Annotated in this window: 51 protein-coding genes and 1 tRNA gene (2 of these 52 only partly in view); 10 read left to right on the top strand and 42 right to left on the bottom strand. The window is 66.8% G+C overall.

The genetic code is table 11. From position 1 onward, the window contains the following. The 4 genes in view from ACVJ6E_RS02920 to ACVJ6E_RS02935 are tightly spaced (at most 53 nt apart) and all read right to left on the bottom strand, a layout consistent with a single transcriptional unit that may run on beyond the window. Positions 1–679: the 5' portion of an NAD/NADP-dependent octopine/nopaline dehydrogenase family protein gene (locus ACVJ6E_RS02920; protein ID WP_120268971.1), read on the bottom strand. It extends 356 nt beyond the left edge of the window; 679 of the gene's 1,035 nt are visible here — the first part of the coding sequence; the start codon lies at positions 677–679; the stop codon falls past the left edge of the window. Positions 680–710: 31 nt separating this feature from the next. After that, entirely contained in the window at positions 711–2,009 is a 1,299-nt protein-coding gene (locus ACVJ6E_RS02925) for a TRAP transporter large permease (RefSeq protein ID WP_097175515.1), read from the bottom strand. After that, entirely contained in the window at positions 2,006–2,500 is a 495-nt protein-coding gene (locus ACVJ6E_RS02930; protein ID WP_120268970.1) for a TRAP transporter small permease subunit, read from the bottom strand. Before ACVJ6E_RS02930 ends, ACVJ6E_RS02925 begins: the two co-directional genes overlap by 4 nt. A gap of 53 nt (positions 2,501–2,553) precedes the next feature. Then, positions 2,554–3,540, bottom strand: coding sequence for a TRAP transporter substrate-binding protein (locus ACVJ6E_RS02935; RefSeq protein WP_120268969.1), 987 nt, complete (start codon positions 3,538–3,540; stop codon positions 2,554–2,556). Positions 3,541–3,677: 137 nt separating this feature from the next. Here ACVJ6E_RS02935 and ACVJ6E_RS02940 point away from each other — a divergent pair, with 137 nt between their 5' ends. Both ACVJ6E_RS02940 and ACVJ6E_RS02945 read left to right on the top strand, forming a co-directional pair. Beyond that, on the top strand, positions 3,678–4,577 hold the full coding sequence (locus ACVJ6E_RS02940) for a LysR substrate-binding domain-containing protein (protein WP_120268968.1): 900 nt from the start codon (positions 3,678–3,680) through the stop codon (positions 4,575–4,577). A 258-nt stretch (positions 4,578–4,835) separates the two neighbouring features. Continuing rightward, a complete protein-coding gene (locus tag ACVJ6E_RS02945; RefSeq protein ID WP_120268967.1) occupies positions 4,836–5,453 on the top strand; it encodes a type VI secretion system-associated protein TagO in 618 nt (205 codons plus the stop codon). Positions 5,454–5,623: 170 nt separating this feature from the next. Here the strand turns inward: ACVJ6E_RS02945 and ACVJ6E_RS02950 are convergent. From ACVJ6E_RS02950 to ACVJ6E_RS03030, 17 genes are all read right to left on the bottom strand, one after another. Then, positions 5,624–5,699, bottom strand: a tRNA-Phe gene (locus ACVJ6E_RS02950). A gap of 182 nt (positions 5,700–5,881) precedes the next feature. After that, a complete protein-coding gene (locus ACVJ6E_RS02955) occupies positions 5,882–8,704 on the bottom strand; it encodes a FecR domain-containing protein (protein ID WP_120269275.1) in 2,823 nt (940 codons plus the stop codon). 54 nt (positions 8,705–8,758) lie between these two features. Next, entirely contained in the window at positions 8,759–10,018 is a 1,260-nt protein-coding gene (locus ACVJ6E_RS02960) for a tetratricopeptide repeat protein (protein WP_120268966.1), read from the bottom strand. Between the two features lie 383 nt (positions 10,019–10,401). Then, positions 10,402–12,039: a bifunctional metallophosphatase/5'-nucleotidase gene (locus ACVJ6E_RS02965; RefSeq protein WP_120268965.1), complete on the bottom strand. Its 1,638-nt coding sequence runs from the start codon at positions 12,037–12,039 to the stop codon at positions 10,402–10,404. A 197-nt stretch (positions 12,040–12,236) separates the two neighbouring features. Next, positions 12,237–13,070 carry a FecR family protein gene (locus ACVJ6E_RS02970; protein WP_120268964.1) on the bottom strand — a complete coding sequence of 278 codons (834 nt, stop codon included), beginning with the start codon at positions 13,068–13,070 and terminating at the stop codon, positions 12,237–12,239. Positions 13,071–13,185: 115 nt separating this feature from the next. Further along, positions 13,186–13,413, bottom strand: coding sequence for a DNA gyrase inhibitor YacG (gene yacG / locus ACVJ6E_RS02975; RefSeq protein ID WP_120268963.1), 228 nt, complete (start codon positions 13,411–13,413; stop codon positions 13,186–13,188). Positions 13,414–13,528: 115 nt separating this feature from the next. Then, entirely contained in the window at positions 13,529–15,040 is a 1,512-nt protein-coding gene (locus ACVJ6E_RS02980; RefSeq protein WP_120268962.1) for an AMP-binding protein, read from the bottom strand. A gap of 157 nt (positions 15,041–15,197) precedes the next feature. Further along, the gene (locus tag ACVJ6E_RS02985) at positions 15,198–15,881 is read right to left on the bottom strand and encodes a Maf-like protein (RefSeq protein WP_067221394.1); all 684 of its coding nucleotides are present in this window, start codon (positions 15,879–15,881) and stop codon (positions 15,198–15,200) included. A gap of 55 nt (positions 15,882–15,936) precedes the next feature. Next, complete coding sequence (infA, locus tag ACVJ6E_RS02990; RefSeq protein WP_013653834.1) at positions 15,937–16,155, bottom strand: translation initiation factor IF-1; 219 nt, start codon at positions 16,153–16,155, stop codon at positions 15,937–15,939. Between the two features lie 112 nt (positions 16,156–16,267). Further along, the gene (locus ACVJ6E_RS02995) at positions 16,268–16,729 is read right to left on the bottom strand and encodes an arsenate-mycothiol transferase ArsC (RefSeq protein WP_120268961.1); all 462 of its coding nucleotides are present in this window, start codon (positions 16,727–16,729) and stop codon (positions 16,268–16,270) included. Positions 16,730–17,041: 312 nt separating this feature from the next. After that, positions 17,042–17,521 carry a UPF0262 family protein gene (locus ACVJ6E_RS03000; RefSeq protein ID WP_067339191.1) on the bottom strand — a complete coding sequence of 160 codons (480 nt, stop codon included), beginning with the start codon at positions 17,519–17,521 and terminating at the stop codon, positions 17,042–17,044. 130 nt (positions 17,522–17,651) lie between these two features. After that, a complete protein-coding gene (hisD, locus tag ACVJ6E_RS03005; protein WP_120269274.1) occupies positions 17,652–18,947 on the bottom strand; it encodes a histidinol dehydrogenase in 1,296 nt (431 codons plus the stop codon). 53 nt (positions 18,948–19,000) lie between these two features. Continuing rightward, positions 19,001–19,438 carry a DUF2948 family protein gene (locus tag ACVJ6E_RS03010; RefSeq protein WP_120268960.1) on the bottom strand — a complete coding sequence of 146 codons (438 nt, stop codon included), beginning with the start codon at positions 19,436–19,438 and terminating at the stop codon, positions 19,001–19,003. Positions 19,439–19,603: 165 nt separating this feature from the next. Continuing rightward, a complete protein-coding gene (locus ACVJ6E_RS03015) occupies positions 19,604–22,993 on the bottom strand; it encodes a PAS-domain containing protein (RefSeq protein WP_120268959.1) in 3,390 nt (1,129 codons plus the stop codon). Positions 22,994–23,486: 493 nt separating this feature from the next. Next, entirely contained in the window at positions 23,487–24,827 is a 1,341-nt protein-coding gene (locus tag ACVJ6E_RS03020; protein WP_120268958.1) for a TRAP transporter large permease subunit, read from the bottom strand. Further along, the gene (locus tag ACVJ6E_RS03025) at positions 24,827–25,402 is read right to left on the bottom strand and encodes a TRAP transporter small permease subunit (protein WP_158592685.1); all 576 of its coding nucleotides are present in this window, start codon (positions 25,400–25,402) and stop codon (positions 24,827–24,829) included. The genes ACVJ6E_RS03020 and ACVJ6E_RS03025 overlap by 1 nt, the downstream gene beginning before the upstream one ends. A gap of 99 nt (positions 25,403–25,501) precedes the next feature. After that, positions 25,502–26,533 carry a TRAP transporter substrate-binding protein gene (locus tag ACVJ6E_RS03030; RefSeq protein WP_120268956.1) on the bottom strand — a complete coding sequence of 344 codons (1,032 nt, stop codon included), beginning with the start codon at positions 26,531–26,533 and terminating at the stop codon, positions 25,502–25,504. 169 nt (positions 26,534–26,702) lie between these two features. Between ACVJ6E_RS03030 and ACVJ6E_RS03035 the strand changes: the two genes are divergently transcribed. Genes ACVJ6E_RS03035 through ACVJ6E_RS03045 form a run of 3 tightly spaced genes read left to right on the top strand, consistent with a single transcriptional unit; the run spans position 26,703 to position 30,150 of the window. Next, complete coding sequence (locus tag ACVJ6E_RS03035; protein ID WP_120268955.1) at positions 26,703–27,455, top strand: SDR family NAD(P)-dependent oxidoreductase; 753 nt, start codon at positions 26,703–26,705, stop codon at positions 27,453–27,455. Between the two features lie 29 nt (positions 27,456–27,484). After that, positions 27,485–29,185 (top strand): FAD-dependent oxidoreductase, encoded by a 1,701-nt coding sequence (locus ACVJ6E_RS03040; protein ID WP_120268954.1) that lies wholly within the window; start codon positions 27,485–27,487, stop codon positions 29,183–29,185. Between the two features lie 2 nt (positions 29,186–29,187). Then, complete coding sequence (locus ACVJ6E_RS03045; RefSeq protein ID WP_120268953.1) at positions 29,188–30,150, top strand: DMT family transporter; 963 nt, start codon at positions 29,188–29,190, stop codon at positions 30,148–30,150. Here the strand turns inward: ACVJ6E_RS03045 and ACVJ6E_RS03050 are convergent. Next, positions 30,104–30,907: an IclR family transcriptional regulator gene (locus tag ACVJ6E_RS03050; protein WP_120268952.1), complete on the bottom strand. Its 804-nt coding sequence runs from the start codon at positions 30,905–30,907 to the stop codon at positions 30,104–30,106. The genes ACVJ6E_RS03045 and ACVJ6E_RS03050 overlap by 47 nt on opposite strands. A 298-nt stretch (positions 30,908–31,205) precedes the next feature. Between ACVJ6E_RS03050 and ACVJ6E_RS03055 the strand changes: the two genes are divergently transcribed. Then, complete coding sequence (locus tag ACVJ6E_RS03055; RefSeq protein ID WP_067221649.1) at positions 31,206–31,565, top strand: DMT family protein; 360 nt, start codon at positions 31,206–31,208, stop codon at positions 31,563–31,565. 4 nt (positions 31,566–31,569) lie between these two features. Here the strand turns inward: ACVJ6E_RS03055 and ACVJ6E_RS03060 are convergent, their stop codons facing one another. The 9 genes from ACVJ6E_RS03060 to ACVJ6E_RS03100 form a co-directional block, all read right to left on the bottom strand. Beyond that, on the bottom strand, positions 31,570–32,337 hold the full coding sequence (locus tag ACVJ6E_RS03060; RefSeq protein ID WP_120268951.1) for an SDR family oxidoreductase: 768 nt from the start codon (positions 32,335–32,337) through the stop codon (positions 31,570–31,572). After that, on the bottom strand, positions 32,334–34,064 hold the full coding sequence (locus ACVJ6E_RS03065) for an SMP-30/gluconolactonase/LRE family protein (protein WP_120268950.1): 1,731 nt from the start codon (positions 34,062–34,064) through the stop codon (positions 32,334–32,336). Before ACVJ6E_RS03065 ends, ACVJ6E_RS03060 begins: the two co-directional genes overlap by 4 nt. Then, on the bottom strand, positions 34,040–35,014 hold the full coding sequence (locus ACVJ6E_RS03070) for an NAD-dependent epimerase/dehydratase family protein (protein WP_120268949.1): 975 nt from the start codon (positions 35,012–35,014) through the stop codon (positions 34,040–34,042). The genes ACVJ6E_RS03065 and ACVJ6E_RS03070 overlap by 25 nt, the downstream gene beginning before the upstream one ends. Continuing rightward, complete coding sequence (locus ACVJ6E_RS03075) at positions 35,014–36,120, bottom strand: sn-glycerol-3-phosphate ABC transporter ATP-binding protein UgpC (RefSeq protein ID WP_120268948.1); 1,107 nt, start codon at positions 36,118–36,120, stop codon at positions 35,014–35,016. The genes ACVJ6E_RS03070 and ACVJ6E_RS03075 overlap by 1 nt, the downstream gene beginning before the upstream one ends. 3 nt (positions 36,121–36,123) lie before the next feature. Next, a complete protein-coding gene (locus ACVJ6E_RS03080; RefSeq protein WP_120268947.1) occupies positions 36,124–36,954 on the bottom strand; it encodes a carbohydrate ABC transporter permease in 831 nt (276 codons plus the stop codon). Between the two features lie 13 nt (positions 36,955–36,967). Beyond that, the gene (locus ACVJ6E_RS03085) at positions 36,968–37,876 is read right to left on the bottom strand and encodes a carbohydrate ABC transporter permease (RefSeq protein WP_120268946.1); all 909 of its coding nucleotides are present in this window, start codon (positions 37,874–37,876) and stop codon (positions 36,968–36,970) included. An 88-nt stretch (positions 37,877–37,964) separates the two neighbouring features. Further along, on the bottom strand, positions 37,965–39,242 hold the full coding sequence (locus ACVJ6E_RS03090) for an ABC transporter substrate-binding protein (RefSeq protein WP_120268945.1): 1,278 nt from the start codon (positions 39,240–39,242) through the stop codon (positions 37,965–37,967). Between the two features lie 21 nt (positions 39,243–39,263). After that, positions 39,264–40,433, bottom strand: coding sequence for a mandelate racemase/muconate lactonizing enzyme family protein (locus ACVJ6E_RS03095; RefSeq protein ID WP_120268944.1), 1,170 nt, complete (start codon positions 40,431–40,433; stop codon positions 39,264–39,266). Continuing rightward, on the bottom strand, positions 40,430–41,353 hold the full coding sequence (locus tag ACVJ6E_RS03100) for a dihydrodipicolinate synthase family protein (RefSeq protein ID WP_120269273.1): 924 nt from the start codon (positions 41,351–41,353) through the stop codon (positions 40,430–40,432). Before ACVJ6E_RS03100 ends, ACVJ6E_RS03095 begins: the two co-directional genes overlap by 4 nt. Before the next feature lie 114 nt (positions 41,354–41,467). Here ACVJ6E_RS03100 and ACVJ6E_RS03105 point away from each other — a divergent pair, with 114 nt between their 5' ends. From ACVJ6E_RS03105 to ACVJ6E_RS03115, 3 genes are read left to right on the top strand one after another with little or no spacing between them, the layout of a single operon-like run. Beyond that, positions 41,468–42,430 (top strand): 2-dehydro-3-deoxygalactonokinase, encoded by a 963-nt coding sequence (locus tag ACVJ6E_RS03105; protein WP_120268943.1) that lies wholly within the window; start codon positions 41,468–41,470, stop codon positions 42,428–42,430. Beyond that, positions 42,427–43,059 (top strand): 2-dehydro-3-deoxy-6-phosphogalactonate aldolase, encoded by a 633-nt coding sequence (locus tag ACVJ6E_RS03110; RefSeq protein WP_120268942.1) that lies wholly within the window; start codon positions 42,427–42,429, stop codon positions 43,057–43,059. Before ACVJ6E_RS03105 ends, ACVJ6E_RS03110 begins: the two co-directional genes overlap by 4 nt. A 31-nt stretch (positions 43,060–43,090) precedes the next feature. Further along, complete coding sequence (locus tag ACVJ6E_RS03115) at positions 43,091–44,026, top strand: DMT family transporter (protein ID WP_147421861.1); 936 nt, start codon at positions 43,091–43,093, stop codon at positions 44,024–44,026. Positions 44,027–44,065: 39 nt separating this feature from the next. Here the strand turns inward: ACVJ6E_RS03115 and ACVJ6E_RS03120 are convergent, their stop codons facing one another. The 11 genes from ACVJ6E_RS03120 to ACVJ6E_RS03170 form a co-directional block, all read right to left on the bottom strand. After that, complete coding sequence (locus tag ACVJ6E_RS03120; RefSeq protein WP_067221310.1) at positions 44,066–44,536, bottom strand: L-2-amino-thiazoline-4-carboxylic acid hydrolase; 471 nt, start codon at positions 44,534–44,536, stop codon at positions 44,066–44,068. Between the two features lie 40 nt (positions 44,537–44,576). Continuing rightward, positions 44,577–45,287 (bottom strand): ABC transporter ATP-binding protein, encoded by a 711-nt coding sequence (locus ACVJ6E_RS03125; RefSeq protein WP_067221308.1) that lies wholly within the window; start codon positions 45,285–45,287, stop codon positions 44,577–44,579. Further along, the gene (locus ACVJ6E_RS03130) at positions 45,284–46,039 is read right to left on the bottom strand and encodes an ABC transporter ATP-binding protein (RefSeq protein WP_067339240.1); all 756 of its coding nucleotides are present in this window, start codon (positions 46,037–46,039) and stop codon (positions 45,284–45,286) included. Before ACVJ6E_RS03130 ends, ACVJ6E_RS03125 begins: the two co-directional genes overlap by 4 nt. Beyond that, on the bottom strand, positions 46,036–47,046 hold the full coding sequence (locus ACVJ6E_RS03135; RefSeq protein ID WP_491676391.1) for a branched-chain amino acid ABC transporter permease: 1,011 nt from the start codon (positions 47,044–47,046) through the stop codon (positions 46,036–46,038). The genes ACVJ6E_RS03130 and ACVJ6E_RS03135 overlap by 4 nt, the downstream gene beginning before the upstream one ends. Next, positions 47,039–47,953 carry a branched-chain amino acid ABC transporter permease gene (locus ACVJ6E_RS03140; protein WP_120268940.1) on the bottom strand — a complete coding sequence of 305 codons (915 nt, stop codon included), beginning with the start codon at positions 47,951–47,953 and terminating at the stop codon, positions 47,039–47,041. The genes ACVJ6E_RS03135 and ACVJ6E_RS03140 overlap by 8 nt, the downstream gene beginning before the upstream one ends. A gap of 174 nt (positions 47,954–48,127) precedes the next feature. After that, positions 48,128–49,252 carry an ABC transporter substrate-binding protein gene (locus tag ACVJ6E_RS03145; RefSeq protein ID WP_120268939.1) on the bottom strand — a complete coding sequence of 375 codons (1,125 nt, stop codon included), beginning with the start codon at positions 49,250–49,252 and terminating at the stop codon, positions 48,128–48,130. An 80-nt stretch (positions 49,253–49,332) separates the two neighbouring features. After that, positions 49,333–49,842 carry an L-2-amino-thiazoline-4-carboxylic acid hydrolase gene (locus ACVJ6E_RS03150; RefSeq protein WP_120268938.1) on the bottom strand — a complete coding sequence of 170 codons (510 nt, stop codon included), beginning with the start codon at positions 49,840–49,842 and terminating at the stop codon, positions 49,333–49,335. A gap of 35 nt (positions 49,843–49,877) precedes the next feature. Continuing rightward, on the bottom strand, positions 49,878–51,176 hold the full coding sequence (locus ACVJ6E_RS03155) for an FAD-dependent oxidoreductase (RefSeq protein ID WP_120268937.1): 1,299 nt from the start codon (positions 51,174–51,176) through the stop codon (positions 49,878–49,880). A gap of 13 nt (positions 51,177–51,189) precedes the next feature. After that, the gene (locus tag ACVJ6E_RS03160) at positions 51,190–52,929 is read right to left on the bottom strand and encodes an aminotransferase class V-fold PLP-dependent enzyme (protein WP_120268936.1); all 1,740 of its coding nucleotides are present in this window, start codon (positions 52,927–52,929) and stop codon (positions 51,190–51,192) included. After that, positions 52,916–53,386: an Lrp/AsnC family transcriptional regulator gene (locus tag ACVJ6E_RS03165; protein ID WP_120269271.1), complete on the bottom strand. Its 471-nt coding sequence runs from the start codon at positions 53,384–53,386 to the stop codon at positions 52,916–52,918. Before ACVJ6E_RS03165 ends, ACVJ6E_RS03160 begins: the two co-directional genes overlap by 14 nt. A 208-nt stretch (positions 53,387–53,594) precedes the next feature. Beyond that, a complete protein-coding gene (locus tag ACVJ6E_RS03170; RefSeq protein ID WP_120268935.1) occupies positions 53,595–54,509 on the bottom strand; it encodes a LysR family transcriptional regulator in 915 nt (304 codons plus the stop codon). A gap of 115 nt (positions 54,510–54,624) precedes the next feature. On the opposite strand from ACVJ6E_RS03170, the gene ACVJ6E_RS03175 reads away from it, so the two are divergent. Beyond that, positions 54,625–55,989 carry the 5' portion of a proton-conducting transporter transmembrane domain-containing protein gene (locus ACVJ6E_RS03175; protein ID WP_120268934.1) on the top strand. Its footprint extends 189 nt past the window's final position, so 1,365 of the gene's 1,554 nt are visible here — the first part of the coding sequence; it begins with the start codon at positions 54,625–54,627; its stop codon lies off the right edge, out of view.

Consider the following 55,989-nt stretch of genomic DNA (forward strand, 5'->3'; position numbering starts at 1 on the left):
GGCGCTCGGTGTCCAGCGCCTCGATCATGCGGCCGACGACGGGCGTGATGCACTGGTAGTTTTCCCAGTCCTCGGCCCGCTCGATCCGGGTCAGGTTGGCGAGCGAGTTGGCAAGGTGGATCGGCGGGTTGAGATTGCTCATGCCGATGAGCGCGGGGCTCGCCTTGAGGCGGAAACGGTCGCCGAACAGCGCCTGACACAGGCGCAGGCCGTCCTCAGCGTCCATCCCCCCGGACACGGCCATGTCGATCACATCGCGCACCGTGCCGACACGGACGACGCCGTCCCGGCGTTGTGCGGTCGCCACTGTGGTGGACCATGACACGATCCCGGCGCGGGCCTGCGACCGCGACAGCGCGTGCGCCAGATAGATCGACCCGAAGGAGAGCTCGGCGCTGAAGATGACGGTCTGGCCATCGAGGATCGGGGCGAGACGGTCCAGCACGTCCTGCATGCCCTGCGCGCAGCGCGCCAGCAGCACGACGTCCGCATCCTTGACCGCGTCCTCGAGGCTGCCGGCGCCGGGGATCACGTGCCCCCCGGAAAAGGTGCCGTCGAACCGCTGGTTCAGCCCGTCGGGATGGGTTTGCGACCACAGCCTGACCGAGTGCCCCCCTTGCTGCAGAAGCGCGCAATAGGTCAATCCGACGGGACCGCCGCCGATCACGGTTATCTTCATTGTTTTTCCTTGAGTTGAGCAAGCGCGCCCGTCAGGAGGCGGGGAAAGCCTCGGGGAAGAAGGTCGCGGGCAGATAGAGGAAGACCCCCGGCAGCAGGATGACCATCAGGATGATCCCGACCGTGATCGCGATGATCGGCAGCACCGCCAGGAAGGCGCGCGGCATGTCGACCTCGCCGATCTGCGCGGCGATCAGCAGGCAGATCCCGTAGGGCGGCGTCGTCAGTCCGATCGCCAGGGACAGGCAGACGACCAGCGCCAGATGGATGTCCGGGATGTGTGCGAGGACGCCCAGTTCCTTGATGATCGGCAGGAAGATGATGACCGCCGTCATCGGGCTGAGCACGGTGCCGACGATCAGGCAGAAGGCCATCAGCAGCAGCATGACGCCCGTCTGCGTGTCCGAGATCGAGATGATGAAGGTCGCGACCTCGCGTGCGACACCGAGATAGGCGATCAGCCAGCCCATGATGCCTGCGGCGGCGACCGCAAACATCGGCAGGGCATAGGCCACGACGGTCGATGCCAGGATGTCGAACAGGGCCGCGGGCCGCACCGTGCGATAGACGACGACCGCCAGCACCAGGCCGACCAGCGCGGCGATGGCGGAGGCTTCGGTCGCGGTGAAGAAGCCCGAGATGATGCCGCCCAGGATGATCAGGGGAATGAGCAGCGCGGGCGCGGCGCGCCTGGCGCTTTCCTTGCGCGCGGTCCAGGGCATGTAGGGCGTGTTGGCGACGCCGTAACGCCGGGCGACGTAATAGGTGTAGGCCATCTGCCCGAAGCCGATCAGCAGGCCAGGCAGCACGCCGGCCAGAAACAGCCCGGCGATGGAGACATTGCCGAAGGCGCCGTAGATCACGAACAGGATCGAGGGCGGGATGATCACGCCCAGCGTCGAGGAGGTCGCCGTCAGGGCCACGGCGAAGGGCGCGGGATAGCCGGCCTTCTTCATCGCCGGGATCATGATCGCGCCGACGCTCGCGGTATCCGCCGCCGCGGATCCGGACATGCTGGCGAACATCATGCTGACCAGCACGTTGATATGGCCGAGCCCGCCCTTGATGTGGCCCACCATCGACTGCGCGAAGGTCATCAGCCGGTCGGTGATGCCGCTGTCGTTCATCAGCCGGCCGAGCAGCAGGAAGAACGGCACCGCAAGCAGCGCGAAGGAGTTGATGTTGGAGACCATCTGATTGACCACCGACGTCGCGGGAAGACCCAGCTGGACGACCGTGACCAGCGATGCCAGCGCGATGGCGAAAGCGATCGGAACGCGCAGGAGGATCAGAAACAGAAATCCTGCGATCAGCGTGACGATAGGCGTCATTCCCGGTCCTCGACTTGCCGGTTGGTGAAAAGGCGGCCTGCGGTGGTGACGATCAGTTCGAGCGAGAAGATCGCCATGGCCGCTCCCGACACGGCGACGGCCGCGTTCTGGTAGAACATCGGAAAGCCGAGCGAGAACGAGAAGCGGCGCCAGCTCATCTCCGCATAGGTCCAGCCGTTGACGGTGAGCACCCAGATCACGGGAAGACACAGGACCAGCGCCAGCAGGGTCAGCGCGGTGTTGGTGCGGGTGAAGCTGGCGGGCAGCACCTCGACCACGTAGTGGACGCCGCGCCGGTAGCCGACCGCCGAGCCCAGGAAGACGGTCCAGACGAAGCAGAACATCGCCACCTCGTCCGTCCACACGAAGGTTCCGAGCGACGAGTTGCGCGCGACGATCTGGAACAGAACGCACAGGATGAACGCCAGGAAGAAGGCGCCGCCGACCAGGTAGAAAAATCGCTCCAGCCCGGCATTGAATCTTGTCAGCATGAGGTGCCCCCTTGCGGGCCGGCCCCGGGATCACCGGGGCCGGCCACCGAAAGTCACTTGATGTCGCGGATCATCTGCAGGACCTCGGACGCGCCGATTTCGGCCGCGACCTTGTCGTGCAGGGGGCGGATGATCTCGATGAACGGCGTCTTGTCGACCTCGGTCACCGTCACCTTGCCCGAGGCGACCAGCGGCTCCAGCAGCGAGGCATCGTATTCCACGCCCCGGTCGATGCCGGTCACCGAGGCTTTCGCCGCGGCCTTGAGAAAGATCTCCTGGTCCTCGGCGGACAGGCGATCGAAGGCGAACCGGCTCATGGTGATGTGGCTGACCATGAACTGGTGCTGGGTCTTGGAGTGATAGGGTGCGACCTCGAAGAGCTTGGCGCCGACATAGGCGCTGATCGAACTCTCGAACGCGTTCGCCACGCCGGTCTGCAGGGCGGTGTAGAGCTCGGTGAAGGGCAGCGAGATGGGCTGCGCGCCCGAGGTTTCCCACATCTCCGCATCCATGCGCGAGCCCGGCACGCGCAGCTTCATGCCGCTGAGGTCTTCCAGGGTGGCGACCGGCTTGACGTTATTGCTGAGATTGCGGATGCCGCCGCCGGTCAGCGCCAAGAGGGTGAGGCCGTTGTCGGCATCGCGATAGACCTGGCGGTAGTAGTCCGTGACCGGACCTTGCGGATCCAGCGCGGTGCGGAAGGTCTCCTCGTCCGGGAACAGGTAGCTGATGCTGAACAGCTGGAACTGCGGGAAGAAGGGGGTCGCCTCCTGGGTGCCGCCGATCAACAGATCGATGGTGCCCATCCGCATCTCGTCCAGTGCGGTCGCGTCATTGCCGAGCACGCCGCCGGGATGGATGTCGATCTTGACGCGTCCTTCCGTCGCCTGCTCGACCTCGGCCTTGAGAACCTCGGCGGCATCGAGCCACGGATGCGGAGCATTTCCCTGGGTGGAAAGGCGAAGTGTCTGGGCGTCGGCCCCTCCCGAGAGGACGGCGAGCATGGCGCCCGCAAGCGCGGACATGGCGTAACGTTTCATCTCAATCTCCCTGCCAGAAACTGCGCCGGCTCATCCCGCCGGGCTCTGATCTGCCCAATTTGACGAGGTTCAATAATAATTTCTAATCTCAATATTCGATGCTATCATAACCTGGTATTATCCTAGCCAGGACAGTCATGGCGGCCCGCATCACCCTGAGACAGGTCCAGGCGTTCCGCCTGATCATGACCAACCGCACGATGACCATCGCTGCGGAGCAGATGTCGATTTCCCAGCCTGCCGTCAGCAGGCTGATCTCCGACCTGGAAGAAACGCTGGATCTCAAGCTGTTCAACCGGGTCGGGCCGCGGCTGTTGCCGACATCGGCCGCGCGACGGCTCATCGGAGAGGTCGACCGCGTCTTTCTCGGCCTCGACTTCGTCGAGGAAGCGGCGCGGCGGATCCGGCGGTTTTCGCTGGAGCCCTATCGGCTGGCGATGCCGCCGTTCCTGTCATACAGCTTTGCCGCGAAACTGGTGGCGCGTGTTTCCGTCGACATTCCGGACCTTGCCATCAGCCTGCATTCCGATACATCGCGCGCCATCGCCGAGCAGGTGTCCCGCGGCGAACACGACCTGGGCATCTGCATGCCCAGCAGGCGGGAGCGGGAGTTGAACGTGCTGTCCCGCTACGAGGTGGGAACGGTCTGCCTGCTGCCGGTCGATCACCCGCTGGCCGAGCTGCCTGAGATCACGCCCGAGGATCTCGACGGGGTAAGCCTTTACGTGCTCGGGCGCAGCGGCGCCATCCGCCCGCAGATCAACGAGGTTTTCGCGCAAAGGCAGATCGCCCCGCGGATCGTCGGCGAGATGCAGCATGCGCCGTCCTGCGCCGCCTTCGTGTCGCAGGGGCTGGGCGTCGCGCTGCTGGATTCCGTCTCGGCCCGCTCCGCGGACCAGCACAGGACGATCATCCGCCCCTTCGTCCCCCAGATCGATCTGGAGATCGCGCTGATCACCTCCTCGCGGCATGTGCAAAGCGATGTCGACGCCGCCTTTCTCCGGCATTTCCCGCAAGCTCTGGCGGAGTGCACCTGAGATTTTGCAGTCGCACCGCCTGTGCTATTGCGCGCTGGACAGTGCCCATTGCGGCCGAAACGGATTTCATGGATAAATTTGTCTGCTTATTCGGGACGACGCCCCGGGACTTATTACAGGTGTGTTTTCGACATTGACGAGTTGTTAGCTGCCGGCCGCCGCTTAGGTCGCGCCAAGATTTCAAACATAAAGGCGGGCGCAATACCAACTGCCCTCGCTCCCATTCAAGAAAACACCCATCAGTTGAGGGAGACAGCAATGCAGCAGTTTTGGGCAGGAGCCGTTTTGGCTGCGACCGCGAGCTTGACCATTTCGTCAGCCAGCGCAGATCCGACCACTTGCGCAGCTGTCGAAAACGATCTGGACCGACTTGCCTGCTATGACCGTGAGGTCGGACGGACGACAACACCCGTCGTCGCCAAGGGCGCAGGCAAATGGACGGTTCGAACCGATAAGAACAAGCTTACGGACCAGACGGATGTCTTCCTCTCATTGGAGTCGGAAGAGCTGATCAATTGCAGCTGGAGCCGCGGCGAAAGGGTCCGGCTCGCTGTGCGATGCCATGAAAACACGACCGCCCTGATCGTGAATACCGGCTGCCACATGACATCGAGCACGTACAATGACTATGGCGACGTGACTTACCGACTCGACCAGGAACCGGCAAAGACCGTGAGCATGACCGAATCCACGGACAATCGCGCGCTCGGTCTTTGGAGCGGCAGCCGGTCGATTCCGCTGCTCAAACAGATGCTCGGCAAGTCAGAGATGATCATGAAGATGACCCCTTACGGAAGCAGCCCGGTCATGACTACGTTCCAGATCGCCGGCCTCGACGAGGCCATCGAGCCTCTTCGCAAGGCTTGCAGCTGGTAGCAGCTCTTACCCGCGACAGGCGTGCAGATACACGCGTCTCCCGCCCCTTTTCGTTGCTGCAAGAGGTGCGCGGCATGTCGCGCGCAGCGTGTCAGCTGACATCCGCACGATAACTACCAGCCTGCGATGCGCAGCCGGGCAAGCGGTATATCGATGTCGTGGGGGGCAAGTGGTGCCCAGGGCCGGAATCGAACCAGCGACACGCGGATTTTCAATCCGCTGCTCTACCAACTGAGCTACCTGGGCCCGCGAAGCGTGTCGCGGCAAGCCCGCGTCGCATCGAAGTGCCGGTCTTATAGAGGCTGGAACAAAGCCTGTCCAGTTCCCTCGCCAAAGTTTTGCACAAGCGCGAAAGCGGCCTTGCAAACAGTGCCACGCGAGGGAGCGGGCGCCGGGCCAGCGCCCGGCAAACCCTTGACGAAACTTGCCTACTGCTGACCGACGACGACGCCGGTCGCGGTGTAGGCGCCGGAGGGATCGGACACGCCGAAGCTGCCGACGACGCCCTGCGCCGGCCCGGTCGGTCCGCGCACGAAGGAGCCGGTCAGAACGCCCGACAGGGTCTCGCCGGGATTGGACAGCCCGCCGACAAAGCTGTTCAGTCCTTCGGCACTGCCGGTGGGCGAGGTCAACGATCCGCCGAAATTGTATCCGTCGAAATTGGTGATGCTGGCGCTGCCGCTGCGCGAACCGAAATCGTAGGTCATGTTGAAGTTGCCGGCGGCCAGATACTGCACCGGTCCGTCGGTCGTGGTCCGCGCCACGTTGCCCACCGCATGGCCGGCATAGGAGGCGGTGCCGACGGTCGGCAGTTCGCCATAGGTCGAGACATCGCCGGCCGCCCAGGTGCCCAGATGCACGAAATCGCGCCGGCGCGGATCGGACGGGGCGGTTTCGGACACGTCCTCGCCGCGGAAGCGCGTGCCCCAGTACCCCCACTCCAGGAAGGAGCAGGTGCAGCGCGCCACATCGGTGAACAGCGCATTGTCCGCCCCGGCGACCAGGGTCGAGGGCACCATGTAGCTGCGCGGGTTGCTGTCGGGGGCGATCACCTCCTCATCGTCGGTGATCGCGAAGGTCTCGCCGAAATTGTAGGTGAGCGCATAGCGGTTGTCGTCGATCAGCGCCGACTGGCCGTTCGGTCCGGTGGTGAACAGGCTGTCGCCGAAACCCAGCACAAGCCCTGCAAGGTGCTCGTCGCCATCGAAAGCGTCGAGCACGGTCATGCTGGCGCCGACGGAATTGCTCACCGCGTCGAAGCCCATGGTCAACATGTTCGGCGACATCGACCAGAACGGCACCGCAGCGCCGCCATTCGTCCCGACCTCGACCATGCCGGAGGCATAGCCGTTGAGCAGCCGTGTGGTGCGGACGAACTCGCCCGACGGCGAGATCGAGGCGACCTGCCCCACATGCGTGTAGCCAGAAACCGTGTCGGTGACCGTCTCGTAGGGGAGCGGAAGACGCGCGGAGCTGTCGTTTCCGGCATCGAGATCGCCGGGGCCGAAGCCGAGGACGAAATTATCGCCGTTCGGGCCGAAGACATGGCCGCCATCGCTGCCGGGAAGAGAGGAGACGGGCCCGGCATAGAGCACGGACGGATCGTAGCCCGACACGCGGAAGCCGCCGCGCCGGGGGCCGCCGATGACGAAGCCGTCCACTTCGTCCTCGTAGATCTGGCCAGCCGAGACGGAGATCGCCGAGGACTGCGAGGCGCCCTGCCCCTGGATCAGCATGGAGGAGACGAGGAAGCGCGGATCGTCGTCGGTGAGGTCCGAGCCCGACACGACCAGAAAATCGCTGGTGCGCACGTTCTGCAGGAACGAGGGGCCTAGCAGCTCGCCCGCCAGCGGGTTGAGGAAATAGAGATCGTGGGCAACGCCGGTGCGCGCCACCTGCACCGGATCGGCCGACAGATGATAGCGGCGGATCTGGTTGGTGCCGGTCTCGCGGAGCGTCGCGGGATCGGTGCGCACGCCCCAAAAGCCGAAGACCGGAGCATTGACGACAAGCGGCCCGCCGACGGTGCCCGGCACCTCGGAAGGAACGAGGAGCGGCGCGGAGATCTCCTCGAAATAGGTGAAGGCGAGGAAATGATCGCCGTTGCGATGGACGGTGCCTGCGACCGTGCGCCCGCCCGAGGTGACGACGCGGAACGCCGCCTGCCCGCCCGTCGGCAGGGGAATGGTGAGGGTCTCGCCGCCGATGGTGCCGGTCAGCTGGGTGCCCTCGGCGGTCACCGTGAATGTCGCGGTGATGTCGCTGCCCGGCGTGCCGCCGATCAGCCCCTGGCGGCCGGGATCGGTCACCGTGAAGGTCTCCGAGGCCGGGCTGTAGGACGAGGCCGCCGTGAGCACGCGCATCACGACCTCGGCGCCTTCCACCGGCGGCGGCGTGCCGCCGACCACCACGTCGCGGATGATTTCGTTGGTGGCGCCATGGTTGATCTCGTTGACGACCTGGCCGCCTTCGTTGATCTGGGTCGATTCCACCACTTGCGGACGCGGCCGCGGCAGGACGGCAACGACCGGCCGACCGGAATTGGCCTGCCCGACACCGGAATTGCGGACCTGGTTGTCGGTCGGCGGGCTTGAGATGCCGCCGGTCTGCCCGCCGCGGCCGGCGAGGCCCTGCTGCACGCCGGCAATGTCGGCCTGGTTGGTGCGGCGGATCTCCGGGCGGTAATTGCCAGACGCCGCCGAGGCGATGGCCAGCGTATAGCCGCGCTCGTAGATGCGCCGGCTCTCGCCGTTGAGACCGGTGAAGCTCAGTTCGTCGCCGAACAGCAACGAGAAGCGCGCGCCCCCGCCCAGAAGATTGAGATTGGCGATGCCGCCGCGGATGCCGATGGTGCCGACCGGCGTCTTGACCGTGACCCCGCCGGCATTCTTGCTGAGGCGGCCGCCGACAAAGCGGGCCACGCCCTTGCCGAACGTGGCGACGAGCTTGCCGGTGCCGGCATTGGGGTCGTAGACGAACTCGTCAATGACGAGGTCGGAATTGGCGCCCACGGTGAAGGTGGAGCCGTCGACCAGCAGGATCTGCACCAGCCCCTCGCCGGCTGTCTCGATCCGCTCGCGGTAGATCAGATTGTCGCCGAGGACGATGGTGCGGGTACCGGCGCCCGGCGGCGTGCGCAGGGCGTCCTGGTTGACGGCGGCGGCAACGCCGACGTCGTTGCGGGCTGCAGCGGCCCCGGGCACCACGACAAGGGCGGCTCCCAAGGCCGCCATCATATATTGCCTGCGCATTTCAGCCCCCTTCAGAACGGCGCGTGTCATGCCACGTGTCAGGCGATGTCGATGTCAGAACGTCTTGATCAGGCTCAGCGTCAGCGACGTGTTGGAATAGTCGCGCGTCTGGTAATTCGATTGCATCCGGCGAAACTCGGCCGCCAGCGACATGGCGATATCCTGGCGGAACGGCACGTTCAGCGCGCCGCGCACCCACAATTCGTTGTCGGTCTGGCTCTTCGTCGCGCTGATGGCCGGATCCGGCGCGGCGAACTCGCGGCGGGTGTAGCCGGCATCGGCATCGACCGACCAGACGGTGCGCAGCATCTCCACCGGCGAGGCGAAGCGATAGGTGACGCCGGCCGACACGCCCGCCTCCCAGCTCTGCTCGTAGCGCGCGGACGCATGCTCGTAGTCGCCGAGCAGGGCGACGCGGCCCGACCATGCGGCGGAAAACTGGTAGCTGTTGGTCAGCTGCGCCAGGATCTGGTAGCCGTTGCGATCGCTGACGGTCGGATAGGTGCGGCTGTCGCGGTACCAGCGATAGCGGTATTCGACCTTGGCGTTGACGCTCGACAGCGGGCTCGGCTGCATGCCGAAGCGGGCGCCGAAACCGGTCGCGCCGGAATAGTTGGAATTGTCGAGCCGCACGCCGGTCAGGATGCCGTAAAGGCCGAGGCGCGCATTGTCGATGTCGAAGCGGGCCAGGTTGAACGAGGGGCCGAAGGTCAGCTCCGCAAGCTCGGTGTTCAGGCGCGTGCTGTCGAAATAGCGCCCGCCGTAGAACAGCAGGTCCGCCTCCAGCAGATCGCCCTGGGTGCCCAGGTCATAGGCCGCATGCACGTTGCCGGCGACGAAGGCGTTCCAGTCGGCCCGGCCGATGGCGGTGTCGTCGAGCAGAAAGGTGACGCCGTTCAGCGTGACCTGCCGGCCGCCGGGGCCGGCATTGGCGTTGGACTGCCAGCGCAGGCCCGTCATGACCGTTGCCGAGAACTTGGTCGGATCCTCGGCAGTGTCGATGGCGGTCATGAAGGTCTGGACGCGCTCGGTCACTTCCGGCGGCACGTTCGGCGCCTGCAGGGCCTGCTCGAAATAGGAGCGCGCGGCATCGAAGGAACCGAGGCGGAAGTAGAGGACGCCAAGCTCCAGCTGGATGCGCGGCAGGCCCGGCGCGTAGATCAGCATGCGCTCGAAGGTGCCGATGGCAGCCTCGTAGTCGCCCATGCGGGCCGACAGGGTGGCGTATTCGAAGGCAAGGTCGAGATTGGCGGGATCGCGCATCATCGCCGCCAGAAGCTCGGTCTGGCGGGCGCGCAGCTGCTCCTGTGTCATGGGAGCCCCGGCGACCAAGGCCGGGTCCTGGGTCTGACCCTGAGCGGCGACGTCCTGCGCCTTTGCCGCGCCGGCGACCGCAATCAGACCGGCTGCAGCAACACCAGCAATACGCAGTACTCCACGCCGGGCAACCACCGCCACGTCCACGAGCCCCCTCCAAAAGTCATGTCTTGAACGGGGGGAGATTACGTTACGTGCCCGGCGAGAGTCCCGCCCAAAGGATAGGCCCTGTCAAATAATGAGGGTCATGTTGCATTCCGGGCACATCCAGCCTTTCAGGCCCGCTCCCGCGCTTGTCGCGAGGCGGCCCGGGCTGGTTCGATCAGGCGGACGGCACCGGCGCAGCCGGCACCAATGCAGGCGCCGGCTGCGGGCATGGCTTACTGGACCTCGCGGACCCGGCCGTCGGTATAGGGCTTGTAGCCTTCGGGCAGTGCGCTGATGTAGTCCGCCACCACCGTCTCCAGCCCCGGCCCGTAGTCGTAGGCATTGGTGCCGGCCTCGGCGAAGATCTTGTAGCCGTCGCCGCCGCCGCGCATGTAGTTGTTGGTGGCCACCACATAGGTCTTGTCCATGTCGAGCGGCTGCCAGCCACCCTCTTCCGCGACCTCGACCTGGATGATGCGGCCGTCGCCCGGCTTGCGCGCGCGCGTCCAGGTAAAGCGGATGCCCGCGACCTGCGGGAAGCGGCCGGCGCCCTCCTCCACCTGCGAGACGCCGTTTTCCAGCGCGGCGACGATATCGCGGCCCTTGAGCTGGAAGGTGGCGAGCGTGTTCTGGAACGGCAGCACCGTCAGCACCTCGCCCATGGTGACCTCGCCGGCATCGATGGAGGCGCGGATGCCGCCGCCGTTCTGAATGGCGATCTGCACGCCCTGCCCGCGCGAGCGCTCCAGCATGGCATCGGCGATGAGGGTGCCCATGGTGCACTCGCCGGCGCGGCAGGTGTCGCGCGAGCCGTCGATGGTCTCGGCGGTGCTGCCGATCACCTTGGCGCGCAGCTCCTCGAGCGGGGCGGCGAGTTCGGCAAGACGCGCGCCGACCGCCTTGTCGGCCGGCACCGAGGCGTCGAGCAGGATCGGATTGCCGGTCGCCGAGGTGACGTTGCCGGCATCGTCGAAGACGATCTCGATCTCGCCGAGGAACTTGCCATAGGCGTAAGCCTGGACGATGGGCACCTGGCGGCCCGCCGGGTTCTGCACCAGCACCGGATAGGGACCGGCGGCGCCCTCATGGGTGTTGGACAGCAGCGTGTGCGAGTGGCCGCCGACGATGACGTCGATGCCCGGCACGCGGGCGGCGATCTCCATGTCGCGCGGCAGGCCCATATGGGTCAGCGCGACGATCTTGTCGACGCCGGCAGCCTGCAGGCCCTCGACCGCGCCCTTCAGATAGGTCTCAGCGCGCTGGAAGAAGACGTTGGGGCCGGGCGAGGAGGTTTCGACCGTATCCTCGGCCAGCACCGAGACGATGCCGACCTTCTGGCCGCCGATCTCGAGCACCAGCGTTCCGGGCACCCTGCCCTTCAGCGTCGGTTCGTTCTCCACCTCGATATTGCCGGACAGGACCTTGGTATCGACCTTGTCCAGGAAGGCGGCGAGACCGGCCGGGCCGTCGTCGAACTCGTGATTGCCGACGGCCATCGCGTCGAAGCCGATCATGTTCATGAACTCGGCCGCCGCGGCGCCCTTGTAGGTCGTGTAGAACAGCGAGCCCTGGAACTGGTCTCCGGCATCGAGCGTCAGCACGTTGCGGCCGGCAGCGGAAAGGGCCGAGCGGCGCTCGTCGATCTTGCTCTTGACGCGGGCGATGCCGCCGAAGCACTTGCCCGCCGCGTCATCCTCGGCGCCGCAGGTGGAATCGTACTTGTTGATCGGCTCGAGGCGCGAGTGCAGGTCGTTGATGTGAAGGATCGTCAGGGCGTAATCGGCCTGTGCCGGCGCGACAGCAAGGGACGCCGACAGCACCACGCCGCCCGCAGCAGCCAGCACGGCCGCGCCGAAAGAAGCAACCCGCATACCGTCCACTCCCGCAAGATGAGGCCGCGCACCGTCGATGCGGCGACTGCCCAGGCTACCGACAAGGGGAAGGCACCGCGCCCCGGATCCCCGCATTCGCAATCGCGAGACTGCCAGCTTGCCGGGGGCAGATCAACCATTCCAGCCGCGTCAGGGCACAAGTATCCCGCTCATCCCCGCAAGATGCGCGCAATCCGCTAGCAGGAGTAGCCGACGCAATAGGTGGGGGTATTCGACTTGATGTAGACGGAGTTGGCATGATTGACATCGCGCGGATCCGTCCCGGTCGGCACGCTTCTCAGCACCGGCGCGGGATACTGCGCCTCGGACGCAGGCGGCAGCGCCGAGTTGACCGCGGAGAAGCGGGCAAGCTGGCTGGCGGTCGGGCGGCTGCCAGAGGGACGGTTGCCCTGCAGGATGCGGTTGACATCGGCGACCACCGAGCCGGGCGTGCGCTGGGTGGCGCCCTGCCCGCCATTGGCGAAGATCGAGAAGCCCGGCCGGTAGACACGGGTCGTCTTGCCGTTGCGGCCGGTGAAGGTCAGGTCCTTGCCATAAAGGAAGGAGAACACCGTCTGGCCGCCGCGGTCGACGAGATTGGCCATGCCGCCGCGCACGCCGATGGTGCCCTGGCGGGTGTTGATGGTGACGCCGCCGCGCTGCTTGGAGATGCGCCCGCCGACATAGCGGGCGACGCCCCGGCCGAAGGTGGCGACGATGCGCCCCGTGCCGGCGGACGGCGAATAGACGAACTCGTCGATGACGAGACTGGAATTGGGACCCACCACGAAGTTGGACCCGTCGGCCAGCAGGACCTGCACGAGGCCCGAGGCGCCGGTCTCGATCTTCTCCCGGTTCACGAAGTCGGTGCCGATACGGATGGTGCGCATGCGCGCGCCGCCGCGCTGGCTCTGGGCGCTCTGGTTGACGGCGCTGGCAACGCCGACGGGCTCGCTGGCGAAAGCCGGCTGGCCCGCCACGGCGATGAGGGTCGCAACGGCAACGGCAAGGGGGCGGAAGGTCATGGCCATATCCAGTCTCCTGTCGGCGGATCGCAAGCGGATCTGCCGCTCGTCTCGTTGCTACCCTATCGTCTTGACGCGATGGCGGGGTGATGCGGGTCACAAACCAGCGCAATCCCCTGCGTCACTCCCGGTTTTCGAGCTTCTCCTGCGCTGCCTCCAGCGCGGCAAGGTCTTCCGGCTCAAGCTCCACCACCGGCACGCTGTAGCTGCCGGACAGCCAGCGATTGAGATCGACATCGGCGCAGCGCGCCGAACAGAAGGGATGGTAGCGCTCCACCGACAGCTTGCCGCAGCCAGGACAGGGCCGCGCCCGCCTCTGCTGTTTGCCTTCGTCCTGTGCGCTCGTCATGTTCTCTCCCTCGGCCCGAAGCAGGGCCGGTTCATCCTGCCCCAGCTATACTGGAGCGCTCCGCCGACGTCGACCGCAACGTCAGCGGGCAGGTGCGTGGTGCTACGGGCGATGCTCAGCCGCCGCGCCTCACCCGGCGCTGGTCCATTGCCCTCAGCTCGGTCTTGAGGATCTTGCCGTAGTTGTTCTTCGGCAACTCGGGCAGGTGCAGATAGTCCTTGGGCCGCTTGAAGCGGGCAATGTGCTCCAGGCACAGCGCATCGAGCTCGCCCGGCTCCGCATCGCCCGCATAGCAGGCAACGACGCTTTCTCCCCATTCGGCATCCGGGCGGCCGATAACGGAGACCTCGCGCACGCCTGGATGGGTCAGCAGCACCTCCTCCACCTCGCGCGGGTAGATGTTGGTGCCGCCGGAGATGATCACGTCCTTCGAGCGGTCGAGCAGCGTCAGATAGCCGTCCGCATCGAAACTGCCGACATCGCCGGTATGGAGCCAGCCACCGCGCAGCGCCTCGGCACTCGCTTCCGGATTGTCCCAGTAGCCGAGCATCACCGTGTCGCCGCGCACCAGGATCTCGCCGGTCTCGCCGTGATCGGCACTCGCCCCGTCGATCCGCATCTCGACAACGGAGCTGACGAGGCCGGCGCTGGCAAGGCGCGCCTCCCAGCGCGGATGGTCGCGGTTGGCGATATCCGCCTTCGACAGGACGGTGCCGGTCATCGGCGTCTCGCCCTGGCCGTAGATCTGGGCAAAGCGCGGACCGAAGCGGTCGATCGCCCGGCGGGTGTCCGCAACATGCATCGGCGCGCCGCCCCAGACGATGGTGCGGATGTTCTCCGTCATCGCCTCCATCGGGCACTCGGTCAGCCGGCGGATCATGGTGGGGGCTGCAAACATCGACACGCCGCGGCTGCGCGAGACGATCTCCAGCACCTCGTCCGCCTCGAAGCCGCCCGACTCGGCGACCGCATTGATGCCGAAGCGCATGACATGGGCCATGGCATAAAGGCCCGAGCCGTGGCTCATCGGCGCGGCATGGAGCAACGTGTCGCCCTCCGCCACCGGATCGACATCGGTGAGATAGGCAAGGCTCATGGCCGCCAGGTTGCGGTGGCTGAGCATCGCCCCCTTGGGCCGGCCGGTGGTGCCGGAGGTGTAGAACAGCCAGGCGAGATCGTCGGGTGCGGCCTCGGCGAGCGGAGCCGGTTCGCCGGCGACCAGCGACCAGAACTGCGGCCCGCCGAGCGTCACCACATCGCGCAGATCCTCCGGCGCATAGGCGGCGACATCCGCCTCCATGCCCGAGCTGACGAGGGCAAGACGCGCGCCGCAATTCTCCAGGATCCAGCCGATCTCGGCGCTGTGCAGCTTGACGTTGACCGGTACCGCGACGAGGCCCGCCCACCACACGGCGTAGAGCGCCTCGAGATAATGCGGACCGTTCTTCGCCACGATGGCGACCCGGTCCCCGCGCAACAGGCCGTAATGGGAGAGGAGGCTGCCGGCGAGCCGGGCCGAGCGGCCGGCAAAGTCGCGGTAGCTGGCGACCGGCGAGCCGCCGCGCGCCAGGGCGACCGCATCCGCGCGCGACCTTCCGGCCCGCGCCAGCCAGGCTGCGAGATTCATCGATATTCCCCGCTTCGCATGATCATCCTGCGGCAAAGGGCGCAGGGCGCACCCCATCCGCCGTGACCCGTCCCGTTATGGCAAGGAACCGCCGGCAAGGCCAAGCGGGAATTGCCCCTGCCGCAGCACGGGGCGCGCCGGGAGACGGGAAGCGGGATCAGGGCCGGATCGCGGCCGGGTCGGCCCAGCCGGCGAGAACCGGATACTTGAGGCCGGCCAGCATGTTGGCCGTCTCGTGCAGCGGCAGGCCGACCACGTTGGAATAGGAGCCGACCAGCTTGGCGACGAAGGCGCCCGCAAGCCCCTGGATCGCGTAGCCGCCGGCCTTGCCGCGCCACTCGCCGCTATCGAGATAGGCATTGATCTCTGCGCGCGAGAGGCGCTTGAAGCGCACGCGCGTTTCGACAAGGCGCTGACGCACCACGTCCTTCGGCGCGCTGATGCACAGCGCGGTATAGACCCGGTGACCGCGCCCCGACAGCAGCTCCAGGCAGGCGCGAGCCTGCTCGTGGGTTTCCGCCTTGGGCAGGATGCGGCGACCGACCGCGACAACGGTATCCGCGGCAAGCACCAGCCCGTCGACATTGGCGGCATTGCGGTCGGCGGCGCGCCGCGCCACCTCGGCCTTGGTGCGCGCCAGGCGCTGCGCCAGCGCACGCGGGGTTTCGCCCCGGCGCGGCGTCTCGTCGATATCGGCAGGCAGGAGCGTGTCGGGATCGATGCCGATCTGCTGGAGCAGTGCCAGACGACGCGGCGAGCCGGAGGCAAGCACAAGCGTCGGGCGCGCGCCCTTGGCACGGGTCCCGTCGGTATTGCTCTCGTCGGAAGCTGCGGCGATCATCGGACCGCTGTCTCTCTGTCGCGGGTGACGGACCGGGCCGTTTGGCCCTGCTGCATCACTTGAAACGGTAGGTGATGCGCCCCTTGGTCAGGTCGTAGGGCGTCATTTCGACAAGCACGCGGTCGCCGGCCAGAACGCGAATACGGTTCTTGCGCATGCGCCCTGCCGTGTGGGCAATGATTTCGTGGTCGTTTTCGAGCTTCACGCGGAACGTCGCGTTCGGAAGCAGTTCGGTGACCACCCCCGGAAATTCAAGTACTTCTTCCTTGGCCATATGGATTCCTGATTATCGAGCCAGATGTGGCGGGAACCTAACGGATCGGGCCGAGAAAGGGAACAGAAGGATTCGCGAAAATCCGCGGCTGTGCAGAGGCCGGGCGCGGGCCCTATCCGCCCGGGGTCGCGGTCCAGCCGAAACGCTTCTTGATGCGGGTCATGAGCAGGTCGCGGACGGCGCGGTAGCTGTCGAGGATCTGGTCTCGAGATCCGGTGGCGAGCGTGGGATCGGGCGTCGGCCAGTACTCGACCTCGACCGCATCCGTGCGCGTCATTTCCAGCGCCTTGTGATGAGCCTCGGGGGCCAGCGTCACAACCAGGTCGAAGCCCGACTCGTCGAGGTCCTCGAAGGTTTTCGGCCGGTGCGCGGCAAGATCGCAGCCGATCTCGCTCATCACCGCCTCGACGAAGGGATCGGGCTCGCCGGCGCGCACGCCGCAGGACTTCACGTAGACGCGGCCGGGAAACAGCTTGGCGAGGATCGCCGCCGCCATCGGCGAGCGCACCGCATTCATGCCGCAGGCGAAAAGCACCGCTCCCGGCGCCGCCGAGGAGACGGTGCCGGGTACCATGTCGGGGATCTTACCGGGTACGTCCCCCGGCCCTGACACGCCTAGAGCCCTTTCGACCAATGCGAAGTCAATTCTGCTTCTCGATTGGGGCGGCGATCCGGCGTCGAAACGGTCGCCGCGCGATGCGGTCGCATCGGGCAAGATCGGGTCGGCGTCGGGCGCCCGCCAATCGGAAGCCCTGCGGGACGGGCGATTTTGCGCCAATTCCAGCGCAAAGCCCCTTGTCCGTATCCAGATACGACCTGCGTGCCTTTGCTTGACCTTGTCACAAAATCGCTCCGTCAGAATGGCTTCGAATTGGTCGAAAGGGCTCTAACCCTTCCAGTGCAGGGCGCAGACGAGAGTGAAGAGACGGCGGGCTGTCTGCATGTCCACCCGGATCTTGCCCTCCAGACGCTCCATCAGGATGCGCGAACCCTCGTTGTGGACACCGCGGCGCCCCATGTCGATGGCCTCGATCTGGCTGGGTGTCGCCGTCTTGATCGCCTCGAAATAGCTCTCGCAGATCAGGAAGTAGTCCTTCACCACCTTGCGCAGCGGGGTCAGGGAGAGGATGTGGGTGACGACCGGCTCGCCCTCCTCGCGCTCGACCAGGAAGACCAGACGCTTTTCGACGAGCGACAGTTTCAGCCGGTAGGGACCGCCGTCATCGCCGAGCGGCTCGAACTCGTTTTCCTCTATGAGGTCGTAGATCGCGACCGCGCGCTCATGCTCCACGTCGGGCGTGGAGCGAAGGATGGAGGCTTCATCGAGCTCCACCGCAACCAGCCGGGCGCTGTTGTTCTGTCCCATGACCTGCGCTTGCGCCCTCCATTGCCTGCACCGTGGTTCCGGCGCGCCCGTCAGCGACTGCTCCAACACCTAGCGCGTCCATGGCCGGTCCGACAAGCGGTCCGCGCCGCGGCGCGGCGCCTGGCCCGGCTCAAAGATTGAGGCGGATGGCGACCGAGCGGCCGTGGGCGGCAAGGCCCTCCGCCTCGGCAAGCGCAATCGCGGCCGGACCGAGCGCGCGCAGGTTCTCCGCGTTGCAGCGCAGGATCGAGGTGCGCTTGACGAAGTCGAGCACCGACAGGCCGGAGGAAAAGCGGGCCGAACGTGCCGTCGGCAGTACGTGGTTGGAACCGCCGACATAATCGCCGATGGCCTCGGGCGTGTGGCGGCCGAGGAAGACGGCACCGACATTGCGGATGCGTGCGAACAGGGCCTCGGGATCCTCCACCGCCAGCTCCAGATGCTCCGGGGCGATGGCATCGACGAGCGCGGGCGCCTCGTCCATCGACGAGACGGTGATGACCGCGCCGAAATCGGCCCAGCTGGGACCGGCGACATCGGCGCGCGGCAGGGTCTTAAGCTGGCGCTCGACGGCAGCCTCCACGGCCTCGGCGAAGCCCGCGTCGTCGGTGATCAGGATCGACTGTGCGCTGGTGTCGTGCTCGGCCTGGGACAGGAGATCGGCAGCGATCCAGTCCGGATCGTTGGCCCCGTCCGCAACCACCAGGATCTCGGAGGGACCGGCGATCATGTCGATGCCGACCGTGCCGAACACCCGGCGCTTGGCGGCGGCGACATAGGCATTGCCCGGACCGACGATCTTGGAGACCGGACGGATGGTCTCAGTCCCGAAGGCCAGGGCCGCGACGGCCTGCGCCCCGCCGATGCGGTAGATCTCGGTGACCCCGGCAAGGTGGGCGGCGGCGAGCACGAGCGGGTTGAGCGCGCCGTCCGGGCTCGGCACGCACATGACCATGCGCGACACGCCGGCAACACCGGCGGGGACCGCGTTCATCAGCACCGAGGACGGATAGCTGGCCGTGCCGCCGGGCACGTAAAGGCCGACCGCCTCGATGGCCGTCCAGCGCGAGCCGAGCTCGACGCCGAGCGGATCGGTGTAGCGGTCGTCCGCCGGCATCTGGCGGGCGTGATGGGAGGCGATCCGGTCGCGGGCCAGCTTCAGAGCGTCGAGCGTGCGCGGGTCGACCTTCTTCACCGCCTCCTCGATCTCCTCGGCAGTGACGGTCAGGTCCGCCAGGCTTTCCGCCTCCAGCCGGTCGAAGCGGCGCGTGTAGTCTAGAAGCGCCGCATCGCCGTGCTGCTTCACGGCCTCGATGATGTCACGCACCGCCGCGTCGACATCGGCGGATGCCTCGCGCTTGCTGGACAGGAGGGCGTCGAAGTCGGCCTTGAAGCCGGTTGCGCTGGTGGACAGGCGGATCGCCACGGGCGGAAGCTCCACAGTTTGCCGGGCGGCGCCCGGAAGGTCCGGAAAAAGGGTCAGTCGATCTGATGGCTGGGACGGTGCTCGGTCGCCCAGGCGGCGCCGAGATCGGCAAGCTGCGCCTCGATGCACTCCACGTCGAAGGAGAGCGTGGCCCCGCCTGCGAACACCAGGTCGATGCGCCCCGCCGGCTCCTCGGCGGCCACGAAATTGACCGCGAGCAGCGACAGGACCGTATCCTTGGCGTCCTGGCGGATGTTCTGCGCGCGCGGGCGCTCGGCCCGGGCGAAGGACAGGGCGGCGCGGCGGCGCTCGTTGGAGGCGCGGGCGCCTGCGCCCTCACCGTCCCAGGCGAAGCGGTTCATGACCAGCACCAGATGACGATCCGATGGATAGTAGCGGATGTCGCCGACCTTCAGGACCGCGTCCTGGACCTGCGCGGAGATCACCGCCAGGTCTTCCGCGTCCAGTGCCGCCAGCTTCAATTGCTGCATGGATCAGCCACCTCTTGGGTTGTGCCCGCGGCCGGCGCGACAACAGGCGACCGGCCTTCGGCCCTTACCTAATGAATTCACGCGCCAAAGCAACCGCCGAGTTGGCGCGCGGCGCGCAGGCAGTCCCCGACAAGGGGAGAACGGCAGTTGGTTCGGCCCAAGAGGTCAGGCGACGGAGAGGAAGGCCTCGATGGGACCGGGCGACCCAAAAAGCCCGCCCTGCCCCTGGATGCAGCCGGAGGCCAGCAGCAGTTGCGCCACCTCCTCGCTGTCGACGCCGTCGACATCGACAGCGACATCGAACGTCTCGGCAACGGCGACAAGCGCGCGGATCACCGTCTCGCCGCGCTCTCCCGCCAGGATGTCGTGCAGGGCGCTGCGGTCGATGCGCAGGGAATCGAAGCGGAAGCGGCCGAGGAGCTGGAGCGAGGCCGAGTCGGAGCCGAAACGGTCGAGAACCATCCGCACGCCGACGGCGCGCAGCGCCTCGAACTGACGCATGGCCGCGAAGGAATTGACCAGGAAATAGCTGTCGGCCACCTGCAGGTGGATGCGCTCCGGCGCGATACCGGCAATGTCGATCTCGTTCTCGACGATGGAGGCGAGCGTCTCGAGACCGAACTGGCGCACGCTCAAGGACAGCGCGATCTTCTGATCGTCGGGGCTGCGTGCGGCAGCCTTGAAGACCTCGCGCAGCAAGGCGGCGGTCGCGCTTTCCAGTGCAGCCGTTTCCTGCGGGCCATCGCCGGGCGTCCCGCCCTGGCCGGACCCGGGCTGCAGAACCTGATAGCCGCACAGCCTGCGGCTGCGCAGGCAGAAGATGGGCTGATACTGGACGCGGGCGCCCCCGTGCATCGCATTGGCGCGCGCTTCCACGCCCGCCGAGGCAAAGGCCGGCCAGACCACGGTGGCATTGTCCTGATCTGCGACCGCCTTCGGCGCGCTGCCCGCAGGCAGATAGGCGCGGAAGCCGTTCCGCCCCTGGTTCTTCACCTCGTAGAGCGCGGCGTCCGCCTGGCGCATCAGCTCCGACAGGTCGGCACCCGGCAGGACCGGCGCAATGCCGATGCTGGCGCCGATCTGGACGCTGCTGCCATCGATGGAAAACCGGCCGGAAATCGCGGTCAGGATCCGCTCGGCCACCGCCTCGGCAAGGTCGGACGGACTGGTGCGGTCCGGCTCGCAGGACAGAAGGATCGCGAACTCGTCGCCGCCGACACGGGCGACGAAGTCGTTTTCTCGCGCGCAGCGCCGCAGCCGGCTGGCCACCTCGCACAGCAGCTGATCACCGGCATTGTGGCCGAGCGCATCGTTGACCGGCTTGAACCGGTCGAGATCGATCAGCATCAGAATGCCGAGACAGGGCTGGTCCGACGTCCCGCTGGCGACCAGCTTCTGCAGCTGCTCGTTGAGATAGGTGCGGTTGGCAAGGCCGGTCAGCGTGTCGTGGCGGGCCGCGTGCAGCACCTTGTTCGCCGCCCGCTCCCGCTCCGTGACATCCTCATGGGTGCCGACCCAGCCGCCATCGGGCAGCGGGGCGTGGACGGTCGAGATGATCCGACCGGAGCGCACGCGGAACATCGAGCGTACCGTCTCGCCGGCAGACAGCTGCCGCATGATCTGCGCCACGCGGGCATCCACGGCATCCTGCGAGGGGATGTCGACATTGGTCGCCGATATCAGCTCAGGCAGCTTCCGACCGGCATGGCTATGGCCGCCGTCTTCCAGCCCGAACAGGACGGCATATTGCTCGTTCCACAGGGTGAGGCGTCCCTTCCGGTCGAAGACGCTGACGCCCTGGTTCATGTTGGCAAGCACGGCGCCCAGTTCGTCCGAGCGCTCGCGGGCCAGCCGCTCCTTCTCGATCAGCTGCCGCTCGATCCGCTTGCGGTCGGAAATGTCGGTAAAGGTCGACAGCAATCCGCCGCCGGGCAGGAAGGTGCCGCGGATCTCCAGCATGTCGCCATTGGGGCGGCTGCGCTCGTAGCCGTGCTCGCGGCCGCCGAGGATGGCATTCAGCCGGTCACGGGCAAGCTCCTGCGGATCGCCTTCGCCATATTCGCCGCGCTCCGCATTCATCAGCACATAATCGGCGAGAGACGGGCGGCCCGCGAGATAGTCGGCCGACACATCCAGCAGTTTCTCGAATGTCTTGTTCCAGCCGGCAACGACGAGATCCTGGTCGAAGTAGACGACCGCGCCGGGATAGTTCTGGAACACGCCCTCGATGGTCATGGCCTGGCGCACTGTCTTGGTGACGTCGGTGAGGGAGATCACCACGCCGCCGCCCGCGCCCTCGACAGGACTCGTGAAGGCTACCGCATTGAGGTTCAGCCAGCGCAGGCCGCCATCGGCCAAGGTGAGGCCCGCGATGGTGCTGGACAGGCTCGCCGGATCTTCCGCGCCCCTGGCAAGCAGGTTGCCGAGCCGGGCTCCGTCATGCCCCTTGTCGATGAAATCGAGATCGAGCGCGGCAAGAGAGACGCCGGTGATCTTGCGCCCTTTCAGGCCGAGCATGGCAAGGGCGGCCGGATTGTGCGACAGGACCCGCCCTTCCGGATCGACGACGACCACGCCTTCGGACAGGGACAGGAGTGTCGTGCGGTAGAGCGCCTCGGAATGCTGCAGCCGGATCTCGGCCATCTTGCGGTCGGTAACGTCGCGGATGGCCCCGACGATACGCACGACCCTGTCGTCGCGCGCAAGCGGCCTGCCGGCAAGGCGCACCCAGCGCTCCCGCCCCGTCGCGGTGCGCGCCGGCAACTCCAGGCTGAACGGGAACCCCTTGAGCCGTGCATCGTCGACCGCGCGGCGCAGATCGCCCCGTGCCTCGGGCAGGAAGAAGCAGAGCGCCTTCTTCATGTCCGGAACGTAGTCGTCATCAACCTCGAGCAGACGGCGGACCTGATCGGTCCACAATAGGCGGTCCTGGTCCAGATCGAGTTCCCAGCCCCCGACGCCGGAAATGCTGGTGGTCTGGGCGATCAGTTGCGACTGGGTCTGCACCAGCGCCTGCTGGCGCTCCGCGGTCTCGCGCAGGCTCGCAGCTTCCGCCTGTGCCGCATAGGCGCGGATCAGCCCGTCTGCGGCAGCGCCGAGGTGACGCAGCACTTGCAGCTGCTCGGGCGTGGGATCGCGCGGCCGGGTATCGAACACGCACAGCGAACCGAGGCGATGGACACCGTCGATCGACAGCGGGTAACCGGCGTAGAAGCGAAAGTGCGGCGCCTCGGTCACCAGCAGATCGCGATGGAACCGCGGATCGTCTGCAAGATCGGGAACGACCAGCAGATCGGACTGCAGAATGGTGTGACGGCACATGGCCGCGCTTCTCGGCGTCCGCTCCAGCTCCAGGCCGTGCCGGGCCTTGAACCACTGCTCGCGCTCGTCGACGAAACTCACAAGCGCGACAGGGCAGCCGAACACCGACGCGGCGGTCTCGACCAACGCGTCAAACTCCACCGAGCGCCCGGAATGCAGAATGCCAAGGCGGTGCAGCGCCTCTAGCCGGCTCTCTTCATTGTCGGGCAGCACGTCGAGGATCATCGAGCTCATGCGCCGAGTATGCCTGCAATAAGTAAACGTTTCAAAATATAGACCGACAACTTATCAACAATCCATGAATGAGGTGCAAGCAGGCTCATCATGGCTGGATTTTTAAATAATACCATATAAAATTTTATGAAAATTACCCCGAATTGGCCCAGAAAACCAGGAGGCAACACATATATCTGCAACAATTTACAAGGATATCCAACTGCGGAACCTGCGCTAAATCAGAATAAATAAGCCCTATCCGCGCAATATATACGCATCTATTCGGAACAAGATCTCGCTGCCGGGCGCACGCGCCGGACTTATTGTGCCGAAGGAAGCCCCGGCACACGGCCAGGCATGCCGGATACGCAGGATCACCCCACCACTGACGCAGTTGCTCCCCCGGAACGGACCACGCCGGACGAGCGGCTTCCGTGCAAGGACGGAAGCGCCGGTCCGGCGGCTTGGGAGGAATGGTCCGGCCACCGCCCTGCGGGCGGCGGCTTGACGGTTATTTCGCCAGGGCGAGCGGAATGTAGAGCGCGACCTGCGGCCAATAGATCACCGCGGCCAGCGCGACGATCTGCAGGATCACGAAAGGAATCACCCCTCGGTAGATCGTGCCGATGGAAACCCCCTTCGGCGCGATGCCGCGCAGGTAGAACAGCGCGTAGCCGAAGGGCGGGGTCAGGAACGAGGTCTGCAGGTTCACCGCCAGCGCGATGGCAAACCAGATCAGCGTCTGCTCCGGCGTCAGGCCGAAGTCGAGCCCGGCCACCACGGGGGCGACGATGGGCACCACCACCAGCGTGATCTCGACCCATTCCAGGAAGAAGCCGAGAACGAAGACCAGCGCCATGATCATGATGATCACGACGTAAGGGTTGCCCTCGTGCACCGCGAAAAGGTCGGCGATCAGCGCATCGCCTCCGAGCTTGCGGAAGACGACGGAGAAGACCGTCGCGCCGAGCATCACGAAGATGATCATCGCGGTGGTCTTGGTCGTATCGCGCAGCGCCGCGTAGAGCGTCGCCCAGTCGAGCTGGCGCGAGACTAGCGCCAGCACCATGGCGCCCAGCGCGCCGATGGCGGCGGACTCGGTTGGCGTGGCGATGCCCGCGACGATGGTGCCGAGCACCGAGACGATCAGCAGCACGGGCGCGAGCAGGTCGAGCGCCAGCGTTCCGGCCGCCCGCCAGAAGGGCTGCGGGTCCGCGACCTCGGCCGGCGGCATGCGGTGCGGCTGGAAGATCGCGACGCAGACCAGATAGAGGATGTAGAGCGCACCGAGCAGCAGGCCCGGCCCGACCGCCGCCATGAACAGGTCGCCGACGGAGACGCGCAGCTGGTCGCCGAGGACGATCAGCATGATGCTCGGCGGGATGAGGATGCCGAGCGTGCCGCTGGCCGCGATGAGGCCGGTGGAGATCTTCGGGTCGTAGCGGTTCTGCAGCATGGTCGGCAGCGCCATCATGCCCATCAGCACGACCGACGCGCCGATGATGCCGGTCGAGGCGGCCATCACCACGCCGATGATGGCGACGGCGAAGGCGTAGCCACCGGGCATGCCGCGAAACACCGAGGCCAGCGACTTCAGCAACCGTTCGGCAACCCCCGAGCGCTCCAGCATCAGCCCCATGAAGACGAAGAGCGGGATGGCGATCAGCAGCCAGTTGGTCAGCGTGCCGGAATAGATGCGCGCCACCGTCGTCGACAGGAAGACGAGCGGCACGCCGGCCATGACGGCGAAGAGGATGCCGATGCCCCCGAGGACGAAGGCGACGGGATAGCCCGCGAAGATGCCGCCCATCAGCCCGAGCAGCATCACCAGCGGCCAGAATGCGTCTTCCATCACGAGCCGGTCCTGTTCTTGGCAGAAGAAAAGTCGCCGCGCACCAGTCCGATCAGGGTGCCGATGATGCGGTTCACCGCCGCAAGCCCCAGCAGCGAGAAGGCGATCGGGATGCAGGCCTTGATCATCCAGCGGTCGATCATGCCGCCATAGGTCGAGCCCTCGCCCGTCACATAGGCGCGGTGGGCAAAGCGCGTGCCGAACCAGACCACGATGGCGCAGAAGGGCAGCAGGAAGATGAGGTCGCAGACCAGATCGACGATGGCCCGGGTGCGGGGCGAGAAGTTCGCGGCGAGGAAGTCGACGCTCACATGGCTGCGATCGCGATAGGCGTAGACCCCGCCGAACAGCACCACCAGCGCGAAGACATGCCATTGCAGGTCGAGCAGCGTGTTGACGGTGATGCCGGCGTCGAACAGCGGGATGCTGGCGCCCCAGTCGGCGAGGCGATTGACGCCGAGCTTGGCGGCGAGCACCCCTGCGCAGACGGACAGGATCAGCGGCAGCACCAGCCATCCGACGATCTTGCCGGGGAAAGCGAGAACCTCCCCCGCCTTGCGGCTCAGTTCGGACACGGCGACCTCCGTAGGCTTGCGCGGCGTATCATTGCGAAAGGACGGCACCCTTCATGAGGATGCCGTCCGCTCCGTTCTTTTTCCGAGAAATCAGGGAGATCAGCGCGGCAGGGCCTGCAGCTCGCCCCACTCACCGACGCGCTCGATATAGGCGTTGAGCGAGTCGAGAGCCTCCTTGAAGATCGGATCCTTGGCGGCTTCCTCGGCCATCACTTCCTGGGAGGCGGCACGCAGCGCCACCAGAACCTCGTCGGGGAAGCGCTTGATCTCGACGCCGGCGTCGCGGATCTTGCCGATCGCCACGGCCTGCTGGTGGATCTGGTCACCGAGATTGGCGGCGATGTTGGCCTTGCAGGCCTCGATCATGATCTGCTGCTGGCCTTCGGTGAAGCCGTTCCACACATCCATGTTGACGATGATGGAGTCCCAGCTCGACGGCTGGTGCCAGCCCGGGAAGTAGTAGGTCTTGGCGACCTTCTCGAAGCCGAAGCCGATGTCGAGCTGCGGCGCGGAGAACTCGGTCGCGTCGATGCGGCCGGTCTCGAGCGACACGAAGATCTCGCCGGCCGGCACGAGCTGGGTGTTGGCGCCGAGGCGTGCGAGCGCCTGACCGCCGAGGCCGGCGATGCGCATGTTGAGGCCCTTGAAGTCCTCGGGCGTGTTGATCTGCTTGTTGAACCAGCCGCCGGCCTCCGGGACGACCAGATGGCACGGGATGATCTTCACGCCATGCGGGTCATACGCCTTCTGGATGATCTCCAGACCGCCGCCCTCGAACATCCAGCCGAGCGCCACGTCCGGGGTCGGGCCGAAGGGCATGGAGCCCACGAGGTTGGCGACGGGAATGGAGCTTGCCCAGTAGCCGATCCAGTCGAAGCCCATCGGGATCGCGCCGGTGCTGACCGCCTCGAACACTTCGAACGGCGGCACGAAATCGCCCGCGCCATGCACCTTGATGTCGATGGCACCGTCGGTCATCAGCTTGACACGCTCGGCCCACTTGACCGGGCTCTGACCGATCGAGGGCACCTGCAGGCCGAAAACGCTCTGCAGGTCGTAGCTGTCGGCGAGCGCCGGAGCAGCAGTGAGCATGGTGGCTGCCAGAGCAGCGGATGCGAGCCGTGCTTTCATCAGGACCTCCCTAAACGCGCCCCGATCCAGGGCGTCTCTTGATTTTTCTGCCGCACCGTCCGGCGGCCTCCCGGCCGAGCGGTGGGCTTTTTTCAACCTCCCGCTTGCCTAACTCAAGTGTTATCTATAATCAAACGGATTAGCAATATACTAATTTAGGGAGAGGCCCATGATTGGAGTTGAGGGCTCCGTCGCCATCGTGACGGGCGCGGGACAGGGCAACGGCCGGGCGATTGCGCTGGGTCTTGCAAGGGCCGGCGCACATGTCGCGGTCTGCGACATCAACGCCGACGCCGCCGCGGAAACGGCCGCTCTTGCCGCCGAGGCGGGCGTGAAATCTCTGAGCGCGCAGTGCGACGTGTCGGACCTTCAGTCCGCCCGCGCCTTTGCCGAGAAGACCCGCGCGGAGCTGGGCGATGCCCGCATCCTGGTGAACAATGCCGGCATCCTGAAGCGGCACCGCTTCGGCGATCCCGGCTTCGAAAGCGAGTGGGACCAGACGTTCCGCGTCAATGTCGACGGGCCGCGCAACATGGTGCTGGCCTATGCGGCGCAGCTGGAGGCGACGGGCGGGCGAATCGTCAACCTTGCCTCGATCATGTCGCTGTCCGCCGGCTTCGGCATCTCCGCCTATATCGCCAGCAAGGGCGCGGTCGGCCAGCTCACCAAGGCGCTGGCCCACGAGTTCGCCCCGCGCGGCGTCAGGGTGAATGCCATCGCCCCCGGCGTCATCGACACTCCGATGACCGAGCACACGCGCGGAAACGATGCCGCCATCGGCAAGTTCATGGCCCACACCCCGCTCGGGCGGACCGGCCAGCCGGACGAGCTCGTAGGCCCTGTCCTGTTCCTCGTCTCAGACATGTCCAGCTACGTGACCGGCACCATCCTGCCCGTCGACGGCGGCTATCTGGCGGCCTGACCCGGCCCGCCTTTCAAGGAATTGCATCAATGAAAAAGCACAGCTGCGACGTTCTCGTCGTCGGATCGGGCGCCGGCGGCCTCGCCAGCGCCGTATCGGCCGCCCACCGCCGGCTCGATGTCCTGGTGGTGGAGAAGGAGCCGGTCTTCGGCGGCACCACCGCCCGCTCCGGCGGGTGGATGTGGGTTCCCTGCAACGCCCCGGCCAAGCGCGCCGGCGTCGAGGATTCGCCCGAGAAGGCCCGCACCTATCTCCAGCACGAGGCGGGCGACTTCTTCGATCCGGCCCGTGTCGACGCCTTCCTGGAGGCCGGTCCCAAGGCGGTCGAGTTCTTCGAGGAGAAGACCTCGCTGCAGTTCGACCTCGGCCCGACCTTCGCCGACTATCATCCCGACGCGCCGGGCGGCATGCCGGGCGGGCGCTCCATCGTCGCCCGCCCCTTCGACGGGCGCGAGCTCGGCAAGGAGATCCGCCGCCTTCGCCCGCCGCTCGCCGAGATCACCTTCCTCGGCATGATGATCGGCTCGGGCAAGGAGCTGCTGCACTTCTTCCGCGTCACCAAGTCGCCGATCTCGGCCTTCTACGTCGCCAAGCTGTTCATCAAGTTCCTCAAGGACATGGCCTTCCACGGCCGGCCCATGCGCCTGGTCAACGGCAACGCGCTGGTCGCGCGGCTCGCCAAGTCCTGCTTCGACATGAACGTGCCGATCTGGACCCGTGCCGGCGTGCGCGAACTGCTGCGCAACGAGAACGGCATCGTCACCGGTGCCATCGTCGACACGGCGGAAGGTCCGGTGGAAGTCACCGCGCGCAAGGGCGTGGTGCTGGCGGCCGGCGGCTTCCCGCAGGACGCGGTGCGCCGCAAGGAGCTGTTTCCGCATTCCCCGTCCGGCCACGAGCACGTCTCGCCGGCGCCTCCCGGCAACACCGGCGACGGTCTGCGCCTCGGCTCGGCAGTGGGTGCCGCCATCAAGGACGATCTGCCCAACAACGCTGCCTGGGTGCCGGTGTCGCGTCCCCCGCGCCGCGACGGCACGCTCGGCGTCTTCCCGCATTTCGTCGACCGGTCCAAGCCTGGCGTCATCGCGGTGACCCGGTCGGGCAAGCGCTTCGTCAACGAGGCGGATTCCTACCACGACTTCTGCCAGGCGATGCGCAAGGCCTGCGAGGCCGAGGGCGGCGAGATCTGCGCCTATTTCATCGCCGACCACAAGACGCTGCGCAAATACGGCCTCGGTTTCGTCAAGCCGGCGCCGGTGCCCTATCGCGGCCTGATCCGCTCCGGCTACCTGTTCGAGGGCAAGAGCCTGCGCGAGCTGGCCGAGAAGATCGGCGCGGACGGGGCGCAGCTCGAGCGGACCGTCGCCACCTTCAACGAGCATGCGCGCAAGGGCGAGGACCCGGAGTTCCACAAGGGTTCGACCTCCTACAACCGCTCGCTCGGCGATCCGGAGCACCAGCCCAACCCCTGCGTCGCGCCGGTCGAGAACGGCCCGTTCTACGCGGTCAAGCTGGTGATCGGGGATCTGGGCACCTTTGCCGGTCTCAAGACCGACGAGAATGCCCGCGTTCTGGACGAGACCGGCCGGCCGATCACCGGTCTCTATGCCGCCGGCAACGATGCGCTCAGCATCATGGGTGGCAACTATCCGGGCGGCGGCATCACCCTCGGCCCGGCAATCACCTTCGGCTATATCGCCGCGCGTCACATGGCCGGGGCCAACACCTGACCATGCCTCCCACCTCAAGGGACACGGACGGCCCGGGACACCCGGGCCGTCTGCTGCCGGGCATCCTGTTCGGCCTGTCGGCCTCCATCGCCTGGGCCTTCTACAATATCGGCGTCGATATCGGCCGGTCGGACGGCTTCACCAGCGCCGACCTCGCCATCCTGCGCTACGGCGTGGCAGCGCTGCTGCTGGTGCCATTGATGTTCATGCGCCCGTCCCGCACGCGCGCCCTCACCCTGCCCCGACTGGCGCTGCTCACCATCGCCATCGGCCCGCCCTTCGCCTTCCTGTTCAACACCGGTTTCGGCATCGCACCGCTGGCGCATGCGGTCGTGATCTCGCCAGGCATGACCATCATCGTCGCCAACCTGCTGCCGGTCGTTCTCGACGGCCAGAAGATGACGTCCAACCGCAAGATCGGCATGGCCGTGCTGATCGGCGGGCTGGTGGCCATCGCCGCCGACAATGCGCCGTCCAAGACGGCCGACACCTCGACCCTGATCGGCGACTTGTGCTTCGTCGGCTCGGGCACGCTGTGGGGGCTGTTCACCTATCTCATCGGCCGCTGGCGCCTTCCGGCGGTCGAGGCCATCGGGGCGGCCTCGGCAACGACAACCGTCGTGCTGCTGCCCGCCTATCTGCTGTTCTTCGAACCGGCAGCGCTGCCGGCTGCCAAGTGGCTGGAACAGGGCTTTTATCAGGGGGTGCTCGGCGGCAGCCTTGCGATCATTCTCTATGCGGTCGCCATCGGCCGGCTGGGATCGGGGCTTGCCGGCCTTTTCCCGGCGATGATCCCGCCGCTGGCCGTGCTGCTCGCCATTCCCATCGCCGGGCAATGGCCCACCGCCCTGCAACTGGCCGGCGTCGTCATCGCCGCGAGCGGCCTTGTCCTGTCTCTCGACATTGCCGGCGCGCTGCTCAGGCGGGCGGGATATGCCCGAGATCGCGGGACAGGTCCTTCGTGAATTCGATCAGCCGTTTCAGGCAGGGCCCGTCCTCGGCCAGGTCGATGAAGTTGGTCGGGCCGATCACCGTGACCGAAAGCTGGATGGTGCCGGTATGGTCGAAGACCGGTGCCGCAATGGCGCTGACGCCGGGGATCGGCGCGTCGCGGGTGATCGAGTAGCCCTTGGTGCAGGCGGAGGCGACCTCCTTGCGGAACGTCGCCTCGTCGACCATCGGGATGCCGTAGAGCGAAGGCTCGACGCCCTGCAGCTCGGCGCGGGCGAGCGGTTCCGTCGTCGACCTCGGCAGGAAGGCGGCGAAGATCTTGCCCGTCGCCGTCATGGTCAGCATGAACGTGCCGCCGACCGCCACGTTGGAGTGGATGCGCGCCGCCGTCTCCTCGATATAGACGATGGTCGGGCCGTGCAGGCCCCAGACGCTGATCGCCACCATCAGCCCCAGTTCCTCGGCCAGCGCCGGAACCCGCCGCAGCGTCTCGCGATAGGCGTTCTGGTTGCGCAGCCGCGTCAGGCCGAGCCACAGCGCGAACGGCCCGAGCTGGTACTGGCCGGTCTCGGTCTGCTCGACCATGTTGATGTTGCGGAAGCTGACGAGATAGGGGTGCAGCTGCGCAGCGGCCATGCCGAGCGTCTCGGCAAGGTCCTTCAGCTTCAGCGGCCCACCGGCCTGCGCCAGCGCCATCAGGATGGCGCCGCCGGTTTCGACGGACTGGACGCCGCGAGGCGTTCGCGGCTTTGACGTTGCGTCGGCGCCCAAGCGCAACTCCTTCAACTGCCTTGCAGAAACGGATCAACAGACCGCAACACTCTTAGCGGCAATTCTCTCGTCGGTCGAGAATATCGCCTGCTGCACGCACGCTCACAGGATTTCCCTTGGCAAGGCGCCTCTTGCCTCTTCCGCGTCCGGCAAACGGCGCTATCTTCCTGCCGTCGAATCGGTCCGCTCCCTGTCGCAGACGCCGTGCGCGCGACAGACGCCGGACACCCGGTCGATGCCGTACCGGGCGCCCGCGCCGTCCGGCAGGCGTGTCCTTGCGCTGGCGGTGGATCCCCCGATGCCGTTTGCCAATCTCTCCTACGTGCCCTTCGCCACGATCGGCCTGCTGCTCGCCTCCAACATCTTCATGACCTTCGCCTGGTACGGGCACCTGAAGTTCAAGAGCTCGCCGCTCCTCATCGTCATTCTGGCGAGCTGGGGCATCGCCTTCTTCGAATATGTGCTGCAGGTCCCGGCCAACCGCATCGGCCACGGCTATTTCAGCGCGGCCGAGCTGAAGACCATCCAGGAGGTCATCACGCTCAGCGTCTTCGCCGTGTTCTCGATCTGGTTTCTGGGCGAGCCGCTGCGCTGGACGCATCTGGCCGGCTTCACGCTGATCGTCGCCGGCGCCGGCCTGATCTTCTACAAGCCGTGACGGCTCAGTAGCCGCCGGACAGGACGATGCTCTCGCCGGTCATGAAGCTGCAGGCATCGGAGGCGAGGAAGATCGCCGCGCCGACCATCTCGTCGGCCTGCCCGGCCCGCCCCATCCAGTTGAGCGTGCGCACGTAGTCGTCCCAGCCCTGCGGATCCGCCGCCTTGCGCCCCACATTGCGGTCGGTGTCGACGAGGCCGGGCGCCAGCGTGTTGAGCAGCACCCCGTGGCGGGCATAGTCGCGCGCCTGGCTCTGGATCAGGTTGTGCTGAGCGGCCTTGGTGGCGGCATAGGCCGTGACGATGGCCTTGGGCCGCAGCTGGTTGATCGAGCCGATGCTGACGACCCGGCCCCAGCCGCGCACGGCCATGCGTGGCAGGCAAGCCTGCAGCATCTCCACCGTGGAGCGCAGATTGACGGCCACCTGCAGATCGAAATCCGCCTCGGTGAGATCGGCGAGTTCGGCATTGACCTGGGCCGAGGCATTGACGACGAGGATGTCGAGATGCCCGAGCCGGGCCTCCACCTCCTCCACCAGGCGGCGGCCCGCGCCGCGCTCGGCAAGGTCCGCAGCAAGGGCAAGCGCCGTGCCGCCGCTCGCCTCGATGGCGGCAACGGTCGCGGCCGTCGCTTCCAGGCTCTGGCCGTGCACGACGACCGTGGCCCCCGCTCCGGCGAGGCCGACGGCGATGGCAGCGCCGATGCCCCGGCTCGAGCCGGTGACGAGCGCAACGCGGCCGTGAAGTCCGAAAATCGTCTCGAGCGTGCTCATGCGACGCCTTGGCCCTTGCGGTCGAACAGGGTGATCGGCACGCCGGAGAGGCCCGGCGTGCAGGCGAAGAGGCCGCCGGACAGCGGCGCCTCGGACAGGGTCGAGGCCGGTAGGCGCGTGCGGGCGCTGGTGATGTAGAGCGTCGCCAGATCCTCGCCGCCGAAGGCGACGCTGGTCGGCCGGGGTACGGGCAGTTCGATGCTGCGCTCGTGCCGGCCGTCGGGCAGGTAGCGGTTGACCCGCCAGCCGTCCCAGATCGCGCACCACACGCCGCCTTCCCTGTCGACGGCGATGCCGTCCGGGCGCCCCTCGCCTTCCGGGATGCGCGCAAGCACCCGGCGGTTGCCGAGGACGCCCTTTCCGGGCTCGAAATCGTAGGCGTAGATCAGGCCCGGCACCGTATCGACGAAGTAGAAGACCCGGTTGTCCGGGCTCCAGGCCATGCCGTTGCTGACCGAGATGCCGCTTTCCTTGCGCGTCACCGTGCCGTCGGCGGCGACCCGGTAGAGCGCGCCGCTCGGCTTGCTGGCATCGAGCCGCATGGAGCCGACCCAGATCGCCCCACCGGGGCCGACCTTGGCGTCGTTGAGACGGTTCTCGGGAATGCCCGCTTCCGGGTCGACCAGCGGCTGCAGGGTGCCGGAGGCGAAGTCCAGGAACTCGATGCCGTCCTGCGTCGCCACCGCTAGCGAGCCGTCGCCGCAGGGCATGACCGAGCTGACCAGCTTGCCGGTCTCGCAGGTCTCGTTGAGGCCGGTCGCGGGATCGAAGCGGTAGACCGCCGGGTGCAGGATATCGACCCAGTAAAGGCTGCGGGCCGCCGGATCCCAGACCGGCGCCTCGCCGAGCTGTGCGCCCCAGGGCAGGACGCAGGCGAGATCGTCCGGCGTCTGCGACTGGCTGGTGCGCGGGCGCGGACGGGAACTGATGGCGATGGCGCCGGCCGCGCCCGTGATCCTGCGGGCGGCGGCGATCAGCTCGCGTCCGACCGGGTGGATATGAGAGGCATCGAGCCGCGACGAGGGGCCCAGCGCGACCAGCGCGCCGATGGGCGTGCCGTCCTTGCCGGCAATGGCGACGGCGACGGAGTTCACGCCGTTGAGGTGCTCCTCATACGACACGGAATAGCCGCGCGCGCGGGTCAGCGTCAGGTCGGCCTGCAAGGCCTCCAGCGTGGTGATGGTGCGCGGCGTGAAGCGGTCGAGGCTAAGGCGCTCCAGCAGAGCGCGGGCGAAACCCGGCTCCTGGAAGGCGACCAGCACCTTGCCGGCGGCGGTGCAATGCAGCGGCACGCGCCGTCCGGTATCGACCCTGACGCCGAGCCCGTCGCCCGAGCGCTCGTCGAGATACTGCACCTGATCGCCATCGAGACGGCACAACGCCACCGTCTCGCCGAGCTCGGCCGACAGGCGCTCCAGTTCGGGCGCGGCTGCGGTCGGCAGGTCGAACGTGTCCCACACCCGGTGCGACAGTTCCAGGAAGCGCGGCCCGATGACATAGGTGCCGCGCTCCTCGTTCTGGCGCACGAGGCCGAAGGCGATCAGCGTGCGCAGGATGCGCGCGAAGGTGGGCTTGGGCAGGCCGGACTGGCGCAGCAGGTCGGCGAAGCGCAGCGGCGTCTCCGCGTCGGCCACCATGTCCAGCAGCGTCAGGCCCTTGGCGAGTGCCGCCGTGCCGGAGGGGACGTCCTTGCGGGACTGGCTCAGGCCTGTGCTCGCGTCCGCCATGTCCGCGCCGCCTCCTGCAACATCCGATCGATCGTCCATTCCGGCTCGAACCCCAGCGTCTCGCGTATCCTTGCGTTCGAGGTCTGGTAATCGACGCCGGCGCCGGGCAGGTCAACGGTCACGACGGGCAATCCCGTGATTTCGGACATCGCCGGCAGCGCCTGCGCGAAATCGACGGGGTCCGTCGCACCCAGATTGAAGATCCCGCCGGCCGCCCGGTCCGATTCCAGCGCCAAGAGCAAGCCCTTCACCATATCCCTGGTGTCGGTGATGTGCATCCGGAACGGTTTGCCGGCGGCATTGCGGGCCAGCACATGGGCGGGCCGTCCGGGATCTGCGGCACGTAGCAGTTCGGCGACGGCGGTGTTGCCCATGCGCTCCTGCTGGCGGATGCGCGGTTGCAGGAAGAAGCGCGGGCCGGAGAAGAAGCTGTCGGGGTCGAGCAGCTCGCTGGCATCCTGCGTATGGGAAAAGCGCAGGATCACCGTCTCGAAACTGCCGATGCGCTGGTGGAAGGAGACCAAATCCTCGCCGAGCAGCTTGGTCAGGCCGTAGGGACTGTTCGCCCGCAGCGGATGCTCCTCGGTGACGGGCAGGAAGAGCGGCGCGTTCTCCGGATAGACTTCGCCGGAGCTGGCGAAGACGAAGCGGCGTACGCCGGCTTGCGCCGCCGCGTCGAGCAGCACCCGCGTTCCCTCCACATTGGCGCGGAACATCGCCGTGCGCTCGGCCGCCACCCAGGACATGAAGGCCCCCAGGTGCATCACCGCCTCGGTGCCGGCGACCGCACGGGCACAGGCCTCGGCATCATCGAAACTGCCGACCACCTCGTCGAGATCGGCGCCTGACGCGCGCAGGTCGAAACCGCGCACCCGGTAGCCGGCGGCGCGCAGCGCCGCAACCGCCGCCCGGCCGACGCGGCCGGAGCTTCCCGTGACAAGAACCAGCATCAGCGCAGCGCCTTTTCGCTCATTGCATCGAAGAGATGAAGTTCGGCCGGATCGAAGGACAGGACGAGATCCTGGTCTTCCGCCATCGGGCCGGAATGGGCGAGCCGGGCGATCAGGCCCTTGGACTTGTCGTCCTCGCTCTCGCCGGCCGAGACCATGTGCGCCCCGCCGTCGAAATAGACGTATTTCTCGGAGCCGAGGCTTTCGACCAGGCTCGGGCGCACGGTGAAGGTCGCTGGGCCCTCGCCGAGGTGGAAATGCTCCGGCCGGATACCGGCGATAACGGTCGAGGCGCCGGCAAGCCGCGCCTCGTCGACGGCGATCCGGTTGCCGAACAGGGTGATGGTCGCCCCGCCAGCCGACCGCTCCACATCGGCGGAGAGGAAGTTCATGCCGGGCGAGCCGATGAAGCCGGCGACGAAGAGATTGTCGGGCCGCTGGAACAGCGTGTCGGGATCGGCGATCTGCTGGATCTCGCCGTCGCGCATGATCACCACCCGATCGGCCATGGTCATCGCCTCGATCTGGTCGTGCGTGACAAAGACGGTGGTGACGCCGAGGCGCTGGTGCAGGGCACCGATCTCGGCCCGCATGTGGACGCGCAGCTTGGCGTCGAGATTGGAGAGCGGCTCGTCCATCAGGAAGGCCTGGGGCTGGCGCACGATGGCCCGGCCCAGCGCAACGCGCTGGCGCTGGCCGCCGGACAGGTCCTTCGGGCGGCGTTCGAGATATTTCTCCACCTCCAGGGTGCGCGCGGCCTCCAGCACCCGGCGCTCGATCTCCGCCTTCGGCGTGCCGCGCATCTTCAGCCCGAAGCCGATGTTCTCGCGCACGGTCAGGTGCGGATAGAGCGCGTAGTTCTGGAACACCATCGCGATGTCGCGGTCGCCGGGAGCAAGGTCGGTGACCTCCCGCTCGCCGAGGTAAATGTCGCCACCGGTCGCCGGCTCGAGGCCGGCCAGGATCTTGAGCATCGTCGACTTGCCGCAGCCCGACGGGCCGACCAGCACGATGAACTCCCCGTCCGCGATCTCGAGGGAGAACGGCTTCAGCACCTCGTGCGCGCCGTAGCTCTTGTGGACGTTTCGAATGGAGATATTTGCCATGGATTACTTCTCCGCGCCCGCGGTCAGTCCGCCGACCAGGTAGCGCTCAAGGAACAGGTAGATGACGATGATCGGAACGGCGACGAAGACGGCCGCGGCCGAGATCTCGTTCCAGTCGGTGCTGTACTCGCCGCGCATCGTCGTGATGCCGAGATTGGCGGTCCAGCTGTCGGGTGCATTGACGAGGAAGGTCCGCGCATAGGCGTAGTCGGCCCAGCTCAACACGAAGGCATAGAGCGAGGTCGCCGCCAGTCCGGGCGTGGCCACCGGCAGCACGACCCGCACCATCGCGCCCATAGGCGAGCAGCCGTCGACCATCGCCGCCTGTTCCAGCTCGCGCGGGATCGTGTCGAAATAGCCCTTCAGCATCCAGGTGGTGAAGGGGATGATCAGCGTCGAATGTGCCAGCACCAGCGTCCACAGGCTGCCGATCATCCCGAAGTTGCGGAAGATCGAGAAGAGCGGGATCACCAGCAGCGTCGCCGGCAGCATCTTCGCCGTAAGGATGAACAGGCCGAGCGAATGGCCGCCGCGGATCGAGAAGCGCGACAGGGCATAGCCCGCCAGCACCGAGACGACCATCGACAGGGCAACCGAGCCGATGGCCGCCAGCATCGAGTTCGTCAGCCAGAGCGGGATCGGCCGCTCCTCCCAGACCTTGGCGAAGGTGCCCCATTGGGCATCATCCGGCCAGAAGCTGGGCGGCAGTTGCGACAGGTCCGCCGAGGTGGAGACGGCCGTCACCAGCAGCCAGTAGACGGGGAACAGGATCAGCGCGGCGAGCAGAATGACGGTGCCGTAGAGCGCCAGGCTTTGCAGGGGTGTGCGGTTCATGGGATCCCCTTTCTCAATACATGGCGCGGGTCTGGCGACCGAGCATCAACAGGCTCGCGACGACGCAGATGACCAGCGTGACGACGCCCACCGCCGAGGCATAGCCAAAGTTGAAGAAGCCGAAGGCCTGGTCGTAGGTCATGATCGACAGGGTCTGGGTCGACTTCAGCGGCCCGCCCTCGGTCAGCACCTTGATGATCGAGAAGTCGCGGAACACCCACAGGATGACCAGCACCAGGGTGACGCCGAGCACCGGCATCAGGAGCGGCAGCGTGATCCAGCGGAAGCGCTGGAAGACATTGGCCCCGTCCACCTTGGCGGCATTGTAGAAATCGGTCGGGATCGACTGCAGGCCGGCCAGCGTCATGATCGAGACGAAGGGATAGCCCTTCCAGATCATGGTGATCGCCACCGCCCAGAAGGCGGCGCCCGGCGTCGACACCCAGGCGACCATGCCGTCGGAGAGGCCGAGCGTGACCAGCAGCCAGCTCATCAACCCGAAGGAACTGTCGAAGATCCAGGCAAAGATCACCACCGCGATCACTTCCGGCACCGCCCAGGGCAGCGCCATGGCAAGGCGCGCGAGCGTGCGCCCGCGGAAGCGGTTGTTGACCAGAAGCGCGGTCGAAACGCCGGTGATCAGGCTGCCGGCGGTGACCACGACGACGAGCTTCAGCGTCACCCAGCAGGCCATCCAGAATTCGCTGGAGGCAAAGAGCTTCTGGTAGTTCGCCGTGGTGAAGGGCGCGCGCGGGGCGCCCATTCGCGGCAGCTTGACCGCCTGCAGCGACAGGTCGATCGAGATGATCAGGGGATAGACGATGATCAGGCCGACCAGCAGCACCGCGGGGGCAAGCAGAATGTAGCCCAGCAGATGTTGACGGCTCGGCCTGGCCAGATCGAAGAGCCGGACTCGGGACATGCAACCTCCTGCCGCGGGCGCGGTGCCGCGGCGCAGGAACGAAAAGACAAGCCGGCCCCCGTGGCGGGGGCCGGCTGCGAATGTGCGGTCAGCCGCCGTTCTTGATGGTCTCGGCCCGCTCCTGCATGACCTTGACCACCTCGGCCGGATCGAGATCCTCGATCAGCATGCGCTGGACCTCCTCCTGCACCATCTTGCCGAACTCGTTGTACTGGATCTCAAGGCCCGTCGGGATGCGGTCGACGCCGGCATCCGAGGCCGCCTTCATCGTCTTGATCAGCAGCGGGAAGTGCGGCACCTCCTGCTCGACGCCGGAGACGTCGGCAGCCGGGCTCGGCGGGGTGTTCTTGCCGATGGTGGCGTATTTGCGCTGCCACTCGGGCGACATCACCAGCTTGATGAAGTCCCACACAAGCGCCTTTTCCTCATCGGAAATCTCGCTCGCCATGCCCAGCACGTTGGACGAGCCGCCGACCGGCGGAGAGAAGGCCGGCTCGGCAACCGCCGTGTCGGCGGACGCTGCGCCCTTCTGCATGATGCCGTAGAGCCAGGGACCGTCGAGGCGCAGGGCCATCTTGCCGTCGGCGAAGAGCTTGCGGATGTCGCCGGCGGACAGGTCGACGGGGGTCAGACCTTCCTTGACGACGGTCTTCCAGCGGGTCAGGCCCTCGACCATCTCGGGCGTGTCGATGGTGATGTTGCCATCCTTGTCGGTCCAGTAGGCGCCGGCATCGAGGATGTAGCTCAGCATCTCGGTCAGGTACTGGCCGGCGCCGCCCTTGGTCTCGTGGCCGGTGCCGTACTGGTCGGTAATGCCGTCGCCGTTAAGGTCCTTGGTCGTCTTGCGCGCGACATCGAGGAACTCGGCATAGGTGGTGGGAACCGACAGGCCTTCCTTCTCCAGGATCGCCTTGTTGTAGGCCATGATGAACCCGAAGTAGTTCATCATGATGCAGGCGGTCTCGCCGTTCCACACGCACTTGCCCTGGCCGGCCCAGCCGGTCATGTCGACGCCGTCCTTGTCGAGCCAGGGGCCGAGGTTTTCCATCCAACCGTTCTCGGCGAAGGACTGGAACTCGAACGAGGCGAGATGGACGATATGCGGCGGCTGGCCGCCGGCGAACAGGGTCGTCATCGTGTCGGCATAGGCCGCACGCTCGACCTTGGTGAACTCCACCTTCACCCCCGGATTGGCTTCCTCGAAGGCGGCGATGGCGGCCTTCCACCAGTCGCCGGTGCCGGCATCGTCCACCTGCCAGGAGACGAACTTGAGCGTCGTGTCAGCCAGCGCCGGCGACAGCATGGTCGCCGAGAGCATGGCAGCTGCGGTTGCGGTCCTGACGAACCGTCCGAAAGTCTTGGTCATCGTGTTTCCTCCACTTGGCTCTTATATCCGCTGCATCAGACGCAGCGCTTCCTCCGACGGGCGCACTCCAAGACCTGGACCGGTCGGGAGGCGGTAGACGCCGTCCGCGCAGTCCATGTCGCCTGCAAGAAGGCGCCGGTTAGGTTCGAAGATCGAATGCTGGAACTCGTGGCCGGTCAGCGTCGGCAGCGATGCGCTCGCCTGCAGGCTGGCGGCCAGGAAGATCCCGGCGCCGATGGTCGCATGCGGGATCACCTCGATGCCCCGCTCCGCCGCCAGCGCGCCGATGCGGGTGAAATTGGTGATGCCCTTGTGCCCCATCTCCGGCTGGACGATGGCGATGCGGCAGCGCTCCACCCGGTGGCGCATGTCCCAGACCGTGCGCCATTCCTCGCCGACGGCGATGGGCACGTCCGTGCCCTTCGACACCGCCTCCAGACCGGCAATGTCCTCGGTGTAGACCGGCGCCTCGGCGAACCACAGGCCGTGCGGCTTCATCGCCTCGATCAGGGCCAGTGCCTCGTCCGCGCTCTGGTTCCAGTGCATGTCGGCCGCGATCCGCGCGTCGGGGCCCAGCGCCGCGCGCAAGCTCTCCATCTCCGCCGCCGGGCCGTCATCGGCGACCGGCGTTGCGAACTTGAACGCATCGAACCCGCGCGCCTGCCAGGAAAGGGCGAGCTCGGCGCGGGCCTTGCGGGTCGCCTCGGGCAGGCCCGAGACATAGGCGGGGATGGTCTTCGAGCGGTCGCCGCCCAGAAGCTCCGCCACCGGCTTGCCGGCGATCTGCCCGGCGATGTCCCAAAGGGCGATGTCGATGGCGGCCAGCGCGTCGACATAGAAGCCCCCCGTATAGCCGCGCACCCGCATCAGGTCGTAGAGGTCGTCGTAGATGGCCGACGGATCGGACGGATCGCGGCCGATGGTGAAGTCGGCGAGCAGGTCCTTGACGATCTCGGCAACGGCGCCGGGCGCGACGAGGCCGTAGGTCTCACCCCAGCCGGTAACGCCGTCGCGCGTCTCGATGCGCAACAGCACGCTGCGGTCGAAGGTCGGATAGACGGTGCGGTTGCCCTTGCGCACCAGATAGCCGCGCGCATTCGGCTCCTCGCCCTTGCGGGGATTGCCGAGATAGGGCGTGTCCCGCGTCTGCGTCAGCGTGAAGACCTCGATGCTGCGGACAGCGTCGCTCATCGGGCACTCCCGGCGAGAGCCGCCCGCGACGCGCCGATGCCGAGCGCGGCAAGGTTGGCATCGATGTCCGAGCAGGCCGGGCCGTCGAGCTCCGGCGTCGGTGCGCGCACGATGGTGTTCTCCAGAATACCGCGACGGACCATCACATACTTGGTCAGGCGCATCCGGTAGACGGCCTGCAGGGTCAGCAGCGGCAGGGTCCGCACATAGACCTCCCGCGCCTCGGCGATCCGGCCAGCCCGCCAGGCCCGGTCGAGCGCGACATGCTCGTCGGCGATCTCGATGGCCGGCATGGCCGCGCAGGCGCCGCGCGCATATTCATCGAGGATGTAACGCGCCCCGCCGCCGCCGATGACGCCGGCCAGCGTCTGCGGCCGATGGGCCAGCAGATGGCTGATCGCCGGCCCGGCCGGCAGGGTCTCTTCCTTGACATAGGCGATCTGCGGCACGGCGCGCGCCACCTCGACCAGCACCTGCGGCGCGATGTCGGAGCCGCGCGGCGCCGGCGCATTCTGCAGCACGATGCGCGCCTCCGGCAGACCGGCCGCAACCTCGCTGAAGAACGCGGTCACCGCCGCCGCCTCGCGGCCGATGGAGACCGGCGGCTGGATCATCAGCCAGGTGACGCCGACGGAGGCCGCCACGCGGCCATGGGCAATCACGTCCGCCGCGGTCGGCGCACTGGCGCCGGCAACCACCGGCACCTTGCCGCCGACCTCCTGCGCCACCAGGCCCAGCAACTCGGCACGCTCGCCCGCCTCCAGCTGCTCCACCTCGCTGGCAAAGCCCGGGAAGACCACACCATCCACGTCGCAATCGAGTGCGAAGCGCACCAGGCGGCGCATCGCCTGAAGATCCACCTTCCCGTCTTGCGTGAAGGGCGTGGGGAGAACCGGAAGGATGCCGGCGAGATCAGCCATGTCGTCTATGTCCAATATGTGAGACTATGTTTCATAAATTGACACTATCTTGTTTCTAGGGCTAAGACAAGCATGAATGCTCGCCCTACCGCCGCTCCCCGAAAGGACCGATTCATGCCTTCAGCCTCCGCCCTCAATGCGCCGCATGTCGTGGTCGACTGGGGCACCACCTCCTTCCGCGCGGTGTTGCTGGCCGCCGACGGCACGCAGCGCGACCGCATCGAGACGGGCGACGGCATCCAGTTTGTGGAAAAGCACGCCTTCGAGGATCGTCTGCTGGCCCTGCTCGCACCCTGGCTTGCGGCGGAAGGTCCGCTCGACATCGTGCTGGTCGGCATGGTCACCAGCCGCAACGGCTGGATCGAGGTGCCCTACGTCCCCTGCCCGTGCTCGGTCGAAGATCTCGCGAAAGGCACGATCACCCGCACTCTCGCCAACGGCTCGCGCGCCATCCTGCTCGCAGGCATCAACGATCCGGCCCGCGCGCCCTTCCCCGATGTGATGCGCGGCGAGGAGACCCAGATCGTCGGCTTCGGCTTGGAAAAGGACGCAACGCTCGTGCTGCCCGGCACCCACAGCAAGTGGGCGCGGGTTGCGGGCGGACGGATCTCGGGCTTCCGCACCTTCGTCACCGGCGAGTTCTTCGCTCTTCTGACGCAGCATTCCTTCATTGCCCGCGCCGCCAGCTCGGAAAGCACGGGCGAGGACATGGCCGCCTTCGAGCGCGGCATCGCTGACGGCTCGCCCGAGGGCGCGGAGGGCGATGCCATGCTCTCGCTGGTCTTTGCCGCACGCACCGGAATGCTCGCCGGCAAGCTTGCCCCTGGCGAAATTCGCGACTACGTCTCGGGGCTCCTGATCGCGCAGGAGTTCCGCCAGGCCCGCAATTGCGGCTTCTTCGCCAAAAGCGAGTTCAGCAACGGCAATCGCATCGGCATCGTCGGCAATGACGGGCTTAACCGCCGCTATGCCATCGTCGCCCGCCATTTCGGACTGGATGTCGTGGAGGGGAGCGACCATGCCGCGATCGACGGTGCCCGGCAGATCCTCGCCGCGGCCATGGGAGACCTGACATGACCTTGCGCGAAGCGCTCGCCGCCTGCCCGCTCGTCGCCATCCTGCGCGGCGTCACGCCGGCGGAAATCACCGATGTCGCCGACGTCCTGTTCGAGGCCGGCTTCCGCATCATCGAGGTTCCGCTCAACTCGCCCGATCCCTTCGCCAGCATCGGCAAGCTGGCGAAATCCCACGGCGAACGCGCGCTGATCGGCGCCGGAACGATGCTTGAGCCTGAGCAGTGCCGCCGGCTTGCCGATGTCGGCGGCCGGCTGATGGTCGCGCCGAACTATGCTCCCGACGTGGTAGCGGAGGCCCAGGCGAGCGGGCTCGCGACGCTTCCGGGCGTTGCCACCCCGTCGGAGGCCTTCGCCGCGCTGCGCCAGGGGGCTGACGCGCTGAAGCTCTTCCCGGCCGAGGCGATGGAGCCCCGCGCGCTGAAGGCCTGGCGCAGCGTCATGCCGAAGGACGCGCTGCTGCTGCCCGTCGGCGGCATCGACACCACGACGATGGCGCCCTGGTGCCAGGCCGGCGCCAGCGGCTTCGGCCTCGGCTCCTCGCTTTACCGGCCGGGCATCTCCTTCGACCAGCTTGCGGAAAAGGCACGCGGCCTGGTCGCGGCCGCCCGTACCGCCTTCCCCGCCGGCTGACCCACTTCCTCCCTCTGGGATTCCCACCGCCATGCCGTCAGATGCCGGCCGATTGCGCGATCACCCCAAATCCGGGCAGCCCGCCCCCGATCCGAACGGGACCGATCAGGGCCAGCCGCCGCCCCCCGGCGACCGGCGGCCGCTGATCGAGGGCCTGCTGGCGACAGGCGCCGGCAACATCAACAATGCCTGCGTCAAGCTGCTGGGGGTGATGCCGACCAGCCAGTTGATCCTGCTGCGGGCCGTGGGCACGATCTTCATCCTGTTGCCGCTGATGATCCGGCGCGGCCTACGCTGGCCGCCGCGCGTGGTGCTGGCGCGTGCGGCGCTCGAGGCCATAGCGACGGCCGGCTTGATGCACGCGCTCACCCTCGCCCCGCTCAGCTTCGTCGCCACGGTGATGATGACCATTCCCATCGGGGTCATGGCGATGAACTGGCTGCTGGCCGGCGAGCCCCTGTCGCCGCGTGGGCGCATCCTGCTGCTGCTGGCGTTTTCCGGCGCGTTGATCGCCACCGGCCCGGCGCTGGCCGGCAGCATGGAAGGCGCCCTCTCCGCTGTCGGGTCGGCCGCCTTCTACGTCGCCCGCGACATGCTGACGAGCCGGCGCGCCTCGAACGTGCCGAGCCTCGAGCTGTCCTTCACGGCCAGCGTCGCGACGCTGATCCTGGCGCTTGCCATGGGCGTTGTCGGCGACTGGCGGCCGCTGGTCGCGGGAGAGACGGGCATCATCGCGGCGATGATCGTCTTCTACATCCTCAGCAACCTGCTGATCGCCTCAGCGACACGGGCCCGCCATTCGACCATGGTCGCCGCCACCCGCTACTCGGCGGTCATCTGGGCCGCCCTGTTCGATCTGGTGCTGTTCGACCTGCAGCCGCGCCCGCTGACGCTGGTCGGCGCCGCGCTGATCGCTGCCTGCGGCATCGGCCTCGTCTTCACCGAAAGAAAACGGCGCGGCCCGTGAGAGCCGCGCCGCCGAAATGCAAAGGGAAAGCGAGGAGGCTTATTCGGCCGCCGGCTTCAGCCGGTAGCGGAAGTCGCAATGGGACGCGCCCTTCATGATCGTCTGGGTGCGCGTCAGCTCCATCTTCGGATTGTAGCCGATGCAGAAGTCGCCATCGCGATTGCAGGAGAGCAGGTGGCCGATATCGCCGAGCCCCATCTCCTTGTAGACCTCGGAATAGCGGCAGCGCTTGACGTTGAAGTCGAGCCGGTCCGGCCCCTTCTCCAGCACCTCGATCTGCAGCGCGTCGTCCATCTGCCAGAGCGGCAGCAGGTCGGCGAAGTTCTCGAGGTTGGGCTCCTGCGGCTCCTTCTCCCGGAACTCCTTGCCCTGTGCGATGGCGGAGTTGGAGACGGCCTCGCCGATCACCTTTTCCGCTTCCTCGCGCCCGTGCCGCTCCACCAGCACATCGAAGACGTGCTTGAGGACCGCGGCCTCGATGCGGCGTTTCTCGATCATCGGCAGCGTCATCGTGGATCCCTCTTTCGTGTGTCGTGCCCGATGTCGCGGCTCAGTGAGCCGCGACATGCCCACCCAGATAGGCATCGGCGACGCGGCTGTCACTCGCCAGCTCCTTGGCGGAGCCTTCCATGACGATCTTGCCGCCCTCGATGACGGCGGCCCGGTCGGCGATGCGCAGCGCCGCCTTGGCGTTCTGCTCGACGATCAGGATCGAGTAGCCCTGCGCGCGGATCTCCTCGACCAGGTCGAAGATGAAGCGCACCAGCATCGGCGCAAGGCCGAGCGAGGGCTCGTCGAGCAGCAGCACCTTGGGCCGGCGCATCAGCGCACGGCCGATGCACAGCATCTGCTGCTCGCCGCCCGACAGGGAGCCCGCGCCCTGCTTGAGCCGCTCCTTCAGCTTGGGGAACAGCCCCAGCACCCGGTCCAGCTCGGCCGTCTTCAGCGGCCCGCCGCCGATGGTCAGGTTCTCCAGCACGCTCATGTTGGAGAAGATCTGCCGCCCCTCGGGGGCCTGGAGAATGCCCAGATCGACGATCTGGTGGCTCTTCAGGCCGACGATGTTCTTGCCCTCGTAGCGGATCTCGCCGCCGGTCGGGTGGTAGATGCCGGAGATGCAGCGCATCAGGCTGGTCTTGCCGACACCGTTGGCGCCGAGAATGGCGTAGATGCCCTTCTCGGGGAGGTCCAGGCTGATGTCGTGCAGGATGTCCTGGACGCCGATCCGCAGGGACAGGTTTGCGATTTCGAGAACGTTCACTCGTCCACCCCCAGATAGGCTTCCAGCACCTCGCGGTTCTGCCGGACGACCGACGGTTCCGCATCGGCGATCTTCTTGCCCGACGCCAGCACGACGATGCGCTCGCAAATGCTCATCACGAGGCCCATGTCGTGCTCGACGAGCATGACGGTGATACCGCTGGAATGCAGGTCCTTGATGAAGGAGGCCAGCTCCGCCGTCTCGGAATCGTTCAGTCCCGCGGCCGGTTCGTCAAGGATCAGCAGGTCCGGGTTCATCGCCAGCGCGCGGGCGATCTCCAGATACTTGCGCTTGCCATAGGCAAGGTTGGCCGCAAGATCGTTGGCATACTGGGTCAGCTGGACCTTCTCCAGCGCCTCCCAGCTGCGCTCGGAGATCTGCTTCGAGCCCTTTGACCCACCGGCGATCGCCTGCCAGGGGCTCTGGCCGATGGCCCCGACCGCGCCGACGGAAACGTTGTCGAACACGGTCATGTTCGGGAACACGCGCAGGTTCTGGAACGTGCGCGAGATGCCCTTCGAGGCGATGACCGACGGCTTGAGGCCGCTGATCTTCTCGCCGCGATAGCGGATCTCTCCCGACGAGACCGGGGTGAATCCGGAGATCAGGTTGAAGAGCGTCGTCTTGCCGGCGCCGTTCGGGCCGATCAGGCCGACGAGTTCCCGCTCCGCGACGGTGGTGGTGACGCTGTCAACAGCCATGAGGCCGCCGAAGCGCCGGGACACATTGTCCACCTCAAGCATGGCGGTCATTTCCAGCCCACCTTCTGCTTGTCGGGATTGTCCTGCCAGGCGGACCCGAACTGACGGCGGATGAAGTTGAGCGAGGGTACCTCCCCGAACAGTCCCTTGGGCAGGAACAGGATCGAGAAGAACAGGACGAAACCGACGATGACATTGCGCATGTCGCCGACGTCGCGCAGCGCCTCGGGCAGCAGGATCAAGAGCAGGGCACCGATGATGGCGCCGGGAATGCTGCCCAGCCCGCCGACCACGACCATGGCGAGGATCAGGATCGATTCCGCGAAGTCGAAGTCCACCGGCGAGATATAGCGCGTGGTGTAGGCCCACAGGGCGCCCGCGATGCCGGCGAAGAAGGACGAGATCATGAAGGACTCGATCTTCAGCCGTACCGTGTTGATGCCCATCGCATCGGCGCACTGGTCGTCCTCGCGCAGGCTGCGCAGGGCATTGCCGTAGTAGGAATGGCTCAGCCGGTGGATGACCCAGATCGAGATGCAGACGATGGTCGCGACCACGAAGTAGATGCCCAGCTCGCTCTCGACCGTGTAGCCGAAGAGTTCGATCTCCGAGTTCAGGCTGACGCCGTTCGGTCCCTTCGTCACCTCGACCCAGTTCTGCAGGACGAGGAAGATCATCTGGCCGATGCCGAGCGTGGCGACGGCGAAGTAGATGCTGACGAGACGCATGGTCGGCAGCGCGACGACGAAGGCGATGGCCGCCGCGCCCAGGCCCGCCAGCGGCAGACCGAGGGTGAAGCCGATGCCGTAGTCGGCCCCGGCCAGCGCAGCGATATAGGCGCCGACGCCGTAGAAGGCGGCATGGCCCAGATGCAGAAGACCGGCAATGCCCGTCACCAGCTGCAGCGACACGGCCAGCAGCGAGAAGATCAGGGCGGTCATGACCACCTGGTAGATGTAGCCCTTGCTGAGATATTCGAGCAGGAACGGCAGGGCAACGAAAAGCACCGCCAGGATGGCGAGCTTCAGGCCCGCCGACTGAATGAAGTCCTTAGACACGTTCCCTCCTCGCTCCGAAGAGCCCCTGCGGGAAGAACACCAAGGTGACGATGAGGAAGATGTACGCGACCATGTCGGCCCAGACCGACGAAACGAAGGTCGTCGACAGGCTCTCCGCCACGCCCAGCACCAGCGCCGCGATCACCGCTCCCGGAATCGAGCTCAACCCGCCCATGACCATGGCGACGAACGCCTTGACGCCCGGGATGAAGCCCATCGAGGGGAACACCGCACCGTAATAGAGGCCGACGAGAATGCCGGCGAGCGCGCCCATCATCGAGCCGATGACGAAGGTCAGCACGATGGTGCGGTCGGTGTTGATGCCGACATATTTCGCGCCCAGCGGGTTGTTCGACACCGCGCGGATCGACAGGCCGATGGAGCTGTACCGCAGCAGCCACTGCAGGCCGCCCAGCATCAGCACGGAGACCACGAAGATGATGATGTCGCCGTTGACGATGGTGACCGGGCCGAGGGAGATCGGCTTGTTGATCAGGTAGCTGATGTCGATGGCCTGGAACTCGGACCCGAACAGCAGCTCCATGGCCTCGCGGGCGATGATCGACATGGCCAGCGAGGACATCAGCGTCGCCTCGCGCATGGCCCGCGATTTCAGCGAGGCTTCGTCCGAGAATCTTCGGAATGGTCTGAACGCCACCCTTTCCAGGCTGAAGCCAGCCAGCGCGCCCACCGCCAGGACGATGAAGACGATGACGAGGAAGGGCGGGCCGAAGGCGGCGATCGCCATGATGCCGGCGAAGGCGCCGATCGTGTAGACCTCGCCATGGGCGAAGTTGACGACGTTGAGAACGCCGAAGATCAGCGTGAAACCGATGGCCATCAGGGCATAGACCATGCCCAGCGATATGCCGATCGTCAGCTGCTGGAGGTAGTAGGGATCGATCACGGGTGTCTGTCCTGGCAAGCTAGGAACACTGGAACCTGGCGCAATGGCAATGCTCCCCGCCCCCGGAGGTCCGGGTGATGGCAGCGGCGGCTCGCCGATACGCGCAGGCCTGCGGAGCCCGGCTGCGTCTTCCCTCTCCGGGCGGCAACCGCCCGGAGAGGGAAAAGCGCGACGTTACTTGAGCGGGACGAACTGGCCGCCGGTCACCGTTGCCTTGGTGAGCTGCTTCAGGGCCTCGCCATTCTCGTCGAAGGACGTGACGCCGGTGACGCCCGGGAAGTCCTTGGTCTTGGCCAGCTCGTCGCGGACGTTCTGGCGCGAGACATCCGGATAGGCGCGGGCGACGGCCTCCAGCATGATGTTCACCGCGTCGTAGGCCTGGGCCGGGAACTGGCCGGGCTCGGCGCCGTCGCGGGCGGCCTTCCACTCGTCGACGAAGGTCTTGACGTTCTCGTTCTCGCTGTTGGGCAGGAAGGTGACCGTCAGGAACAGGCCTTCGGCGGCCGGACCGGCCAGCTCGACGAGCTTCTGGTTGTAGGCGGCCGAGGTCGAATAGACCGGGGTCTCGACGTTCAGCTGCTTCATCTGCTTGAGGAACTGGGCGCCGTCCTCATAGAAGAAGCCCGTGTAGATCGCGTCCGGCTTGGCGCGCTCGATCTTGGTGATGATCGAACGGAAGTCCGGCAGGCCGCGGTTGAAGAACTCGGTGAAGACCACCTCGCCGCCATTGGCCTTCACCTTCTCGGCGAAGTCCTTGACCACCGACTGACCCCAGTCGGTCTGCTCGGCGATCACCGCGATCTTCTTCAGGCCCTGCTCGTTCATCCAGTCGGCGTTGTAGACGCCTTCCTGGGCCTGGGTGGTGATGTTGCGGAACTGCCACTCGGAGATCTTGGCGAAATCCGGGTGCGAGGCGGTCTGGCTCAGCTGGGCCATCTCGGCGCGCTTGTAGACCTGGGCAGCGGCCATCGAGACGGTGGAGGTGAAGTCGCCGAGCGCCGCGACGATGCGGCTGTCGTCGACGAACTTGCGGGCGATGGCCACGCCTTCCTTGGCGTCGGAGCGGGAGTCCTCGAAGATGATCTCCACCGGCACCTTGAGCTTGCCGGAGGCGTTGAAGTCCTTGAGGGCGATCTCGGCGGCAGTCTTGAAGTCCTGGCCGTACTGGGCGGTGTTGCCGGTCAGCGGCAGCTGGTAACCGAGATAGACCGGCCCTTCGGCCATCGCGCCGAAGGGAACGGCGAGCATGCCGGCAACGCCGGCGAGCAACCCGAGAGTGGTCCTGCGAGACATCGTCATAGTGATCTTCTCCTGTCTTCTGGAAGAGATTTTGGTTTGTTGTTTGATGGGATCACCCCGCAGCCGGGATGACAGTCAGCTCAGCCTGCACTTGCGCCCGGCTCTACCCGCAGCAGGCAGCAACCGGTCTTGCCCTTTGTCCAGGTTTCGCCCTTGAAGGTAAACCCGGCCTCGGTGAACAGGCCACCGTCGATGGCGCCGGCAGCCTTGCAGAGCAGCTCGAGATCTTCCTCGTTGCGGCCCTGTTCCGTCCACGTGTCCTTCAGCGGACAGCGGTGGAACTGGATTTCCAGACTCTCGTCGTCGCACTTCTTGATCTCGGGCGCAAACATCTGTGCCGAGCACGGGATGCCGCCGATGAAGGCGTCCTTCAGGCCCGGCAGGTTGTCGGGGCCCAGATGCGCGAACTTCTTGCCCATGTCCTGGCCGAGACGACGGGTGGACTCGGCGATCAGCTCGACGGCGCGGTCGGCGCCATAGGCTTCGCGCAGGACGTCGAACATGTGCGCATAGGCCTTGGCGCGCATGGCGAAGGCCGCCTTCAGCATGTCGAGCGTGACGACCGGCTCGTTGGTGGTTTCCTGGGTCATATGGGGCATCGTCCTTTTGCTTGTCTTTGCTTGGGTCAGTCGCGGCCGTCGCGCCACCGGTATAGCTGAAGCATGGCCGGCGGGGCGAAGGTCTTGACGAGACCGTGCATGGGGATTGGCTTGGGATCGGACATCGGCAGGGCGAGCTGAGAGACCGGCGTGCCGGCGATCGCCGCTGCGAATTCCCGGCCGAGCGACACCGAAAGGGCGACGCCGCGGCCGTTGCAGCCGGCCCAGCACCAGAAATCGGGGCCGAGCTGGCAGATGAAGGGGAAGCGGTCCTCGGTCATGCCGATATAGCCGTTCCACACGAAGTCGAATTCCGGCTTGCCGAGCACCGGGAACGCCGTCTGCAGGCGGCGGCCGACGATCTCGCGCAGCCGGTCCGGGCCGTTGTGACCGAGCGCCAGCGCGCCGCCGGTCACCAGGCGACCCCGCTTGTCGTAGCGGAAGAAATGCAAGTCGCCATGGGTGTCGGAAACCGCCTGACGGCCCGGCACCACCACCTTGCGCTGCGCGTCGGTGAGCGGACGCGTCGCCATCTGCCAGGACAGGACCGGCACGACGGAGCGCGCCACCTTCGGCGCCAGCTCAGAAGACAGGAAGCCGGTATAGGCATTGCTGGCCAGCATCACTGCGCGGGCAACGACCTCTCCGGTCGGCGTGCGCAGGTGCCAGCGGCCGTCGCGGCGTTCCACCGCCTCGACCGGGCTTTTCTCGCGGATCGCGACGCCCTTCGCCTCGCAGACGCTGGCAAGGCCGCGCGCCAGCGCCAGCGGATTGATATGGCCGCCGGTAGGGTTGTACATGCCGCCGAACCAGCGATCCGAGCCGAGCAGTTCGGCGCATTCGGCCGCCTCGACCAGGCGCGCCGGCGCGCCGCGCTTTGCCCAGGCGTCGACGCGAGCCCGGCTCAGCTTCAGCCGGCTTTCCCGGTGCGCGGGCTGGAACCAGCCCGTCTGCTCGGCCTCGCAGTCGATCCCTTCCTCGCGGACGGTGTCGAACAGGTATGAAGCGCTGTCGCGCACCAGGGCGACGAACCGCTCGCCGGCATCGCCGAATCGCGTCTCGATCGCGTCCGGCTCGGCGGCCGTCATGGTCGGGATCACCTGGCCGTTGTTGCGGCCCGATCCGCCGAAGCCGACCTCCATGCCTTCCAGAACCGTGACCTGGTGCCCTGCCCTTGCCAGGTGCAGCGCCGTGGAAAGGCCCGAGAATCCCCCGCCGATAACCGCAACGTCGGTGTCGAGCCGACCGGCAACGGCCGGTGCGGCCTGGCGCGACGGGGCGGTGTCCGCCCAAAGGGATGCCGAGATCTGTTTGCTGGAAAACATGGATGGTCCGTATTCAGGAGACCCGTGATGGGGGTTTGTGGATAGAAGCTCTCGCCCCGGCGATCAACTGGCTGTGGAGAAGCGGCAGCTCCTCGGGCCGCCAGAACCAGCGCAGGCTGTCGGCCTCGCCGCAGTCCCCGCACGGCTCGCTTGCGAGACCCGCGAGCGCTGCTTCCTGCTCGTCCGCCAGCCGGCGCGCCGTTGCAAGGCAGGTTTCGAAGTCCGGCACCTCGGCCCCCATTTCCACAGGCGATGCGGCATCGGGAGCCAGCGCCTCGAGCAGCGTTGCCGGCCGAGCCTTGGGACGCGCAGCCCCGTTCATCGTCCAAACGCCCGACTGCGGGTTGACCTTGTAAAGCGACATGAAGGCCGCGCCATGGGCCGCGACGAAACGCACCGCCTCGATGATATAGTCGGTGGTGCGCTCGTCGAAGAAGTAGTTGAAGCCGAGACGCACCCAGCCCGGACGCAGCACGCTCTGCCCGCCGCGCACTTCCTGCTGGTGACGCAGCGCATCGTCGTCGCCGATCCCCAGCAGCGCATGGCCGTAGGGCCCGGCGCAGGAGCAGCCGCCGCGTGCCTGGATGCCGAACAGGTCGTTCAGCAGGGCGACGACGAGGCCGTAATGCAGCTTCTTGGTGCCGCTGCGGATGTTCAGCGCGAAGACGCCGATGCGCTCGGCCTCAAGCGGGCCCAGCAGCTCGATGTTCGGGTCCTGCGCCCAGTTGCGCATGGCCCGCGCCACCATCGCCGCCTCGCGGCGTTCGATCTCGTGCGCGCCGACCCGGTCCTTCAGTTCCAGTGCAAGGCCGGCCTTGATGTCGCCGACGATGTTGGGCGTGCCCGCTTCCTCGCGCCGCTCGACGCTGGAGACGTAGCAATGCCCTTCCGCGGTCACATAGCTGACCGTGCCGCCGCCGGTGGTGGTCGGCTCGATGCCCTCGAACAGCGCCTTGTCGCAGATCAGGAGGCCGGACGCGCCCGGCCCGCCGACGAACTTGTGCGGCGACAGGAACAGCGCGTCGATATGGTCGCCCGCGCCCTCGGCAGTTCCGGAAATGCAGATCGGCATGTAGGGGGCGCCGGCCGCATAGTCGCAGAAGAACAGGGCGCCATGCGCATGCAGCAGCCTGGCGATGGCCCGCACGTCGCTCTTGACGCCGGTGACGTTGGAGGCAGCCGAAAACACGCCGATGCGCGGCACCCCGTCGCCGACGGCGGCGAGTTCGCTCGCCAGCGTGTCGAGGCAGATCCCGCCGGCCGCATTCAGCGGAATGCGGCGGATGCGGGCGCCGGTCTCGCGCCAGGGCAGATCGTTGGAATGGTGCTCGTAAGGGCCGACGAAGACCACCGGCAGCTCGCTCTCGGGCGTCTCGGCCGCCGTTGCGCGTCGCGGCAGACGGCCCTGCAGCTGCAGGGCGCGCACCAGCTTGTTGACGCCGGAGGTGGCGCCGGAGCCTGTGAAGATCACCGCATGGCGCGCGTCGGCACCGACCGCCTTGCGGATCGTCTCGCGGGCGGCTTCGCGCAGCACCGTCGTCTGCCGGCCGGTATACGAGGTTTCGGTGTGGGTGTTGCCGTAGTCGGGCAGGATGCGGTCGCGGATCAGGTCCTCGATGAAGGACAGCCCGCGCCCGGAGGCCACGTAGTCCGCATAGACGAGCGGGCGCACGCCGAACGGCGTTTCGATCGCCCGCCCCTCACCGATGACGCCGGCGCGGATCCGCGCGATACGCGCGTCAGCGTCCGCCATCGACAGCGTCGAGTGGTAGTCGGGTACTTCGCTTGATTTGTTCCATTGAGAAACAGGATGTGACATCATTGAGCTCGATGAGATTGATGAACTTCTTGTAGAAGGCGTCGTAGGACGAATTGCTCTTGGTGATTACCTTCAAGAGATAGTCATACTCGCCCGCCAGTCGGTTCACTTCCACGATTTCCGGGAATAAACTCACGACGTTGTTGAACTTCTCCAGCCAGGCGGTGTTATGCTGGCTGGTCCGTATCATCACGAAAACCGTGAGCTCGAGGCCGATCCTGCTTTGATTCAAAAGCGTTACGCGGCCGTCGATATACCCCTCTCGCTCGAGCTTCTGGAGGCGACGCCAACACGGCGTTGTCGAGAGACCTACCCTCTCAGAAACCTGAGCTATAGATAGGCTAGCATCATCTTGAATTACAGAAAGTATTTTCCTATCAAACTCATCAATTTGCATCACACATTCTACCTCTGGAGTTTTTGTTAGGATATCCATCCTACAAAAATGGAAATCCAAGTCCACCGGAGAATGAGCTTTCTAAACTTCAAAGCCGTCGAAAAAAGCGGGTAGGCAATGCCTGCCCAAAAGGCGGGCAGACATTTCAACCCATGCGCGTTTTCAGGGATTGTCTTTCGCGTCTAGCGCGTTTGCGCGCCGATCATGTTGCCGCCCCGTCCCCGGACCTTGCCGGAACGCCGTCCGGTGTGCGGAACAGGAGATCAGCCAGCAGCGGATTGGGGAACCGGCGCTCCACCGTCACCGCCAGGAAGACCTCGGTGATGCCGGGCAAGGGGCTGGCCTCCACCAGCATGCCGTTTGCCAGTTCGTCCCGCACGACAATCGGCGGAATGACCGCAAGTCCCGCGTCTTCGCGGGCCAGCAGGCGGATCATCGTCATGTCGTCGACTTCGGCCGCGATGCGCGGGACCACGCCGAGGCGCGCGGCCAGCACGTCGAAGCCGGCGCGGATCGCCGTCTCGCGGGTCGGCAGAACCAGGGGCTCGCGCGCCAGCAGCTCCACCAGCGGACGCCCCTGCCCCGCCCGCTCCGGCGTTCCGATCAGACCGGCCGCCTGTTCAGCAACGCGGTGAACCAGATACCGGCGGGCCTCGTCGCGCGCCGGCGCCACGTTGGTCAGCACCACGTCCAGCGCCAGCGACTCCAGCCCGGCGAGCAGTTCCTTCTGGCTGCCCGAGCGCACCACCACGTCCACATCCGGCTTGCCGATGACCGGCAGCAGGAACTGGATCTGCAGGTTGCGCGACAGGGTGCTCAGCGCCCCGACGCGCAGGGCGCGCGGCTTCTGCCCGCCGCCTTTCAGCGTCGCCGACAGGTCTTCTGCGGTGCGGAAGATCGCCTGCGCATGGTCGAGCGCGATGCGCCCGGCCTCGGTCAGCACCAGCCCGCGCCCGCGCCGCTCGAAGAGGTCGTGCCCCAGCGATCCTTCCAGCGCCTTCACCTGCGCCGACAGGGCAGAGGCCGACAGGTTGAGCCGGCGCGCCGCTCCGGTGAGCGTCCCGTCCTCGGCGACGGCACTGAACAGGCGAAGATGATGGAGGTTGAGCGGCGGCATGATCCCCTTCCGCTGACCGTTCTATTGAATAGAATGATTTCCGCTTAAATATGTAATTTTCTTGAATATTGGCAAGCGATATCTCCGGCGCGCACTTCACTTTCGGAGATTCCCCATGTTCCCCACGGCGCTCGCCCCCCTGCCGCTTCTGCTCATTGCCGCCTGCGCCCTGGCCCGCCCCGGTCGCCGACCGGGCGCATTGCCGATGCTCGCCGAGGGCGCCGCGCTGCTCTCCCTCGCGCTTGCCCTTGCCGGCGCGCTCCATCTGGCCATCAGCGGCCCGGCAACGCTCGCCGTCGGCAGCGGCGCCTTTGCCCTGGCGCTCACCCTCGACACGGTGTCGGCGGTCATGTCGGTTCTGGTCGCCTTCGTCGGCTGGGTGGTGGTGCGCTTCTCGCGCAGCTATCTCGACGGCGAGGCGCGGGAGGGCACCTTCCACGGCCTGCTGCTCGCCGCCGTCGCCGCCGTCCTCGTGCTGGTACAGGCCGCCACCCTGCCGGTCCTGATCCTCAGCTTCGTCCTCGTCGGCGCGCTGCTGCGGCAGCTGCTGCTGTTCTACCGCGAGCGGCCGCAGGCCCGGCGGGCCGCGGCCAAGTTCACCCTCGCCTGGACGGCCGGCGACGCCGCGCTGCTGCTCGCCGCCCTCGGCTTCTGGGCCGCCTTCGGCACGCTGTCGCTCGCCGGCGTCAGTGAGGCTGCCCGGGCCGGCGACATGCCGCTTGCCGCCGACATCGCCGTGCTGCTCGTCGTGCTTGCCGCGCTGCTGAAGACGGCGGCCTTTCCCCTACACGGGTGGCTGACCGAGGTGATGGAAGCCCCCACCCCGGTCTCGGCGCTGCTGCATGCGGGCATCATCAATGCCGGCGGCCTGCTGCTCATCCGTCTTGCCGAGCCGGTGCAGGCGAGCCCGGCGGCGATGACGCTGCTGGTCATGCTCGGCGGTTTCTCGGCCCTGTTCGGCGCGCTGGTCATGCTGACCCAGAGCGCGGTGAAGACGGCGCTCGCTTGGTCGACGGTCGCGCAGATGGGCTTCATGCTGCTGCAATGCGGGCTCGGCCTGTGGCCGCTCGCCCTGCTGCACATCGTCGCTCACTCGCTCTACAAGGCGCACGCCTTCCTCTCCTCCGGCACGGCGGTGCGCGCGGTGCAGGCAACGCGGCGGCCGGGCCCCGTCGCCGCGCCCGGCCTTGCCGCAGTGGCGCGCGCCTTCCTGCTCGCCCTCGCTCTTTATGCGGCCGTTGCCGGCGCCTTCTCGCTGCTGCCGCTGGAAAAGTCGGCACAGGCGCTGGCCTTGGGCGCGATCCTGATCTTCGGCGTCGCCTATCTGGTGGCGCAGGGTCTCGCCGACGCCGCTCCCGCCGCCCTCACCCGCAAGACCGCCAAGGCCTCGGTCGCGGCCGCCATCGGCTATTTCGGCTTCCACGTGCTGGCCGGGCTGGTGGTCGGCGGCGCGCTGCCGGCCCCGCCCCAGGCCGGCCCG

It is taken from the genome of Stappia sp. G46H5W (assembly GCF_058448995.1).

What these genes read in the sequence shown, in the direction of transcription:
- ACVJ6E_RS03150 (WP_120268938.1), bottom strand. Translation starts at nt 49,842, where the DNA reads ATGACCCAGGAAACCACCAACGAGCCGGTCGTCACGCTCGACATGCTG.
- ACVJ6E_RS02935 (WP_120268969.1), bottom strand. Translation starts at nt 3,540, where the DNA reads ATGAAACGTTACGCCATGTCCGCGCTTGCGGGCGCCATGCTCGCCGTC.
- ACVJ6E_RS03110 (WP_120268942.1), top strand. Translation starts at nt 42,427, where the DNA reads ATGACCTTGCGCGAAGCGCTCGCCGCCTGCCCGCTCGTCGCCATCCTG.
- ACVJ6E_RS02995 (WP_120268961.1), bottom strand. Translation starts at nt 16,729, where the DNA reads ATGGTACCCGGCACCGTCTCCTCGGCGGCGCCGGGAGCGGTGCTTTTC.
- ACVJ6E_RS03040 (WP_120268954.1), top strand. Translation starts at nt 27,485, where the DNA reads ATGAAAAAGCACAGCTGCGACGTTCTCGTCGTCGGATCGGGCGCCGGC.
- ACVJ6E_RS02960 (WP_120268966.1), bottom strand. Translation starts at nt 10,018, where the DNA reads ATGACACAGGAGCAGCTGCGCGCCCGCCAGACCGAGCTTCTGGCGGCG.
- ACVJ6E_RS03155 (WP_120268937.1), bottom strand. Translation starts at nt 51,176, where the DNA reads ATGTTTTCCAGCAAACAGATCTCGGCATCCCTTTGGGCGGACACCGCC.
- infA (WP_013653834.1), bottom strand. Translation starts at nt 16,155, where the DNA reads ATGGCCAAGGAAGAAGTACTTGAATTTCCGGGGGTGGTCACCGAACTG.
- ACVJ6E_RS03020 (WP_120268958.1), bottom strand. Translation starts at nt 24,827, where the DNA reads ATGGAAGACGCATTCTGGCCGCTGGTGATGCTGCTCGGGCTGATGGGC.
- ACVJ6E_RS03055 (WP_067221649.1), top strand. Translation starts at nt 31,206, where the DNA reads ATGCCGTTTGCCAATCTCTCCTACGTGCCCTTCGCCACGATCGGCCTG.
- ACVJ6E_RS03105 (WP_120268943.1), top strand. Translation starts at nt 41,468, where the DNA reads ATGCCTTCAGCCTCCGCCCTCAATGCGCCGCATGTCGTGGTCGACTGG.
- ACVJ6E_RS03120 (WP_067221310.1), bottom strand. Translation starts at nt 44,536, where the DNA reads ATGACGCTGCCGATGATCGAGAAACGCCGCATCGAGGCCGCGGTCCTC.
- ACVJ6E_RS03115 (WP_147421861.1), top strand. Translation starts at nt 43,091, where the DNA reads ATGCCGTCAGATGCCGGCCGATTGCGCGATCACCCCAAATCCGGGCAG.
- ACVJ6E_RS02985 (WP_067221394.1), bottom strand. Translation starts at nt 15,881, where the DNA reads ATGATCGCCGCAGCTTCCGACGAGAGCAATACCGACGGGACCCGTGCC.
- ACVJ6E_RS03085 (WP_120268946.1), bottom strand. Translation starts at nt 37,876, where the DNA reads ATGTCCCGAGTCCGGCTCTTCGATCTGGCCAGGCCGAGCCGTCAACAT.
- ACVJ6E_RS03130 (WP_067339240.1), bottom strand. Translation starts at nt 46,039, where the DNA reads ATGACCGCCATGCTTGAGGTGGACAATGTGTCCCGGCGCTTCGGCGGC.
- ACVJ6E_RS02925 (WP_097175515.1), bottom strand. Translation starts at nt 2,009, where the DNA reads ATGACGCCTATCGTCACGCTGATCGCAGGATTTCTGTTTCTGATCCTC.
- ACVJ6E_RS03160 (WP_120268936.1), bottom strand. Translation starts at nt 52,929, where the DNA reads ATGGCGGACGCTGACGCGCGTATCGCGCGGATCCGCGCCGGCGTCATC.
- ACVJ6E_RS03090 (WP_120268945.1), bottom strand. Translation starts at nt 39,242, where the DNA reads ATGACCAAGACTTTCGGACGGTTCGTCAGGACCGCAACCGCAGCTGCC.
- ACVJ6E_RS03065 (WP_120268950.1), bottom strand. Translation starts at nt 34,064, where the DNA reads ATGGCGGACGCGAGCACAGGCCTGAGCCAGTCCCGCAAGGACGTCCCC.
- ACVJ6E_RS03000 (WP_067339191.1), bottom strand. Translation starts at nt 17,521, where the DNA reads ATGGGACAGAACAACAGCGCCCGGCTGGTTGCGGTGGAGCTCGATGAA.
- ACVJ6E_RS03010 (WP_120268960.1), bottom strand. Translation starts at nt 19,438, where the DNA reads ATGCAGCAATTGAAGCTGGCGGCACTGGACGCGGAAGACCTGGCGGTG.
- ACVJ6E_RS03060 (WP_120268951.1), bottom strand. Translation starts at nt 32,337, where the DNA reads ATGAGCACGCTCGAGACGATTTTCGGACTTCACGGCCGCGTTGCGCTC.
- ACVJ6E_RS03035 (WP_120268955.1), top strand. Translation starts at nt 26,703, where the DNA reads ATGATTGGAGTTGAGGGCTCCGTCGCCATCGTGACGGGCGCGGGACAG.
- ACVJ6E_RS03075 (WP_120268948.1), bottom strand. Translation starts at nt 36,120, where the DNA reads ATGGCAAATATCTCCATTCGAAACGTCCACAAGAGCTACGGCGCGCAC.
- yacG (WP_120268963.1), bottom strand. Translation starts at nt 13,413, where the DNA reads ATGACGAGCGCACAGGACGAAGGCAAACAGCAGAGGCGGGCGCGGCCC.
- ACVJ6E_RS02965 (WP_120268965.1), bottom strand. Translation starts at nt 12,039, where the DNA reads ATGCGGGTTGCTTCTTTCGGCGCGGCCGTGCTGGCTGCTGCGGGCGGC.
- ACVJ6E_RS02940 (WP_120268968.1), top strand. Translation starts at nt 3,678, where the DNA reads ATGGCGGCCCGCATCACCCTGAGACAGGTCCAGGCGTTCCGCCTGATC.
- ACVJ6E_RS03100 (WP_120269273.1), bottom strand. Translation starts at nt 41,353, where the DNA reads ATGGCTGATCTCGCCGGCATCCTTCCGGTTCTCCCCACGCCCTTCACG.
- ACVJ6E_RS03045 (WP_120268953.1), top strand. Translation starts at nt 29,188, where the DNA reads ATGCCTCCCACCTCAAGGGACACGGACGGCCCGGGACACCCGGGCCGT.
- ACVJ6E_RS02970 (WP_120268964.1), bottom strand. Translation starts at nt 13,070, where the DNA reads ATGGCCATGACCTTCCGCCCCCTTGCCGTTGCCGTTGCGACCCTCATC.
- ACVJ6E_RS02945 (WP_120268967.1), top strand. Translation starts at nt 4,836, where the DNA reads ATGCAGCAGTTTTGGGCAGGAGCCGTTTTGGCTGCGACCGCGAGCTTG.
- ACVJ6E_RS03170 (WP_120268935.1), bottom strand. Translation starts at nt 54,509, where the DNA reads ATGCCGCCGCTCAACCTCCATCATCTTCGCCTGTTCAGTGCCGTCGCC.
- ACVJ6E_RS03015 (WP_120268959.1), bottom strand. Translation starts at nt 22,993, where the DNA reads ATGAGCTCGATGATCCTCGACGTGCTGCCCGACAATGAAGAGAGCCGG.
- ACVJ6E_RS03095 (WP_120268944.1), bottom strand. Translation starts at nt 40,433, where the DNA reads ATGAGCGACGCTGTCCGCAGCATCGAGGTCTTCACGCTGACGCAGACG.
- ACVJ6E_RS02980 (WP_120268962.1), bottom strand. Translation starts at nt 15,040, where the DNA reads ATGAATCTCGCAGCCTGGCTGGCGCGGGCCGGAAGGTCGCGCGCGGAT.
- ACVJ6E_RS03070 (WP_120268949.1), bottom strand. Translation starts at nt 35,014, where the DNA reads ATGCTGGTTCTTGTCACGGGAAGCTCCGGCCGCGTCGGCCGGGCGGCG.
- ACVJ6E_RS02955 (WP_120269275.1), bottom strand. Translation starts at nt 8,704, where the DNA reads ATGCGCAGGCAATATATGATGGCGGCCTTGGGAGCCGCCCTTGTCGTG.
- ACVJ6E_RS03030 (WP_120268956.1), bottom strand. Translation starts at nt 26,533, where the DNA reads ATGAAAGCACGGCTCGCATCCGCTGCTCTGGCAGCCACCATGCTCACT.
- ACVJ6E_RS03080 (WP_120268947.1), bottom strand. Translation starts at nt 36,954, where the DNA reads ATGAACCGCACACCCCTGCAAAGCCTGGCGCTCTACGGCACCGTCATT.
- ACVJ6E_RS02930 (WP_120268970.1), bottom strand. Translation starts at nt 2,500, where the DNA reads ATGCTGACAAGATTCAATGCCGGGCTGGAGCGATTTTTCTACCTGGTC.
- ACVJ6E_RS03145 (WP_120268939.1), bottom strand. Translation starts at nt 49,252, where the DNA reads ATGACGATGTCTCGCAGGACCACTCTCGGGTTGCTCGCCGGCGTTGCC.